This window comes from Yinghuangia soli (genome assembly GCF_021502675.1).
GTDB lineage: Bacteria > Actinomycetota > Actinomycetes > Streptomycetales > Streptomycetaceae > Yinghuangia > Yinghuangia soli.
The window spans coordinates 1-53,777 of sequence record NZ_JAKFHA010000003.1; the positions used below are offsets into that span (position 1 = coordinate 1).

The 53,777-nt window shown below is 71.1% G+C and carries 60 protein-coding genes and 2 pseudogenes (1 of these 62 running past the window's edge); 24 read left to right on the top strand and 38 right to left on the bottom strand.

The window, feature by feature from the left end:
* Positions 1–954: LLM class flavin-dependent oxidoreductase (locus LZ495_RS06880; RefSeq protein ID WP_235051097.1), on the top strand; the 954-nt coding region annotated here is incomplete at its 5' end.
* 64 nt (positions 955–1,018) lie between these two features.
* On the opposite strand, the gene LZ495_RS06885 is transcribed toward LZ495_RS06880, so the two are convergent.
* Together LZ495_RS06885 and LZ495_RS06890 are read right to left on the bottom strand one after the other, a co-directional pair.
* On the bottom strand, positions 1,019–2,209 hold the full coding sequence (locus LZ495_RS06885) for a cation diffusion facilitator family transporter (RefSeq protein WP_235051098.1): 1,191 nt from the start codon (positions 2,207–2,209) through the stop codon (positions 1,019–1,021).
* On the bottom strand, positions 2,206–2,646 hold the full coding sequence (locus tag LZ495_RS06890) for an ArsR/SmtB family transcription factor (protein ID WP_284701854.1): 441 nt from the start codon (positions 2,644–2,646) through the stop codon (positions 2,206–2,208). The genes LZ495_RS06885 and LZ495_RS06890 overlap by 4 nt, the downstream gene beginning before the upstream one ends.
* A 283-nt stretch (positions 2,647–2,929) precedes the next feature.
* Between LZ495_RS06890 and LZ495_RS06895 the strand changes: the two genes are divergently transcribed.
* Positions 2,930–3,505, top strand: a complete 576-nt coding sequence (locus LZ495_RS06895) for a hypothetical protein (RefSeq protein ID WP_235051099.1) — start codon at positions 2,930–2,932, stop codon at positions 3,503–3,505.
* Positions 3,506–3,538: 33 nt separating this feature from the next.
* On the opposite strand, the gene LZ495_RS06900 is transcribed toward LZ495_RS06895, so the two are convergent.
* On the bottom strand, positions 3,539–4,273 hold the full coding sequence (locus LZ495_RS06900; RefSeq protein ID WP_235051100.1) for an NAD(P)-dependent oxidoreductase: 735 nt from the start codon (positions 4,271–4,273) through the stop codon (positions 3,539–3,541).
* Between the two features lie 138 nt (positions 4,274–4,411).
* Between LZ495_RS06900 and LZ495_RS06905 the strand changes: the two genes are divergently transcribed.
* Positions 4,412–5,116 carry a TetR/AcrR family transcriptional regulator gene (locus LZ495_RS06905; protein ID WP_235051101.1) on the top strand — a complete coding sequence of 235 codons (705 nt, stop codon included), beginning with the start codon at positions 4,412–4,414 and terminating at the stop codon, positions 5,114–5,116.
* 27 nt (positions 5,117–5,143) lie between these two features.
* On the opposite strand, the gene LZ495_RS06910 is transcribed toward LZ495_RS06905, so the two are convergent.
* From LZ495_RS06910 to LZ495_RS06935, 6 genes are all read right to left on the bottom strand, one after another.
* Positions 5,144–5,887 carry a hypothetical protein gene (locus LZ495_RS06910; RefSeq protein WP_235051102.1) on the bottom strand — a complete coding sequence of 248 codons (744 nt, stop codon included), beginning with the start codon at positions 5,885–5,887 and terminating at the stop codon, positions 5,144–5,146.
* A gap of 94 nt (positions 5,888–5,981) precedes the next feature.
* Positions 5,982–6,776, bottom strand: coding sequence for an SDR family NAD(P)-dependent oxidoreductase (locus LZ495_RS06915; RefSeq protein ID WP_235051103.1), 795 nt, complete (start codon positions 6,774–6,776; stop codon positions 5,982–5,984).
* Between the two features lie 108 nt (positions 6,777–6,884).
* Positions 6,885–7,919 (bottom strand): phosphogluconate dehydrogenase (NAD(+)-dependent, decarboxylating), encoded by a 1,035-nt coding sequence (gnd, locus tag LZ495_RS06920; protein ID WP_372498536.1) that lies wholly within the window; start codon positions 7,917–7,919, stop codon positions 6,885–6,887.
* A complete protein-coding gene (locus LZ495_RS06925; protein WP_235051104.1) occupies positions 7,906–9,324 on the bottom strand; it encodes a glucose-6-phosphate dehydrogenase in 1,419 nt (472 codons plus the stop codon). Before LZ495_RS06925 ends, gnd begins: the two co-directional genes overlap by 14 nt.
* Positions 9,325–9,332: 8 nt before the next feature.
* A complete protein-coding gene (locus LZ495_RS06930) occupies positions 9,333–9,599 on the bottom strand; it encodes a hypothetical protein (protein ID WP_235051105.1) in 267 nt (88 codons plus the stop codon).
* Between the two features lie 395 nt (positions 9,600–9,994).
* Positions 9,995–10,564, bottom strand: a complete 570-nt coding sequence (locus tag LZ495_RS06935; protein ID WP_235051106.1) for a GNAT family N-acetyltransferase — start codon at positions 10,562–10,564, stop codon at positions 9,995–9,997.
* Positions 10,565–10,665: 101 nt separating this feature from the next.
* Here LZ495_RS06935 and LZ495_RS06940 point away from each other — a divergent pair, with 101 nt between their 5' ends.
* On the top strand, positions 10,666–11,358 hold the full coding sequence (locus tag LZ495_RS06940) for an SMI1/KNR4 family protein (protein WP_308267690.1): 693 nt from the start codon (positions 10,666–10,668) through the stop codon (positions 11,356–11,358).
* On the opposite strand, the gene LZ495_RS06945 is transcribed toward LZ495_RS06940, so the two are convergent.
* Both LZ495_RS06945 and LZ495_RS06950 read right to left on the bottom strand, forming a co-directional pair.
* Positions 11,342–12,334 carry an aminoglycoside phosphotransferase family protein gene (locus tag LZ495_RS06945; RefSeq protein ID WP_235051107.1) on the bottom strand — a complete coding sequence of 331 codons (993 nt, stop codon included), beginning with the start codon at positions 12,332–12,334 and terminating at the stop codon, positions 11,342–11,344. The genes LZ495_RS06940 and LZ495_RS06945 overlap by 17 nt on opposite strands.
* Positions 12,335–12,424: 90 nt before the next feature.
* Entirely contained in the window at positions 12,425–13,384 is a 960-nt protein-coding gene (locus tag LZ495_RS06950; RefSeq protein ID WP_235051108.1) for a methyltransferase domain-containing protein, read from the bottom strand.
* Positions 13,385–14,173: 789 nt separating this feature from the next.
* Between LZ495_RS06950 and LZ495_RS06955 the strand changes: the two genes are divergently transcribed.
* Positions 14,174–14,551: a hypothetical protein gene (locus LZ495_RS06955; protein WP_235051109.1), complete on the top strand. Its 378-nt coding sequence runs from the start codon at positions 14,174–14,176 to the stop codon at positions 14,549–14,551.
* A 301-nt stretch (positions 14,552–14,852) separates the two neighbouring features.
* Complete coding sequence (locus LZ495_RS06960; RefSeq protein ID WP_235051110.1) at positions 14,853–15,887, top strand: NAD(P)H-dependent flavin oxidoreductase; 1,035 nt, start codon at positions 14,853–14,855, stop codon at positions 15,885–15,887.
* A 24-nt stretch (positions 15,888–15,911) separates the two neighbouring features.
* Here the strand turns inward: LZ495_RS06960 and LZ495_RS06965 are convergent, their stop codons facing one another.
* The 5 genes from LZ495_RS06965 to LZ495_RS06985 form a co-directional block, all read right to left on the bottom strand.
* Complete coding sequence (locus LZ495_RS06965; RefSeq protein WP_235051111.1) at positions 15,912–16,289, bottom strand: hypothetical protein; 378 nt, start codon at positions 16,287–16,289, stop codon at positions 15,912–15,914.
* Between the two features lie 19 nt (positions 16,290–16,308).
* On the bottom strand, positions 16,309–16,998 hold the full coding sequence (locus LZ495_RS06970) for a 2-phosphosulfolactate phosphatase (protein WP_235051112.1): 690 nt from the start codon (positions 16,996–16,998) through the stop codon (positions 16,309–16,311).
* A gap of 188 nt (positions 16,999–17,186) precedes the next feature.
* Positions 17,187–17,411 carry a hypothetical protein gene (locus LZ495_RS06975; protein WP_235051113.1) on the bottom strand — a complete coding sequence of 75 codons (225 nt, stop codon included), beginning with the start codon at positions 17,409–17,411 and terminating at the stop codon, positions 17,187–17,189.
* An 87-nt stretch (positions 17,412–17,498) separates the two neighbouring features.
* Positions 17,499–17,960 (bottom strand): hypothetical protein, encoded by a 462-nt coding sequence (locus tag LZ495_RS06980; RefSeq protein WP_235051114.1) that lies wholly within the window; start codon positions 17,958–17,960, stop codon positions 17,499–17,501.
* Positions 17,961–17,967: 7 nt separating this feature from the next.
* Complete coding sequence (locus LZ495_RS06985) at positions 17,968–18,444, bottom strand: hypothetical protein (protein ID WP_235051115.1); 477 nt, start codon at positions 18,442–18,444, stop codon at positions 17,968–17,970.
* A gap of 272 nt (positions 18,445–18,716) precedes the next feature.
* Between LZ495_RS06985 and LZ495_RS06990 the strand changes: the two genes are divergently transcribed.
* A complete protein-coding gene (locus LZ495_RS06990) occupies positions 18,717–19,496 on the top strand; it encodes a hypothetical protein (RefSeq protein WP_235051116.1) in 780 nt (259 codons plus the stop codon).
* Between the two features lie 132 nt (positions 19,497–19,628).
* Here the strand turns inward: LZ495_RS06990 and LZ495_RS06995 are convergent, their stop codons facing one another.
* A complete protein-coding gene (locus LZ495_RS06995; RefSeq protein WP_235051117.1) occupies positions 19,629–21,785 on the bottom strand; it encodes an outer membrane protein assembly factor BamB family protein in 2,157 nt (718 codons plus the stop codon).
* A 447-nt stretch (positions 21,786–22,232) separates the two neighbouring features.
* Positions 22,233–22,919: a hypothetical protein gene (locus LZ495_RS07000; protein WP_235051118.1), complete on the bottom strand. Its 687-nt coding sequence runs from the start codon at positions 22,917–22,919 to the stop codon at positions 22,233–22,235.
* Positions 22,920–23,223: 304 nt separating this feature from the next.
* On the opposite strand from LZ495_RS07000, the gene LZ495_RS07005 reads away from it, so the two are divergent.
* Entirely contained in the window at positions 23,224–23,775 is a 552-nt protein-coding gene (locus LZ495_RS07005) for a GNAT family N-acetyltransferase (RefSeq protein ID WP_235051119.1), read from the top strand.
* Positions 23,776–23,841: 66 nt separating this feature from the next.
* On the opposite strand, the gene LZ495_RS07010 is transcribed toward LZ495_RS07005, so the two are convergent.
* Positions 23,842–24,729, bottom strand: a complete 888-nt coding sequence (locus LZ495_RS07010) for an HAD family hydrolase (protein ID WP_308267693.1) — start codon at positions 24,727–24,729, stop codon at positions 23,842–23,844.
* A 93-nt stretch (positions 24,730–24,822) separates the two neighbouring features.
* Between LZ495_RS07010 and LZ495_RS43845 the strand changes: the two genes are divergently transcribed.
* The gene (locus LZ495_RS43845) at positions 24,823–24,954 is read left to right on the top strand and encodes a hypothetical protein (protein WP_268822472.1); all 132 of its coding nucleotides are present in this window, start codon (positions 24,823–24,825) and stop codon (positions 24,952–24,954) included.
* Between the two features lie 21 nt (positions 24,955–24,975).
* On the opposite strand, the gene LZ495_RS07015 is transcribed toward LZ495_RS43845, so the two are convergent.
* Positions 24,976–25,494 (bottom strand): P-loop nucleotide/nucleoside kinase family protein, encoded by a 519-nt coding sequence (locus LZ495_RS07015; protein WP_235051121.1) that lies wholly within the window; start codon positions 25,492–25,494, stop codon positions 24,976–24,978.
* A gap of 443 nt (positions 25,495–25,937) precedes the next feature.
* Between LZ495_RS07015 and LZ495_RS07020 the strand changes: the two genes are divergently transcribed.
* A complete protein-coding gene (locus LZ495_RS07020; RefSeq protein WP_235051122.1) occupies positions 25,938–26,471 on the top strand; it encodes a hypothetical protein in 534 nt (177 codons plus the stop codon).
* Positions 26,472–26,512: 41 nt separating this feature from the next.
* Here the strand turns inward: LZ495_RS07020 and LZ495_RS07025 are convergent, their stop codons facing one another.
* Positions 26,513–27,055, bottom strand: coding sequence for a CGNR zinc finger domain-containing protein (locus tag LZ495_RS07025; RefSeq protein WP_235051123.1), 543 nt, complete (start codon positions 27,053–27,055; stop codon positions 26,513–26,515).
* 39 nt (positions 27,056–27,094) lie between these two features.
* Between LZ495_RS07025 and LZ495_RS07030 the strand changes: the two genes are divergently transcribed.
* Entirely contained in the window at positions 27,095–28,165 is a 1,071-nt protein-coding gene (locus LZ495_RS07030) for an EamA family transporter (protein ID WP_235051124.1), read from the top strand.
* Positions 28,166–28,224: 59 nt separating this feature from the next.
* On the opposite strand, the gene LZ495_RS07035 is transcribed toward LZ495_RS07030, so the two are convergent.
* Together LZ495_RS07035 and LZ495_RS07040 are read right to left on the bottom strand one after the other, a co-directional pair.
* On the bottom strand, positions 28,225–28,758 hold the full coding sequence (locus tag LZ495_RS07035; RefSeq protein WP_235051125.1) for a hypothetical protein: 534 nt from the start codon (positions 28,756–28,758) through the stop codon (positions 28,225–28,227).
* 312 nt (positions 28,759–29,070) lie between these two features.
* The gene (locus LZ495_RS07040) at positions 29,071–29,649 is read right to left on the bottom strand and encodes a GNAT family N-acetyltransferase (protein ID WP_308267696.1); all 579 of its coding nucleotides are present in this window, start codon (positions 29,647–29,649) and stop codon (positions 29,071–29,073) included.
* Positions 29,650–30,020: 371 nt separating this feature from the next.
* Between LZ495_RS07040 and LZ495_RS07045 the strand changes: the two are divergent.
* Positions 30,021–30,434: pseudogene (locus tag LZ495_RS07045) on the top strand (DUF4259 domain-containing protein); the annotation flags it as partial.
* A gap of 226 nt (positions 30,435–30,660) precedes the next feature.
* Here the strand turns inward: LZ495_RS07045 and LZ495_RS07050 are convergent.
* Positions 30,661–31,155 carry a peptidylprolyl isomerase gene (locus tag LZ495_RS07050; RefSeq protein ID WP_235051127.1) on the bottom strand — a complete coding sequence of 165 codons (495 nt, stop codon included), beginning with the start codon at positions 31,153–31,155 and terminating at the stop codon, positions 30,661–30,663.
* A 232-nt stretch (positions 31,156–31,387) separates the two neighbouring features.
* Here LZ495_RS07050 and LZ495_RS07055 point away from each other — a divergent pair, with 232 nt between their 5' ends.
* On the top strand, positions 31,388–32,605 hold the full coding sequence (locus LZ495_RS07055) for a hypothetical protein (RefSeq protein WP_235051128.1): 1,218 nt from the start codon (positions 31,388–31,390) through the stop codon (positions 32,603–32,605).
* 115 nt (positions 32,606–32,720) lie between these two features.
* Here the strand turns inward: LZ495_RS07055 and LZ495_RS07060 are convergent, their stop codons facing one another.
* From LZ495_RS07060 to LZ495_RS07080, 5 genes are all read right to left on the bottom strand, one after another.
* Positions 32,721–33,530, bottom strand: coding sequence for a methyltransferase domain-containing protein (locus tag LZ495_RS07060; RefSeq protein WP_235051129.1), 810 nt, complete (start codon positions 33,528–33,530; stop codon positions 32,721–32,723).
* Positions 33,530–33,922 carry an ArsR/SmtB family transcription factor gene (locus LZ495_RS07065; RefSeq protein WP_235051130.1) on the bottom strand — a complete coding sequence of 131 codons (393 nt, stop codon included), beginning with the start codon at positions 33,920–33,922 and terminating at the stop codon, positions 33,530–33,532. The genes LZ495_RS07060 and LZ495_RS07065 overlap by 1 nt, the downstream gene beginning before the upstream one ends.
* Positions 33,923–34,080: 158 nt before the next feature.
* A complete protein-coding gene (locus LZ495_RS07070) occupies positions 34,081–34,506 on the bottom strand; it encodes an arsenate reductase ArsC (protein WP_235051131.1) in 426 nt (141 codons plus the stop codon).
* 37 nt (positions 34,507–34,543) lie between these two features.
* Positions 34,544–35,353, bottom strand: a complete 810-nt coding sequence (locus tag LZ495_RS07075) for an aquaporin (RefSeq protein WP_372498537.1) — start codon at positions 35,351–35,353, stop codon at positions 34,544–34,546.
* On the bottom strand, positions 35,350–35,718 hold the full coding sequence (locus LZ495_RS07080) for an ArsR/SmtB family transcription factor (protein ID WP_235051133.1): 369 nt from the start codon (positions 35,716–35,718) through the stop codon (positions 35,350–35,352). The genes LZ495_RS07075 and LZ495_RS07080 overlap by 4 nt, the downstream gene beginning before the upstream one ends.
* A 110-nt stretch (positions 35,719–35,828) precedes the next feature.
* Here LZ495_RS07080 and LZ495_RS07085 point away from each other — a divergent pair, with 110 nt between their 5' ends.
* Together LZ495_RS07085 and LZ495_RS07090 are read left to right on the top strand one after the other, a co-directional pair.
* Positions 35,829–35,996, top strand: coding sequence for a hypothetical protein (locus LZ495_RS07085; RefSeq protein WP_235051134.1), 168 nt, complete (start codon positions 35,829–35,831; stop codon positions 35,994–35,996).
* A gap of 72 nt (positions 35,997–36,068) precedes the next feature.
* Positions 36,069–36,569, top strand: a complete 501-nt coding sequence (locus tag LZ495_RS07090; RefSeq protein WP_235051135.1) for an ArsI/CadI family heavy metal resistance metalloenzyme — start codon at positions 36,069–36,071, stop codon at positions 36,567–36,569.
* A 32-nt stretch (positions 36,570–36,601) separates the two neighbouring features.
* On the opposite strand, the gene LZ495_RS07095 is transcribed toward LZ495_RS07090, so the two are convergent.
* Positions 36,602–38,371 (bottom strand): PQQ-like beta-propeller repeat protein, encoded by a 1,770-nt coding sequence (locus LZ495_RS07095; RefSeq protein ID WP_235051136.1) that lies wholly within the window; start codon positions 38,369–38,371, stop codon positions 36,602–36,604.
* 210 nt (positions 38,372–38,581) lie between these two features.
* Complete coding sequence (locus LZ495_RS07100) at positions 38,582–39,565, bottom strand: STM4015 family protein (RefSeq protein WP_235051137.1); 984 nt, start codon at positions 39,563–39,565, stop codon at positions 38,582–38,584.
* A gap of 36 nt (positions 39,566–39,601) precedes the next feature.
* On the opposite strand from LZ495_RS07100, the gene LZ495_RS44710 reads away from it, so the two are divergent.
* Genes LZ495_RS44710 through LZ495_RS07115 form a run of 3 tightly spaced genes read left to right on the top strand, consistent with a single transcriptional unit; the run spans position 39,602 to position 41,104 of the window.
* On the top strand, positions 39,602–39,820 hold the full coding sequence (locus LZ495_RS44710; protein ID WP_308267698.1) for a DUF397 domain-containing protein: 219 nt from the start codon (positions 39,602–39,604) through the stop codon (positions 39,818–39,820).
* 44 nt (positions 39,821–39,864) lie between these two features.
* A complete protein-coding gene (locus LZ495_RS07110) occupies positions 39,865–40,335 on the top strand; it encodes a pyridoxamine 5'-phosphate oxidase family protein (RefSeq protein WP_235051140.1) in 471 nt (156 codons plus the stop codon).
* 4 nt (positions 40,336–40,339) lie between these two features.
* Entirely contained in the window at positions 40,340–41,104 is a 765-nt protein-coding gene (locus tag LZ495_RS07115; protein ID WP_235051141.1) for an enoyl-CoA hydratase-related protein, read from the top strand.
* Between the two features lie 6 nt (positions 41,105–41,110).
* Here the strand turns inward: LZ495_RS07115 and LZ495_RS07120 are convergent, their stop codons facing one another.
* Positions 41,111–41,575, bottom strand: a complete 465-nt coding sequence (locus LZ495_RS07120) for a hypothetical protein (RefSeq protein WP_235051142.1) — start codon at positions 41,573–41,575, stop codon at positions 41,111–41,113.
* A 147-nt stretch (positions 41,576–41,722) separates the two neighbouring features.
* Here LZ495_RS07120 and LZ495_RS07125 point away from each other — a divergent pair, with 147 nt between their 5' ends.
* Together LZ495_RS07125 and LZ495_RS07130 are read left to right on the top strand one after the other, a co-directional pair.
* Complete coding sequence (locus LZ495_RS07125) at positions 41,723–42,976, top strand: hypothetical protein (protein ID WP_235051143.1); 1,254 nt, start codon at positions 41,723–41,725, stop codon at positions 42,974–42,976.
* Between the two features lie 279 nt (positions 42,977–43,255).
* Entirely contained in the window at positions 43,256–43,438 is a 183-nt protein-coding gene (locus LZ495_RS07130; protein WP_235051144.1) for a hypothetical protein, read from the top strand.
* Positions 43,439–43,748: 310 nt separating this feature from the next.
* Here LZ495_RS07130 and LZ495_RS07135 read toward each other — a convergent pair whose 3' ends face one another.
* The gene (locus LZ495_RS07135) at positions 43,749–44,399 is read right to left on the bottom strand and encodes a CatB-related O-acetyltransferase (protein ID WP_235051145.1); all 651 of its coding nucleotides are present in this window, start codon (positions 44,397–44,399) and stop codon (positions 43,749–43,751) included.
* Positions 44,400–44,497: 98 nt separating this feature from the next.
* Here LZ495_RS07135 and LZ495_RS07140 point away from each other — a divergent pair, with 98 nt between their 5' ends.
* From LZ495_RS07140 to LZ495_RS44715, 3 genes are all read left to right on the top strand, one after another.
* Positions 44,498–45,187 (top strand): TetR/AcrR family transcriptional regulator, encoded by a 690-nt coding sequence (locus LZ495_RS07140; protein WP_235051146.1) that lies wholly within the window; start codon positions 44,498–44,500, stop codon positions 45,185–45,187.
* A gap of 224 nt (positions 45,188–45,411) precedes the next feature.
* On the top strand, positions 45,412–47,010 hold the full coding sequence (locus LZ495_RS07145; RefSeq protein ID WP_235051147.1) for a protein kinase domain-containing protein: 1,599 nt from the start codon (positions 45,412–45,414) through the stop codon (positions 47,008–47,010).
* 299 nt (positions 47,011–47,309) lie between these two features.
* Positions 47,310–48,536 carry a PASTA domain-containing protein gene (locus LZ495_RS44715; RefSeq protein WP_235051148.1) on the top strand — a complete coding sequence of 409 codons (1,227 nt, stop codon included), beginning with the start codon at positions 47,310–47,312 and terminating at the stop codon, positions 48,534–48,536.
* A gap of 506 nt (positions 48,537–49,042) precedes the next feature.
* On the opposite strand, the gene LZ495_RS07155 is transcribed toward LZ495_RS44715, so the two are convergent.
* Complete coding sequence (locus tag LZ495_RS07155; protein ID WP_235051149.1) at positions 49,043–49,945, bottom strand: alpha/beta fold hydrolase; 903 nt, start codon at positions 49,943–49,945, stop codon at positions 49,043–49,045.
* A gap of 96 nt (positions 49,946–50,041) precedes the next feature.
* Here LZ495_RS07155 and LZ495_RS07160 point away from each other — a divergent pair, with 96 nt between their 5' ends.
* Positions 50,042–50,593: a helix-turn-helix domain-containing protein gene (locus LZ495_RS07160; RefSeq protein WP_235051150.1), complete on the top strand. Its 552-nt coding sequence runs from the start codon at positions 50,042–50,044 to the stop codon at positions 50,591–50,593.
* Positions 50,594–50,608: 15 nt separating this feature from the next.
* On the opposite strand, the pseudogene LZ495_RS07165 reads toward LZ495_RS07160, so the two are convergent.
* The 4 genes and pseudogenes from LZ495_RS07165 to LZ495_RS07180 form a co-directional block, all read right to left on the bottom strand.
* Positions 50,609–50,728, bottom strand: a pseudogene (locus LZ495_RS07165) (IS5/IS1182 family transposase); the annotation flags it as partial.
* 108 nt (positions 50,729–50,836) lie between these two features.
* Positions 50,837–51,610, bottom strand: a complete 774-nt coding sequence (locus tag LZ495_RS07170; protein ID WP_235051151.1) for an SDR family oxidoreductase — start codon at positions 51,608–51,610, stop codon at positions 50,837–50,839.
* A gap of 184 nt (positions 51,611–51,794) precedes the next feature.
* On the bottom strand, positions 51,795–52,898 hold the full coding sequence (locus LZ495_RS07175; protein ID WP_235051152.1) for an STM4015 family protein: 1,104 nt from the start codon (positions 52,896–52,898) through the stop codon (positions 51,795–51,797).
* A 146-nt stretch (positions 52,899–53,044) separates the two neighbouring features.
* Positions 53,045–53,777, bottom strand: the 3' portion of a protein-coding gene (locus tag LZ495_RS07180; RefSeq protein ID WP_284701855.1) for an SGNH/GDSL hydrolase family protein. It continues 83 nt past the right edge of the window; only the last 733 of its 816 coding nucleotides appear in the window; the start codon falls outside the window, past its right edge — the gene reads right to left on this strand; the stop codon is at positions 53,045–53,047.

Consider the following 53,777-nt stretch of genomic DNA (forward strand, 5'->3'; position numbering starts at 1 on the left):
GTCCGCTTCGCGGAGCGCGCGGCGATGCTGGACCACATCACCGAGGGCCGCTTCGAGTGGGGCACCGGCCGCGGCGCGGGCAGCCACGAGGTCGCCTCGTTCAACATCATGGACACCAACTCGACCAAGGCCGAGTGGGATGAGGTCGCGCCCGAGATCGTGCGCATGTGGGAGCAGTACGACTACTCCTTCCACGGCGAGCACTTCACCGTGCCGACCCCGCACAACATCCTCCCGAAGCCGTACGGGCACTCGCACCCGCCGATCTGGATGGCGTGCGGCAACCCCGGCTCCTTCGCCAAGGCCGGCTCCCTCGGTATCGGCGCGATCGCGTTCAACTTCGAGCCGATCTACAACCTGAAGGGCCGCATCGACGCCTACAAGGAAGCCGCCGCCAACCCCACCGAGATCCTGGGCGACTACCAGAACAACAACGTCATGATGACCAACGGCGTCATCTGCCTCAGCGACCGCAAGCGCGCCCGCGAGATCGCGCTCAAGGGGCAGGCGGCGTACCTGGTCACGCTGGTGAACCTGTACCACGACACCATGCCGAAGTCGACGGACGGCATCACCTGGCCGACCCCGCCGATGGACCTGTCCTCGCTCGGCGGCGACGAGCTGCTCGACCAGCTCATCGCGGGCGGCTACCTGCTGTGCGGCACCCCGGAAGAGGTGTGCGAGCAGGTCGCCGCGTACCAGGAGGTCGGCTGCGACCAGCTGGTGTTCGGCATCAGCGCGAACCTGACGCATGACGAGTACCAGGAGCAGATCGAGCTGTTCGGCGAGCACGTGATCCCCGAGTTCGACAAGAACCCGGAGCACTCCACCGCCATCTACCGCCGCAACGCGGGCGGCCCGAAGTACCCGCCGTTCAACGGCCCGGTGAACCCGGACCTGGTGCACACCGTCCTCCCCGCCAACGCCATCATCGGCGTCGACGGCAAGAAGTGACGTCGCGCAGGGGGCGAGGCGCCATGCCTCGCCCCCTGCGGCGCGCAGTCGGGTCCGGGCCAGCCTATTCGGCCGGGGCCGCGGCCGCGGCCGCCTGGCCCGGGACCGGCATCGTGGTCCGGTCGGCGCGGTGCACGGCGCCGTGCGGGTCGGCGCAGTGGGACGGGTCGCCCGAGGCGGTCCCGTCCGGTCCCGGTCCCGCGGCGATCTCCCAGACTCCGGGCTGCGCGTGGTCGACCTGGAGGGTGGTGTGCTCGATCTGCCAGCGCTCGCGCAGGATGCGCTCCATCCGGTCGCGGACCGCGTGGCAGTCGTGGCCCGCGTCGACCAGGACGTGGGCGGACAGGGCCGGGAAGCCCGAGGTGATCGTCCAGATGTGCAGGTCGTGGACTTCGGAGACGCCGTCCTGCAGGGCGAGTTCGCCGCCGACGCGGTCCGGGTCGAGGCCTGCGGGTGCGGCCTCGAGGAGGATCCGCCAGGACTCGCGGACCAGCATGAGGCCGGCCTTGAGCATGAGGGCGGCGACGACGAGCGAGGCGATCGCGTCGGCGCGGGCGAATCCGGTGGTCAGCACGATCACGCCGGAGATCGTGGTGATGATGAAGGCCCACATGTCGTTGAGGATGTGCTGGTAGGCGCCCTCGACGTTGAGGCTGGACCGGTTGGCCCGGCTGATCAGCCAGGCCGCGGCGACGTTGACGGCGATGCCGGTGACCGCGGTGACGACCACGAGGCCGCCCTTGACGTCCGGCGGGTCGATGAGGCGGTGGATGGCCTCGTAGGTGAACCACACCACGAGCAGCAGGAACGTGATGCCGTTTATCTGCGCGGAGATGATCTCGGCGCGTTTGAGGCCGTACGTCCAGCGGCCGCGTGCGGGGCGGGCCGCGAGGCGCATGGCGACCAGGGCCAGCACGATCGAGACCGCGTCGGTGAGCATGTGCCCGGCGTCGGTGATGAGGGCCAGCGAGCGGGCCATGACGCCGATGACGACCTCGACGGCCATGTAGCCCGCGATGAGGACGAGTGCGGCGGTCAGGTAGCGCCGGTCGGCGTCCGCGGTGACTCCGTGCGAGTGCCCGGCATGTCCGCCGCCGTGACCGTGACCGTGACTGTGACTGTGACCGGGACTGTGGCTGTGACCGTGGCCGTGCTTGCGGTCGTCGTGGTCATGGTCGCCGTGGTCGTGTCCGTGGCCGTCCGCGGGCCCGTGCGGGGCTGCGGCGCCGGGCGGCGGGGTGGGCGCGGTCGTCATCGCGGGGTACCTCCGGGCGCCGCGGCGGTCGTGCTCGGTGCCGCGGGCAGGGTCGTGGGTTCCGGTTCGGCGTGTTCGAGGTGGGCGAGGGTGACGTCCAGGAGCAGGCGTACGTGGGCGTCCGCGAGGCGGTAGTAGGCCATCCGTCCCGAGCGCCGGGATATGACAACCCGGTGCGCGCGCAGCAGCCGCAACTGGTGCGAGACCGCGGATTCGCCCTGCCCGCAGGCCGCGGCGAGGTCGCACACGCACATCTCGCCCTCGAGCAGCGCGACGAGGAGCTTGAGGCGCCCGGGGTCGCCGAGCAGCGCGAAGACGGCGGCCGCGTCGGCGACGCGCCCTTCCTCCGGGAGAGCACCGCGCACCGCGGCCACCCGCTCGGCATCGACGATGCGGACGCCGCAGGAGCTGTCCGATTCGACGGGCACGGCGCTCATCGCACAGCCCCGTTCAAAAGCTCATCTGAACAGGTCTTCATACGACGGACCATACGGGCAGGGGGTATCCCCGCACAAGAGATCCCCCACATCCCACCCCGGCGCGTCGCCCACATCACCCCGCGGCGCGCACGGACCCGCAGTCCGCCGGGCGGCCGCCGCACCCGACGCCGGAACCGACACCGGAACCGACACCGAACCGCAGCACGCAACCACGCGCCCGGTGCGCACGTCCCCAAGACCGTCCTGTGATCGTCCTGCCCCGGAGCAGCCAGGAGGCCCGATGCGGTTCGCCGCTCCGCCCGCGTTCGAACTGCGCGATCAGTGGCACCTGCGGCACACGAAGATCGCGGCCGTGACGGCAATGTTCACTCTGTGCACCCTCGCGAGCTCCGTCCTCGGAACCTGGGGCGACACGGCCATGTTCGCCGCGGCAGCGGCAGCCTGCTGGGTGTGGCTGTGGTTCGAGCGGCCGCGGGCGACCGCCCTGCTCCTCGACGCCCGCGGCGTCACGCTCGCCCCGCACAGTGCAGCGCCTCGTACCGTGCCGTGGAGCGACGTCGAGGCGTTCGTCTGCATTCCCGACAGCGGCGGCATGCACCGGGTCGGGGTCGTCGCGTCGCAGCCGTGGCGGGAGGCGCACCCGCCGCCCGTCGTCCACCTGCCGGGCAGCTTCGGCGGGCGCTTCGTCGCACGCATCGACCGGCGCGCGGGCGGGCCGGTCGCCGGCACCTCGGCGCTCTGCTACGCCCGCCCGGGCCGCATCCGCGAACTAAGCGCCGCGGTCGCCGCCTTCGCACCCCGTCTCGGCTTCACGCACGCGGCGCACGGCTTCTGCCGGCCCCGGGCCACACGCTGACCGCCCCCGTCCCGTACGCGCGCCCGGCCTCGGTCAGGAGGCTGCGGCCAGGGCGCTCGGGGTCTTGCAGCCCACGATGGCCGGCGCCTCCTGGACGAGGAGGTCGTCGGTGAGCGCCTCGACCATGAACAACGCGTAGTCCACCCGCCGGGTCCGGTCGCTCGCCAGGATCGGGTCGCCGACGTGCCGGCTCCACACCGGCAGGCCCTGGCTCTCGCCCTCCTCAAGCGTGCTGCCGCGGACGACCGTCCAACGGGTGTCGCTGGCGAACACGCGGCGGCAGGCCTCGACCTGGTCGTCGATCTCGGCGGCGCGCACGAGCTTGGCGGCCCAGGTGACGACCTTCAGGGTGGTGGTGAACAGCCGCGAGTACTTGTCCTTGCCGTCGCGGGTGATGTGCCAGCCGCACGAGAAGATCAGGCGGGCTCCGGGCCTCGCGTGGTCGAGCACGGCCTGCGCGGTGCCGGACGAGTACTGCCGCACGCCCCACGGGACGAGCACGGTCAGCACGCCGTCGCAGCCGTCCACCGCGCGCCGGATGACCTCCGGGTCGTCGGTCTGCCCCGGGACGATCGTGATGCGGTCGGCCAGGGCGGCCAGTTTGGGGACGCTGCGCTCGCGGCACACGCCGACGACTTCGTAGCCGCGGTCGAGGGCGTGCCGGACCATGTACTGCCCGAGCTTGCCGGACGCCCCGACGATGCAGACTTTCCCGATGCGTTCCGTGCCTGCCGTGCCTGCCGTGCGTTCCGTAGGTTCCGTGCCCATGGCGCAACCCTTCGCCGCAATGCGTACCTTACGCTGTAAGGTACGTTAGCCTTATGCCGTAAGGCAATCAACCGGGGCGGCGCACCGCAGGGCCCGCGAGGCCCGCACGGCCCCGGTGCGCACGTGGAGGAGACGCGGATGGCCGAGGGCGGCAAAGGCCGGCGGAAGGCGGCGGCGGCACGCACCCCGCTCAGCCGCGAGCGCGTCATCCGGACCGCGATCGCGGTCGCGGACGAGAAGGGCTCCGCCGCACTGAGCATGCGCGCGATCGCCGAGCCGCTCGGCGTCGAGGCGATGTCGCTGTACCACCACGTGGGCGGCCGGGAGGAGATCCTCGACGGCATGGTCGACGCGGTGTTCGAGGAGATCGAACTGCCCCCGCAGGACACCGACTGGAAGACCGCGCTGCGCCGCCGCACGGAGTCGGCGCGGGCCGCACTGCGCCGCCACCCGTGGGCCATCGGGCTGATGGACTCGCGCAAGCGGCCCGGCCCCGCGACGCTGCGCCACCACGACGCGGTGCTGGGCACGTTGCGCGCGAGCGGGTTCTCCGTGCCGATGGCCGCGCACGCCTTCTCGCTGCTGGACAGCTACCTGTACGGCTTCGTGCTGCAGGAGCTCAGCCTGCCGTTCGACGGCTCGGCGGAGTTGGAGGAGGTCGCGGACGGCATCCTGCGCGAGATGCCCGCGGACGCGTACCCGCACCTCACCGAACTCGCGGTCGAGCACGCCCTCAAGCCGGGCTACGACTACGGCGACGAGTTCGCGTTCGGGCTCGCCCTCATCCTGGACGCGCTGCACCCGGACGAGCAGGTCACGCTGGACGAGACTGCCAGGGCCTGACTCCCCCGGTTCCGGTGCTGCGGCGCGTCAGGCGCCGGGCGGCGTACCGCCGTACGGAGGGTCCGCGGGCGGACTCCCGGGCGGCAGCTGGGTGAACGGCGGCGGCGCGGGCGGCATGCCCTGCTGCGGGACGCCGTACCCGGGCCCGCCGGACGACCACCCGGGCCCCGGCCCCGGGACCGGCCCCGGGCCGTAGGTCACCGAAGGCATCGGCTCCGGTGCCGGTGCCTGGAACAGGTTCCGCACGCCGCCCCCGGCCGCGACGAAGGCGCAGACGATCGCGACGAACCACCCGGCCAGCAGCCCGTACCCGGCGCCGGTGGTGAGCGCCTCCAAGGTCCCGGCCAGTGTGCGCTGTTCGCCGCGCGGGTCGACGCCCGCGGTGACCGCTCCGGCGCCGGAGAACATGTAGCTGGTGACGCTGCACAGCGCACCGCCGAGCATCATCGCGTACCAGCCGGAGATGAACGGGTTGAACCCGCCGCGCCGCGACGCCGAGGCGAGCACCAGCGCGACCGTCGCCAGCAGGACCAGGACCCCGGCCAGGTAGCCCGCTACGGCGGTGCCCTCCAGGTACGCGAACGTGCCGCTCTTGTCGACCACCCAGTGCGGGGTGTTGAGCCAGGACAGGATGTGCCACGAGGAATCCTCGTCCACGGCACTCTTCTTGAGCAGGTCCTCCCACAGCCACTGGTTGCCGAAGGCGGCAACGAGGAGGAATGCGGCGACCGATCCTGCCGCGACGACACGCCCTGAACTCCGCGCTTCCATCCCGCGGATGCTAGTGCCGCTCGCCCCTCCTCACGACACCGCCCCGGCACCGCCCCCGGACCGCCCCGCAGTGCCCCGGCACTCCTTCGCGGGCTCAGGGCACGATCGAGTCGACGTAGCCCCCGTCGACCCGCACCGCCGCCCCCGTGGTGGCCGACGCGTACGGCGAGCTCAGGTACACGGCCATGTGCGCGATCTCCTCCGGCTCGATGAGCCGCTGCAGCAGCGACTGCGGCCGGTGGACGCGCATGAACTCGCGCTGCGCCTGGTCCCACGGCAGTTCAGGGTCCACGAGTTCGCGGACGAAGTCCTCGACGCCGGGGGTGTGCGTGGGCCCGGCGATGACCGCGTTGACCGTCACCCCCGTTCCGGCGGCGGTCTTCGCGAAGCCGCGCGACACCGCGAGCAGCGCCGTCTTGGACATGCCGTAGTGGATCATCTCGGCCGGGATGGCGATCGCCGAGTCGCTGGCGATGAATTGCACCCGGCCCCAGCCGCGCCCGGTCATCCCGGGCAGGTACGCGCGCGTGAGCCGCACCGCGGCGAGCACGTTGACCTCGAAGTACTCGCGCCACTCCGCGTCGGTGATCTCCATCGGCGGCCGCGCGCCGAAGATGCCGAGGCTGTTGACGAGGATGTCGACGTCCGGGAGTTCGCGGACCAGCGCGGCGGCGCCGTCCTCCGAGGCGACGTCCGCGGGCGCGGCGACCAGCGACGCGTCCGGCACCTGGGCGCAGATGTGCGCGAGCGCCGCGGCCACGCTGTCGCCGGTGCGGCCGTTGACCGCGACACGCGCCCCCGCGCGGGCGAGCCCGGTCGCGATGGCCAGTCCGATGCCGCGGCTGCAGCCGGTCACCAGCGCCGTCTTGCCGCTCAGGTCCACGTCCACGGGCGTCTCGCTCCCCAGCGCGCGCGGCGCGCGTCGATTCAGGTCGGTTCGGGTCGGTGCAGGTCCGTACGCAGTCCGTACGGGTCAGCCGGTACGGGTCGGCACGGGTCAGTGGGGCTTCTCGTCGTGGCCGCCGAACTCCTTGCGCATGGCGGACAGCGCCTTGTTGGCGTACTCGTCGAGGTTGCGCGAGGAGAAGCGCGCGTACAGCGCTGCGGTGAGCACCGGGGCGGGCACGCCCTCGTCGATGGCCGCGATCGACGTCCAGCGGCCTTCGCCGGAGTCGGAGACGCGGCCCGCGAACTGCTCCAGGCCGGGCGATTCGGCGAGCGCGGCGGCGGTGAGGTCGAGCAGCCAGGAGCCGATGACGCTGCCGCGGCGCCAGACTTCGGCGACCGCGGCGGTGTCGATGTCGTACTGGTAGTACTCGGGGTGGTCCATCGGGGCCGTCTCGGCGTCGGCCTCGGCGACGTGCTTCCCGGCGTCCGCGTTGTGCAGGATGTTGAGGCCCTCGGCGAGCGACGCCATCATGCCGTACTCGATGCCGTTGTGGACCATCTTGACGAAGTGCCCGGCGCCGTTGGGGCCGCAGTGCAGGTAGCCCTGCTCGGCCGCGGTCGGCGCGCCGCTGCGCCCCGGGGTGCGGGGCACGTCGCCGATGCCGGGGGCGATGGTCGCGAAGATCGGCCCGAGCCGGTCGACGACCTCGGTATCGCCCCCGATCATGAGGCAGTAGCCGCGCTCCAGGCCCCACACGCCGCCGCTGGTGCCGCAGTCGACCAGGTGCACACCCCGCTCGGCGAGCGCCGCGGCGCGGGTGATGTCGTCACGGTAGTACGAGTTGCCGCCGTCGATGACCGCGTCGCCGGACTCCAGTTCGGCGCCCAGCGCCTCGATGGTCTTGCCGGTGATGTCGCCGGCCGGGACCATCACCCAGGCCGCCCGCGGCGGGGTGAGCTTGGCGGCCAGGTCGGCGAGCGAACTCGCACCGACCGCCCCCTCCTTCTCCAACGCCGTCACCGCTGCCGGATCGACGTCGTAGACCACGCACGTGTGGCCGTCCCGCATGAGGCGGCGGGCGATGTTGGCGCCCATCCGGCCGAGCCCGACCACGCCGAGCTGCATCGGGTCACTTGTCGGCATGGTCGGTGCTCCTTGCGGATGAGTCGGTGAGCGCGGGTAGCCAGGGCGGCTGCCAGTCGGTGAGGCTGCCGGCCCCGGTCGGGCCCCAGGAGCCCGGCTTGTACGGCAGCGGCGCGGGCGGGCGCTCCACCAGCGGCTGGATCACCCGCCAGGTCTCCTCCACCACGTCCTGGCGGGTGAACAGCGAGCGGTCGCCGGTCAGGGCGTCGTGCAGGAGCCGCTCGTACGGCGTCGGCGGACGGCCGAGCTCGGTGGTGAAGCACAGGTCCAGGTGGACGTCCCGGGACGTGTTCCCGGTCGCGTCCTTCGACCGCATGCGCAGGCGCAGCCCCGGGTCGGGGTCGATGCGCAGCACGAGGACGTTCGGAGACGGGTGCTCCGGTTCGTCGAGGAACGCCAGCCGCGGCGGGCTCTTGAAGACCACCCGGACCTCGGTGTCCCGGGTGGCCAGGGCCTTGCCCGCGCGGACGTAGAACGGGACGCCGCTCCACCGCCAGTTGTCGACTTTCAGGCACAGCTCGACGTAGGTCTCGGTGGTCGAACCGGCCCGGACGCCGGGCACGTCGAGGTAGCCCTCGTACTGCCCGCGGATGCAGCGGTCCGGGTCGACGGCCGGCATCGACTTGAAGACGTCGGCGCGCCGGTCCCACAGCGCGTCCGCGCCGGGCGCCGCCGGCGCCTCCATGGCGACCAGGGCCAGCACCTGCATGAGGTGGTTCTGGACGACGTCGCGCAGCGCCCCGACGGGATCGTAGAACCCGCCGCGGTCCTCGACGCCGAAGTCCTCGGCCATGGTGATCTGCACGGCCTCGACGTGGTCGCGGTTCCAGACCGGTTCCAGCAGCGCGTTGGCGAACCGCAGGAACTGCAGGTCCAGCACCGGCTGCTTGCCGAGGAAGTGGTCGATGCGCAGGATCTGGTCCTCGCGGACGACCTTGTGCAGCCGCGCGTTGAGGTCCCGGGCGGACGCCAAGTCGTGGCCGAAGGGCTTCTCCAGCATCACGGTGGCGTTCTCGGTGAGCCCGGCCGCGGCGAGCTGCTCCACGACCGGGGCGAACAGCGAGGGCGGGATCTCCAGGTAGAACAGCGGGTGCCCGGCGCTTTTCAGGCGTCCGGCCAGCGCGCGGTACGTCGCCGGGTCCGTGAAGTCGCCCTGCTGGTACGACAGACGCCGGGCCAGCCGCTCCAGCGGCCCGGGTTCGGTCGGCTCGGCAGCGGCCGCCAGCGCGGCCCGCATCGCGGCGGCCAGCTGCTCGTCCGACCAGTCGTCCAATGCCACCCCGATGACGGGGCAGTCCAGTTGCCCGGCGGCTTCCAGCCGGTACAGCGACCGGAAGGTCATCTTGCGGGCCAGGTCTCCGGAGATCCCGAAGACCACCAGGGCGTCGGCGGTCGCCGCTCCCATGCGGGGTTTCAGCGGTTCGCGGGCGCGGTGAGGCCGGGTTCGCCGCCGGAGAAGCTGGCACCGGCCCAGATGGCCAGGCCGGCCACCACGACAAGGAGCAGGACGGCGGCCAGCGCCAGCACCACGCCGCGGGTGGACACGCCGCTCTCCTTGCCGTGTGCAGCGCGCGAGCGTTCCGACGCCCGGTCGACCGCCGGGTCCACTTCGCGCCGGGTCGATTCCCAGCCGTGTACGAGGTCCATGCCGCTCTGCATGCCGGCAGTCGCGTGCGCCATGATCGCGTCCTCTCGCCTGCGGCTCGACCGCCGCATCGGGATTTCCGCCGCACCCGGGGGCGCAGCGGCGTCCCTCCCAGCTGACCCCGTCCCCGGCACGGCCGCAACCGGTGGACGCGGCCGGGGTGCGGCCGGGGTGCGGCCGGGGGTGCGGCGGTCGGGCGGTTCGGCGTGCACAGCGGGACGGGGGGGGGGCCCCCCGGCCGCGGCCGGGGGGGGGGGGGGGGCGCGGGGGGGCGGGTTCGGCGGCCACCGGGGGCGGGGCGCCCCCCCACGGGCGACGGGGCGGTTGGGGGGACGCCCGTCAGATGCCGGCCGAGCCGTGCGCTGCGGTGCCCGTTAGATGCCCATGCCGTAGTACTGCCCCAGACAGGTGACGCTGTCGGCTGCGTTGCTCAGTCTCGTCCGGCCCCGGCCCCGGTCTTCGCGGCGGGGGCGGACCACACGCCGAACCACTGCTCGGCGCCCCACTCCTCGTACCGCCGCACCTCGGCGAATCCGAGCTTCGCCGCGAGCCGCATCGAACGCTCATTCGCCGTCTGCGTGGTCAGCACCACCGGCGCGCCGGGCAGCGCCTGCGCACACCAGTCGAGGACCGCCGCGCACGCCTCCGCCGTGTACCCGTGCCCCCACGCCTGCGGCAACAGCATGTAGCCGAGCTCGACCTCCGGGCCTTCGTGCCGCGCGCGAACCGGACGCCCGGGACCGCGCTCGTCGACCGTCACCATCCCGATCATCGCCCCGCCCAGATCCACCACGAACAGCCCAGGCCGCCCGACCGGCACCGCCGGCACCGACCGCTCGAACTCCTCCCGCTCCCGCGGCCCCCCGATGTACGTCCCCACCTCGGCCGAGGTGAACAACTCCACCACCGCCGCCCGATCCCCAGCCGCCGGCTCCCGCAGCACAAGCCGCCCGGTCCGCATCACCCCAGGCGGCCAATCGACAGACCCCAAAGCCCTCATCCACCCACCCAAGCAGCCGCCCTAGTGGCGATCAAACAGCTGCCCGCCGACCTGCCGCCCGGTCCCGCCGGTAGGCTGCCCGGGACGAAAGAAGAAGTGCCGTGGACGCCCGCATACCCCGGATCCGCCGCAAACTGGCCGCCATCCCCTTTCAGCCGCACCGCAGCCGTTCCTTCGGAGAAGAACGGCACCGGTTCCGTCTGAGCGCCCCGTCGAGCGCTGCACGGCTGAGCGCCTTCGAAGCCGAATACGACCTGCTTCTGCCGGACGCCTACCGGCAGTTCCTGCTGCACCTCGGAAGTGCGGGTGCAGGGTCGTTCTACGGCCTCGTCGACCCCATTGCTCGTACTTCCGCCCCGATCTACACCATGGATCCCCCCGGCAAGGAACGGGGTTTCGGCCTCGTCCCCGCAGCAGGCACCGATCGCGACAGGTTCCTGCACATCGCCGAGATGGGCTGCACTGATTTGGCCCTCATCGCACTTGAAGGGCCCATCGCCGGCCGCGTAGTGATCGGCAACGCCTCCGGCTGGTGGGGACCCAACGTCTCGTCGGCCGCCGACTTCCTGGCCTGGTACGAACGCTGGCTCGACCACATGGCCGCCGGTAAGGACGACAGAGGCCTGGAGCTCACCTCGCCTGCTCTCAGGGCGCACCCGGGCCGGACCGTATGGGCCCCCTCCTGTGAAACAGGAACGGATCGCCTTGGCCCGTCAGGGGCGCGGGGTTCGCGTCGGCGCATCCTGACGGCGAAGGTGCGCCTAGAAGTGCCACACCTCAGCGGTGTTCGATGAGCACCTCGGCGATGGCGACCTGGGCCGGTTCCAGGGCGTGGCGGCCGTCCTCGATGTCCCACAGGGCGTTCTGGAGCACGCGGCCGAGGGTCCAGCCGGTGGCGCGGCGGCGGTCCAGGGTCAGGGCCTCGGTCAGGGTGTCGAAGCGGCGCAGGACCACACCAGGCACGTCGCCGCCCGCGGTGACCTCGTCCCAGCGGTTGTCCATCGCGGGCAGGAGTTCGAACCCCGGGTCGCCCGCGAGGGGTTCCGGGTCGATCGCGAGCCACGGCTCGCGGTCGCCCGCGAGGACGTTGTCGTAGTGCAGGTCCCAGTGGAGCAGGCGGTCGTCGGCTGCGTCGAGGTCGGGGATCAGTTCGCGTACGGCCGCTGCGCAGATGTGCACGAGGCGGCGTTCGTCCGGGTCCTTCAGTTGGTCGACCGCGTCCGGGACGGCGTCCACCATCGCGGCTGCGATGTCGGCCAGCCGCCGCAGGCCGGCCGGGGCGGGGACGGCGACCAGGCGTGCCATCACGTCGGCGAGGGCGCGCATCGCCGCGTCGTCGTCCGCGACGGACGACAGCGGGCGGGCGGCGTCCAGGCGTTCGAGCAGCATGCAGCCGCTGTCCGGGTCGTGGTCCAGGAGGCGCACCGCGCCGTGCCCGCCCCAGGTCCGCAGCCCGAGGGCCGCACCCGCGTTGTCCTCGGTGACCTGGCGCAGCTGCAGGACCGCAGGGGTCCCGTCGGCGCGGGTGACCGGGACGACGAGCGAGGCCATGCCGTAGGCCGGTTCGCCGCCGTCCGGGCGCAACTCCCAGCGCCCGATGAGGTCGTCGGCCAGCCGGGGCAGTTCGTCGAGCCAGGCCTGCCGGGCAGGATCACCGGTGCCGTAGGCGGCCACGAAGCCGGGCGGGACGCGGACATCGCCGCGTCCGGGGGCACCTTCTGCCGCCGGAGCACCCGTACTCGTACGAAGGTTGGCGTTGCTGCTGCTCATCGGGAGGCGGCTCCTTGCAGGGGGTTCGCTGCCACCCTACGTCGGCCACGGCTCCGCCTCGCCGATCATTTTCCGGCGCGGCATCGCCGCTCAGTCCGGCTCGTCCAGCCAGAACCGGCGCCCGCCGCGGTCGACGGTCAGCCCGAACCGGGTGACTTCGGGGCGCCCGTACGCGGTCCACCACCGGTACGCGGACTCCACTTCGTCCCACAGCCGGCGCGGCCCCGCTTGGGTGATCGGGTAGCGGTCGCGCCCGGGCAGCGAATCGGCACTGGCCCACGAAGTCCCGTCGGACAGCCACAGCGTGCACTCGTCCGCCTCGTCGCCGCTCCCCCACCCGACCGCGAACCGGCAACCGGGCACCCGCAGTCCGACCGCGAACAGCTCGTGCACGTCGGCGAACACCAGCCGCGGGTCGAGCGCGGTCGTCGCGTCGTCCCCATGCTCTCCGGTGGCCCACGCGCGCGGGCGCTGCGCCTCCAGCCACATGAACGCCGCGGTGTCCACCACCCGCCCGACCGCCCGCCGCCCGTCGGATTCCAGCCGCAGCAGGGTGCCCGGCGTCATGCCGTTGCCCCACGGCGTGACGATGACACCGCGGGTCTGGGCCACCCAGGCGTACGGCAGGTGCTCGACGGTGCAGGTGGCCAGGAGCGCGGTGTAGGGCGCGGCGTCGGGGTGCCCGTCAGCGCCGTCGCCGACCAGCAGCGTCGGAGTGAACCCGGCCTTGCCCAAAGCGTGTTCGGCATCCGCAGCAGTGGACGGGTCGACCTCGATGCTGGTGACCCGGTCGGCCCCGAGGCGGTACGCCAGCAGCGCGGCGGTCCACCCGGTGCCGGTCCCGACCTCCAGTACGCGCCCGCCGGCGTCCAGGTCGAGGTGCCGCAGCATCGTCGCGACCATGTACGGCATAGAGGACGACGAAACGGGCAGCCCGTCCGACCCCCAGCGCGTCACCAACGGGATGTCGCGGGCAACAGCCGCTTCCCAGGCGTCCGGGTCGGCATCGCGGTCGAGCAGCACCCCGCCCGCCCACACGCGCGCAGGCACGAACGCCCGCCGCGGCACAGCCCGGAAGGCCGCTTCCCAACCGTCCCCGATCACCCCGCGGTCGACAAGCCCGTCGACCAGCGCGTCCGCGCGCCCCTCGGCATCGGCGCCCGCGCCTGGGCTGCCAGGAGCATCGCCCGGCCGCGCACTCGGCGCCCTTTCAGCCCGTACGCTGCCCCGCACATCCCCCGTCCGGCCCACGGCGTCCCCCACAACCCCGCCGCCCGGCGCACCGGACTCACCGGCCGACCAGACGTTTGACCGCCTCTCCGTGCGCACGACACCACGTAGGCCCCCCGAAGCGCACTTCTCCCCATACGACTTACCCGACGTCGCGCCGGACGTCCCACCCGACGCCGAGACCGGCGCCCCGCGGACCGCCCGGCGCTCGGTCGCCCCTGTCGCGTCCTCGTCGTTCACTGCTGCGGCGGATTCTGCGGCGGTCGGGGGTTCTGCGGCGGCTGCTCGCGGTGCCCGTCGTGCGGCGCGGTGTCCGGCCTACCCGAGTGCTTGCCCATCCCGCTCACTCCTCCCGTGTGCGGCAAGTCCGTTGACGGACCGTACTCTTCACGATACCGGGAGTACCCACCCCAACCAACGACTTGCCGCGATCCGCCACCCCTGCCGCGCCTTATCGACCAGGGGCAGGCACCCCTCCCGGACGAACTCCGCCCTGCTGGAACACTCTTCCCTCAGCGCCGACACCGGTCCTGGCGGCGACAACCCGGTTGCACCGGCCCGCGGCCCACACGATCCTGGGCGCCCTTGACGACCGCGAGGGAGTTCAGCATGGGCCTCATCTTGTTTCCGGGCGACGACGACCTCAGCAGCCCTGACGTGGAGTGGTCGTACAGCGGCTTCGCGGCCTTCCGGAGGCAACTGGCGGCGGCGGAGGGGTTCGAGCTCGCCGAGATGTGGGGCTTCGGCGGCGACCGCCCGTGGAGCGAGGTCACCACGCCGCTCGCCGTGTTCCTTGATCGCCCCGACGACCACGGCGGCGAAATGACACCCGTCGAATGCGCCGCGCTGCTGCCGCGTCTGGAGGCGATCTCCGGGCAGTGGCAGCACGACCCCGAGGTCCCACGGGAACACGTCCGCGGCATCCGGCAGCTGGCCGTCGTCATGCACCTCTGCGTGGCCAAGGACGTCGAACTGCTCTTCCTCTGATGCCCGGGAGGCCAGGATCCGTGCGTTGCGCCGTTTCGTCACGGCGTGCGGCGACACCACGCCCGCTGCCAAGGACGCCCTCGCCGCCCGCATCCGATCCGCGCCCCGACTCGCCGGTATCGATCATCGGGTCGGGTATGACCGAGGTTGTTCCCCGCGCCCTGTGCGCACCGCTGCACTGCCCGGCAGCCGCACCACGGCACACGCACGGCGTACGCACCGCACACGCACGGCGTACCGAGAACAGGCGTACCGAGACCCCGGCACCTACCGGCTACCGCACGCACCAGGGGGCACGCACATGTCCGTCCTGTCCACGCGTCTGACCGAACGCTACGACTGCCGCTACCCGTTCGCCTGCGCCGGGATGGCGTTCGCGGGCGAGGATCCGCGGCTGGCCATCGCCGTCACCAACGCCGGCGGCATCGGTGCGCTGGGGGTCGGCGTCCTGCCGGCCGACACCCTGCGCGCGTCGATCCGGGCCATCCGGGAGCAGGTGGGCGACCGTCCGTTCAACGTCAACCTCATCACCTTCTTCGGCAACGACGACCAGGTCGCGGTGTGCGCCGAGGAGCGGGTGCCGATCACGTCGTTCCATTGGGGCCATCCGCCCGCGCATCAGCTGAAGGCCCTCGCCGACGCGGGGGTCTCGGTGTGGGAGCAGGTGGGCTCGGCGGCCGCCGCCGAGGCCGCGGCCGCCGACGGCGTGGACGTCGTCATCGCGCAGGGCCAGGAGGCCGGCGGGCACAACTACGGCGAACTGCCCACGCTGGTCAACGTACCGACCATCGTCGACGCGGTCGGCGACCGGGCGATCGTCCTGGCCGCGGGCGGCATCACCGACGGACGCCAGGCCGCGGCCGCACTGTGCCTGGGGGCGGACGGTGTGTGGGTCGGCACCCGGATGGTGGCGTCCGCCGAGGCCAACGTGCACCCCGAGCACCACCGCCGCCTGGTCGAGGCCACCGGCACCGAGACCGTCCTCTCGTCGATCTACAACCCGGAGTGGCCCGAGTTCAACCCGATGCGCCTGCACCGGACCCGGCTCGTCGACGAGTGGAACGACCGCCTCCCCGAGGTCGTCGCGCAGCGCGACAGTGCGGAGGAGATCGGCAGTACGCCGTTCCTGGGCTTCGACACCCCGCTGCGCCGCTTCGACGTCATGCTCCCGGTCCCAGGCACGGTCGCCGACGCCGAGCAACTGCCGTGGCTGATGGGCCAAGGCGTCGGCCTGATCCGCGACATCAAGCCCGCCGCCGAGATCGTGGACGGCATGATGCGGCAGGCCGAGGAGGTCCTCACCCGCTTCACCCGCTCCACCCGCTTCCCCAGCTGAGGACGCAGGGCAGCACGGCCGCCCTCACCAGATGCGTACGCCGCCGCCCAGTTCCTGCGCGCGGACCGCGGCGTCCTCGATGTTCTTCAGCCGGTACGCGATGCCTTCCGTGTGCGCCGCATGGCTGTGCAGCGGGTCGTCGCCGGCCGCGATCAGCTCGATGTTGTCCCGGATCAGCGCGCATTCGGCGCGGAAGTCGGCCACCTGGTCCGGGGCGACGTCCAGGTCGCTGTCCGCCAGGACCGGAAAGTACGTGGCCCCCAGCGCGCGCACCGCCTCCGAACCCCAGACGGTCGTACGCCACCGCTCGAAGCCGGCCAGGTCCGAACATCCGTCCGGTACGGGCAGCACGTCGATCCGCCCGTCCTCGCCGATCATGAAGACGTCCACTGACAGCGTCATACGCCACCCCCGAATCGGTTCAGGCCAGTTCCGGCACCACCTGCGGACGCAGGACCATGAGCGTCCCCTCCATCTTCGCAACCATCGCGAAAGCGAACCGGTCGAGCTCAAGACACAACGCGACGTCGTCCGGATGCGCGCCTTCCCGTACCCCGTTCGCGAGTTCGCCCGCAGCATCGGAATCGGCGGCGCGACGCAGGAACTCCGCGGCGTCTGCGTCCGGTTCCGCCACCCGCCGGGCGATGTACTGGGCGCAGGACAGGTCTTCCTCGGCTTTCCCGTCTTCGCCGGTGACCACGAAGGTCACGCTGCCACCCGCCGCGCGCTCCCGCAGCAGCCGCGTCGTCGCCTCCGCGACCACGAAGCTTGCGCACAGCACGAGTTCTGCGTCCTTGACCGCGAGTGCACCGACCGTACCGGCGGTGGTCTTCTGCACGACGGTCCGCCCGGCGAGGTCGACAGTCTGCAGCAGGGCCGGGGAGTTGACGGCGTCGAACCCGGGCGCGGGCGGCCCGTCCTTGAGCGCCACCCAGCCGGGATTGGCGGCCTTGAGAGCCAGGCACTCGTCGAGCGACGCCGCGAGCACGACCTTCTCCGCGCCTCGCGCAAAGGCCCAGGCGGCAACGGTGTACGCGCGCATCACGTCGATCACCACCGCCACGGGCGGAGTGTCGACCACATCGTCGATGGCGAGGAAACGGGTATCCATGCCGCCCATGTTCACCCACACCACCCGCCGCTCCCCACAGCTTTTCGCGGCCGCAGGCGCCCTTGGCGGCCTGAGCTTGTTCTTTGCCCCAGGTCCCGATCATCGCTTCGGCCGACGCGGGCATCACCCGCAAGCCTGCGCGCAGGCCCACAGACCGCCTCCCGACAAGCCGTGCCGGGACGAGACAATCAGTCTTCGGGGTACGTGCGCGTGCCGTCCGCGTACTGCAGGTAGACGCGGCCGTGTTCGTCGATGCCGGCGGTCGGGAGCCCAGCAGCCTCGGCACGCGCCGCAGCCTCGCGAACTGCCGCTTCCATCAGTGCGTGGGCGCGCTCCCGCCCGATCCTGTCAATGAGCGACATCCCAGGCGGGTGTTCGTCCGCACTGCCTGTGCCGCTCGGCTCGGTCACCATGCAACGCACGATAGACCGCACGAGCCCTGAGGCCACCTGGCAAGCTGACCGCTCGTCCCCGACGTCCGCCCCTGCTCGCCCGACGTCTCAGAGGGCAATGGGACGGTACGCCAAAGCCGCGTCGAGGAGCTCTTCCGGGCCAGCGTCCCGCAGTTCCTCCGGCAGCCGCCCGAACACCAGGTCGAGCACGCGCGGGTTCGGCACGTTGGTCTGCAGGATCAGCGCGTAGTAGTCCGATTCCGGATCGCCGTCCATGATGCGCCGGAGGATCTCGACGAGCTCGTCTCGCGTGATGTCGGGGACCCGGGGCCGCGCCGGACGAGCCGCGCACAATGCGAGTTCCTCCACGCTGCACGCGCCCCAGTATTCGTGCAGGTCCAGCTCGGTGAACGCATGACCGGTCTCCGCGTTGAACGCGGCGAGCGCTGCCTCCACCTCCTCGTCCGTCCCCTCTCGGATCACGGCCTCGATGCGCTCGATTTCGGCGCATAGCCACGCCAGGCGCTCGGCGGGCACGGCCGGGGGACGGAGTTCCGCACGGAGTTCCATGCCCCGGCTACCCCTGTCCCGCATTTTCGGAGCCCGTCGCTGCACGCGTCCCCGGCTCGGCCCCGGGGCCCGGCCCCGCACCCGTCACCGCGACCAACTGGATCGGCAGTTCCTTGTCGTACTGCCCCACCCCGACGCCGAGCCACCGGTCGCCAATCGTCCAGACATGCAACCGCACCACGAAGTTGCTCAGGTCGTCAAAAGGCTCGGGGACGTCCTCCCCCTCCATGCCGCGTTCGAAGTACGGCGCCAACGCGACGACGCGGTGCGCCCCGTGGCGCCCGTCCAGTACGCCGGCCAGGCGCCGCGCCTTGTCCTCGTACTGGTCCCAGACAACCTCGATCTGGTCGCGCTCGGAGTCCTCCCAGAAGTCGCGGCTGACCTCCAGGTCGACCATGTGCCAGCCCGGACCGCCGCTCGCTTCCCCCGCCCGGTACGGACGCTCCGCGAACGGCCGAAGGAGCAGGGTTTCGACCACACCCACGTGCCGACTATCCATACGCCGCACGCTAACGCCCCCGGACGACACCACCGAGGGACGTCCGCCAAGACACAGGGGCACCGGGACACGGGGAGACCGGGACGCCGGGACACCACGACCGCTCCCGAGCCACACGAGGGGATTCCCCGTCGACGCCGCCCGCGCCCGGGGAGCAGCCTGGCCGCACGCCATCGCAGGCGCGCCGACACCGGCACCGGCGAAACAGCCGGCGTCATGCGTCGCTCCATGTCCCCTCACGAAAGGGCCCTTCCTTCATGCGTTTCCGCGCCCGCTTCGCTACCGCTGCCGTCATACCCGCCCTCCTCGCAGCCACGGCCGCGTGCGGCGGATCGGAAGACGGACAGGACGGGAAGGACCGCGGCGCGCAGGCGCCAGGCTCCATCAGCACCGCCGGCGCCCCTTCCGGCACCGGCCCCGGCAACGGCTCCCCCGCAGGCGGCAACAGCGGGATCGCCGACAGCACCAGGAACCACAAGATCGTCGTCCCCGACGCGATCGAGCCGTACACCAAGTCGAGCACCGGCAGTACGCCCGGCCAGAAGGAAGCCGAAGGCCTCGGCGTCGCCAACGCCCAGACCGTGTCCGGTGTGTACAACGCCCCTGGCACCGACCCCGCCAAGGTGGGCGGCACGCGGCTGACCTTCGACGGCTTCTACGGCGAGATCGCCGACCCGGCCAAAGCGCTCGACGGCTACCTGGCCGGCATAGCCAACAAGGGCCTCAAGGGCGACGCCAAGACCCCAGGGGTCGAGGTCCAGCCCGTCGGCACGGCCAAGACCGTCAAGCCCGCCGGGTTCGACGGCGCGCTGATGAAGTGCCAGGACATGAAGGTCGTCCGTACACCCGGCGCCGAGATGCCGAAGGATGTCGCCGAGTTCCAGTTCCCGGTCTGCGCGTGGGCCGACTATTCGACCCTCGGCGGCGCGCGTGTCGTCGGCCTGGCCCAGATGAGGACCGGCGGCGACGGCGTTTCGCAGGATGAGGTCGCCGCCCTGACCGCCAAGCTCTACAAGGCGGCCCGCCAGAAGGCCTGACGCCTCTCCGCTGCGCATCCCCGCTGTTACGCGTCGCCTATTCGGCGTTCCCTATTCCGCGTCTCCCTGTTACGCGTTCCCCAAGGCGCCACGCCCGGCGCCCCCGGAACGCGTCGCCACCGGCGCCGGCCCCTACGCCGGCCCCGCGCCGGTGGCGGCATCCAGCGCGTAGATCTTCCTGTCGCGGCTGCCCACGTACACCATGCCGTCCGCCACCGCCGGTGACGAGCCGACCAGGTGGCCGGTGGTGTACGCCCACTTCTTGGCACCGGTCGCCGCATCAAGCGCGTACACGTTCATGTCCCGGCTGCCGATGTACACCACGCCGCCCGCAACTTCCGGCGACGAGTAGGCCCCCGCGGCCGGGAAGCGGCTTTCCGCGGTCCTGAACGTCCACTTCTTGACGCCGGTCGCCGCGTCGACCGCGTACACGGTGTCGTCGCGGCTGCCGAAGTACACCAGCCCGCCCGCGACCGCAGGCGACGAGTTGACCTTGTCGCCCGTCGCGAAGGCCCACTTCTTGGCGCCCGTCGCGGCGTCGAGCGCGTACACGTTGCTGTCGTCGGAGCCGACGTACACGACGCCGTCGGCCACCACCGGCGACGAGGAGACCTCGGCCCCGGTACGGAAGGTCCACTTCGTCGCACCGGTCGCGGCGTTCAACGCGTAGACGTTCTTGTCCCAGCTGCCGATGTAGACGACTCCCCCGGCCACGGCCGGCGCCGAGCCGAGGTTGTTCCCGATCGGCTGGACCCACTTCTTGGTGCCGGTGGCGGCGTCAAGAGCGTGCAGGCCGTTGTCCCAGCCGGCGACGTACACGACGCGGTCCGCAACCGCGGGCGAGGAGCCGACCTCGGCGCCGACGGCGTAGGCCCACCGCCGGGCGCCTGTCGCGGCGTCCAGCGCATAGACGTTCCCGTCGCCGCTGCCGACGTACACGATGCCGTCGGCGGCCACGGGCGCGGTCGTGACCTTGCCACTTGTAGGGAAGGTCCACCTCGCCAGACCAGTGGCGACGTCGATCGCGTATACGTACTTGTCGTCGCTGCCGATGTACACCACGCGGTTCACGACCACCGGCGACGACGACACCTCGTCCGAGGTCGAAAATGCCCAAGGCTTCTTCACGGTGGCGCGGCCGACACCCGACTGGGACGGCAGGGTCTGGCTGCCGTCGCCTGACTGCCCCTTCCGCTCGTCGGGCGAGTCGACCAGCTCCAGGACCGCGCTGATGCCTCCGGCCGCGACGGCAGCGGCCGCAAGCCACAACGCGCGGCGTCGGACCGCGGACTTGCTGCCCGGATCGCGCGGCGACCGCGGTGCGGCAGGCCGCCCGGCCCCGGCATCCGGTCCGGCAACCCGATCGGCATTCCGCTCGGCGTCCGGCCCGGCATCCCGTCCCGCGGCTCGGGACCGAGCCGACGCGGCCGGCACTGTCTGCGACACCGAAACCGGCGGAAGCGCCGAGGCCGCCGAACCTTCCAAAGGCAGCCCGACAGCCGCACGCAAACGCCGGCATACCTCGTCCGCAGACGCCGGCCGATCCCGCGGCTCCTTCTCCAGCAGCGCAAGGACAAGCTCGTCGAGCTCCGCCGGAACTCCGCCGCGGAGTTCACCAGGCCGCTTGGGCGTCGCCCGCAGATGCGCGTTGATCATCGCAACCGGACCGGAGGCCTGGAACGGCACCTGCCCGGTGAGGAGTTCGTGGACGACGCAGCCCAGCGAGTAGAGGTCGGAGCGCGCGTCCCCGGGCTGCTCGTCGAGCCTCTCGGGCGGCATGTAGGCCAGCGTTCCCATCACGTTGCTCGATGGGGCGCTCGCCGCGACGAACCGGGCGATCCCGAAGTCCAGGATCTTGATCCGGCCCTCGTCGGTGAGCATCAGGTTGGCCGGCTTGAGGTCCCGGTGGACGATCCCGGCACCGTGCGCCCGCGCCAGCGCCTCGGCGGCCTGCGCCGCCCATTCACCAGCCGTCCGGACCGGCGGGGGGCCGGTAGCCGCCAGGACCGCGGCCAGGTCGCGGCCCTCGAGGTACTCCATGACGAGGAAGAGTGTGCCGTCCGCTTCGTCCTCGCCCAGGTCATGGACCGTGACGACGCCCGGGTGGTGCAGCGCCCCGGCCGTACGCGCCTCGCGGAAGAACAGGGCGGCTCCGGAGGCATCGCTTCGGGCGTGCGGGAGCAGCTTGACCGCGACCCGCCGCTCGATCAGCCGGTCGCGCGCCTCCCAGACCTCGCCCATCCCGCCACGCCCGACGAACCGCACCAGCTCGTACCGCCCGGCCAACACCCGCACACGCAACCCCCGTTCGACGGACTGCCCGCTTCTCGTGCGCCGAGAGCCGCTGCCACGGCACTTCCGGTCCGTGGTCACCTCGGCATCGCCGCGCCCGGACGATTCCGCTCGGCATGCTACGACGCCGCCTATCGGGGTGCGGCACTCCGTCAGCTGTTCCCAAGCTGCGACGACCGGAGGACCACACGAGCACAAGGATCCGGTCCTCCGGACGAGGAGCCCGTAAGCCGCTACGCGCGTGTGCCGATGCCGCGCACTCTTGCCGGGTATGCAAAGGACAGTCGCGCCCGTACTGCCGCCACGGCAGCTTCACGCCCCAAGCGACACGACGTGCTCGTCCTCCAGTGCCCGGAGAGCGAGGCGTTGCGGCCGCACCTCGACGACGAGCCCCTGGTGCGGCAGCACGAGGCGTGAGGGCGATTCCACAGCCGACCGGGGACTCTATGTACTGCCGACCGCCCGTATGCGGGCTATCTGAGCGTTCACCAGGTCGTCCGCGGGCATCGGCCGGGTCTGGCCCAGGGGGTCGAAGTGCAGGAACGCCAGGAGGAAGTCGCCGACACGCACAAGCATGTGCCCGAGCGCGGATCGAGACTCGGGCCTGCCGGGAATGCCGAGGCGGATACCGGCGCTGAAGTCCCCGGCTGAAGGGACCTCGACCCGCTCCGGCTCGTACCACGAGGGAACGCCCACGACGTCATCGTCATCGGATCCCGCAGGTGCGAGCATGTGGAGCGGCCCTGCGGCGGCGAACGGACTCAAGGCCATCGTCACCCTCGCATACGCGCGGCAGTGCTCCAGGACCCGCAGGCCTTCGTCGATCACCTTCTGGGCTTCGCCATCGGGAAAGCTGCCGATGACCACGGTCGTATAGGCGATGTCGCCGCCCCCTGACCAGGCAGCCGCGACGTAACCCAGGCATCGGGGGTGGCCCGCGCCACCGGACAGCAACTGCCCAAGCGGCCGGCAGTGTTGCTCGTACGCCTGGGAGAGCGCCACGGGTGGCGCGTCCGTCGGGCCCTTGAGGCGGGCCGGAAGGTCGCCGCCTTCCAGAACGAGTGCCCGTAGTTGCTCGACGGTCCATGCAGGGCGCGGGGGAGGCGAAGTCATGTCGCTGTCGGTCTCCAAGGACACGATGAGTGTGGCGGGCCACGGTACCCACCATGGGTGACAGTGCCGGTCGCCGGAGACCTGCGCTCAGCGCTCGATCCGATCGCCCTCCGGCTTCTGTGCCTGGCGCAACGACGCCACCGACGCCACCGACGCCAGGACGGCCGCACGACCCAAGCGCCCGCCCCGTCCGGTCCCCGCCCGACGCCGCCACCGCCCGTGCCAGTACGTGCGCACTCACCAACCCCTGCGCACCGCCAGCGCCCGACAACCATCCGTCCCAGCGGCGCCCGACCGCACACCCATCCGCTAGGTTGGCGCCATGCCCGACCTGCGCACCGAACGCCTCCTCCTCCGTTCCTGGCGCGAGGCCGACCGTGCGCCCTGGGCGGCGATGAATGCCGACCCCGAGGTCCGCGAGCACCTCGGCGAACCGCTGACCACCGCGCAGAGCGACGCGTCGATCGACCGCTTCCAGGAAGCGCTCGACTCCCGCGGCTGGGGCTGGTGGGCCGTCGAGGTGGCCGCCACCGGCGAGTTCGCGGGCTTCGCCGGGCTGGATCCGGTCGAGGACGGCCTGCCCTTCACCGGCATCGAGGCCGGCTGGCGGCTGGCCCGCGGCGCATGGGGCCACGGCTACGCCACCGAGGCCGCCCACGCGGTCCTCGCGTACGGGTTCGACACCCTCGGCCTCCCCGAGATCCTCGCCCTCACCACCGCCATGAACACGCGCTCCCAGGCGGTCATGCGACGCCTTGGCATGACGTACGACCCGGCCGACGACTTCGACGACCCGTCCGTCCCGCCGGGCCCGCTCCGCGCAAGCGTCGTCTACCGACTGCCGCGCGCTGCGTACCGCCTCGACACCCGCTGACCACCGCCCTGCCCCGCGCCCTCGCGTCGCTCCACTCCGCCCCGCCCCGCCCCGCCCCGCGAAGCATCAGCCGTGCGCGCACGTCAGCACAACGTCGCCGGCACTCGCCCGATGCGCCACCACCCCAGGCCGCCCCTCCGGTTCCAGAAGCGTCCCCTCCCACGCCGCCCGAGCCATCCCCCGCAGCCCGCCGCCGCCCGCACATACCTCTCCGTCACCGCACACATGTACCGCAGGCCACCCCCGGACGATCGCCGGCCGGATGTCGGCCCGCAAGCTGTCGCCGACCAGCATGCAGACCGACCGCTCGTCCCCAAGAGCTTCGACGAGTGGCGCGAAGAACCCGTCCCCCGGCTTGGCCACGCCCACCTCGCCGGATACGAACACCCGGGCGAAGCAGTCCTCCAGGCCGCTCAGCCGCAGCTTGAGCCGCTGCAAGCGCGATGCGCCGTTCGTGGCGACACAAAGCTCGTGCCCGTACGCCAACCGCTCCAAGGCGGCCCCTACGCCAGGGAACGGCCGTACGAGTTCCCGGCGATGCCGTACGAACAAGCGAGCCGCGTCCTCACCATCCGCCGACCCTGCCGTCGCCTCCGCCCACACCGACGCACGAAACCCCATCCCCCAGGCGATCGCCCCCTCAGGAACCGCACTCCCTCCAAGTCCGCCCACAGGCCCTCCCATGAACTGACCCCCAACTCCCGCAGCAGCTCGTCGTACGGCCTGGCCCGCCACCGCACCCGCGCAACGTCGAACACCCGCTGCACGGCCGCTGGAGTCGCCTGCACCCACCGCCGCCAACGTTCGCCCCACGGCCACCCGCGCCGCCGCCCGTTCCGGCACCAGGGTGTCGTCCAAATCCAGCACCACCACGAACCGACCACTCATCAAGCCCCCTCGCCGGCGACCCGCGCCATCATCCCGCCGGGAACCTGCCGACAGTCCGCACCTCATGCCTCCCGGACCGAACGCAAGTCCGCATCGCCCAGATGGAATCGGGTGCAGATCCTCTGCAGGGACGGGTTGAGCTGGGAAATCACTGGCCGGGTGGCTGTCCTCCGCCTCCGCGCCAGCACCGCCACCCGAGACCTCGACCCGTACTGGCGCCGGCACACCCGGCGCGAACACGAACGCGTCCACCCTGTTCCGGACCGGCAGGACTACACACTCACCGCGTGATCCGGAGAAGCAGGCGCCGCGTCAGCACCCCGTCCGCAGGAACCGAAGGGCGGCTGCCACGTTCGACGACAGGTCGATCGCCGAGTCCAGCACCAGCCGGGCATCGGAATCAGACCATGCAGCGAACACTTCCCGGCGCTCTTCGACGTCTTCCCAGGTCGGCTCGCAGAAGCCCTCGATCCCTCTGGACCGCGACTCCAGTCGCTGCCGATGCACCGCCGGGTCCGAGCACTCCACCTCGATGAACACCAGCGGCACCCCATAGCGGTCAGCCAGGGACCGCCAATGCTCCCGCGCCTCTTCCACGGCGTTGACGGCATCGACAACGACCGTTTGCCCCAGACCGAGAGCTTCGGCTGCCACCGCCTCGGCCACGAAATAAGCAGCGAGACCGGTTGGCTGGCCACGATCCACACCCGCACGCCACATCGCCGCCTCGATCGGGTCCACGGACACGACCGGCACCATCAACTCCCGCCCCAGCGCCTTGGCAACCGTGCTCTTACCTGCCCCGGGGAGCCCCGCCATCGCGATCAACATCACGACACCCTTGCACCCACCCGGCAACCAGCGCCAACACCAGTACCCCCGAAGGGGCGGGAACACCACCCCATCACGCCGCACCCACCAAACCGGTCGCGCAAGCCAGTGATCAGCACCGTCACTTCAACGGGCTACACCCGATGGAATTCGTCCTGCACCCCACGTCCCAGGGCTGGAGCAGATCGCTCACAACCCCACGCCGTCATGGATGGTCCCCCCTTTGTGCTGTTGTCGGCCCGGCGCGGTCGGTGGGCGACAGGCCGGATCGCGCCGGGTGTTCGGTGGTATTCGCGCCCCCGGGTGCGCGCCTGGCGGGCACCGTGCTCGAATGAGCGTACGGAGCACTCCTCGTGCCGGATGTCCACGCACGGCACGGGCGACGGACATGGCAGGCCTCGCACGTCCCGCCTCAGCCCGCGCACGGTTCCGAGGGAGATCGCGTGTCCGAGGGAGACCGCGTGCACGACCCCATCGACCCGGCTTTCCCCTACGGGGGCATGTTCCTGCTGCTGGAGCCGTTCATGCGCACGAGCGCTACGCGGATCCCTCCAGCCATGGGCCCCAGCGCCTGGGAACTTGCGCAACGGTTCGCCGGCCTGCATCAGACGATGACGATCTATTTCGGACAAGACGGCATCGCCTACGACCACCCGCTGGCAGCCCACCCGGATGCCGAGGACGCCGACCTGGTCGCTGCGATGGTCGCGGACCACCACCGGCAGCTGATGTGCTCATGGCGATTCCCGCAGTTGGTCGCCCAATGCGCCGAAGCCCTCGCCGTGTTCACCGACGACGACTCCCTGGCACGGTTCTTCGCCGGCGAACTGCACACGGCCTACTGCGCGTCGTGGACCGAATGGATCACCTTGCTCCGCGACAGCCTGACCGACCACCTGCGCCACGAACACGGCCCGGTGGGCTGGACCGGCGGCCGCGCGCAACGACAGGCCACTCGGACGAACCACGGAACCTGAGTCAGAGCCCCGCACGACGATGCGGATTCCCGCACTGGCCTTCAGGTACGCGGTTCCGCCTGGCGGGCTCGGTAGGCGGCGACCGCGTTGCGGTTGGCGCATGTGGTGCTGCAGTAGCGGCGCGAGCGGTTGCGGGTGAGGTCGAGTACGACGCCCTCGCAGGTGGCGTCGGTGCAGACCGTCAAGCGCGACATCTCGTCGGCGCGTACGAGGTCGATGACCGCCATCGCGGTCTCGACGGCGACGCGGACGGCGAGCGGGGCCTCCGACGGGACGGCGTGCAGGTGCCAGTCCAGGTCGTCGTGCCGGACGAGCTGGGGCAGGGCGCGGGCGTCGAGGAGCATCTCGTTGACGAGCGCCGCCGCGGTGTCGCGGTCCGCGGTCAGGAGTTCGCGCAACGCGGGCCGGAGCGCACGCAGTTCGTCGAGTTCAGCCACGTCCCCGTCGCGGCGGCCGGTGTAGCCGTGTTCGACGTACCAGGCGTCGACGTCCTGGACGGTGGTGAACGTGTCAGGCGCCTCGGCGCTGTTGGCGAGGGCCACGGCGGCACGCAGCGAAATCTCGACGTCATGTGCAAAAAGCATTTTGACATATTACACCGGGCCTCAGTAGCGTCATGTTCTATGACGCATCTTGCCGATGACATAGCGCGGACTCCCGTCGCATCAGGCGCTTCGCTGCCCCCGAACGCACCTGCGGCACCCGCGACGACGCCGACCGCGTCCGGAGCACCCGGTGCACTGGATGCACCCGGCGCGCCCGCTGCGCCCGGCACCGTCGGCGCCGCCAAGACCCGCGGAGGCCAGCAGTGGGGCCTGGTCCTCGCCGTCGTCGCCGCGACGGCGTTCGGGATGTCGGGGTCGCTGGCCCGCGGTCTGCTGGACAACGGCTGGAGCCCGGGGGCGATCGTCCTCGCCCGCACTGGCGTCGGTGCACTCGCGATGGCACCGTTCGCGATCGCCGCGCTCCGCGGCCGGTGGCGGCAACTACGCACCCAGGCCCGCACCGTGCTGGTGTACGGCCTACTGGGCGTCGCCGGTGCGCAGTTCTGCTACTTCTCCGCGGTCGCGCACATGGACGTCGCCCCAGCTCTGCTCATCGAGTACACCGCTCCCGCAGCAGTCATCGTCTGGCTCTGGGTACGCCACGGCCGCACGCCCAGCCCGCTCACCCTCGCCGGCGCCGGACTCGCCGCACTCGGCCTCGTGTTCGCCCTCGATCTGCTGTCCGGCGCCGACCTGGCCTGGGCCGGCGTGGCCTGGGCGTTCGCGGCGATGATCGGTGCCACCGCGTACTTCCTCGTCGCCGCCGACACCGGCAACGGCCTGCCGCCGATCGCCCTCGCCGGCTCCGGCCTCGCGGTCGGCACGATTGCGCTGGGCACTCTCGCCGCCGTCGGCCTGCTCCCGATGCACACCTCCACCCAGCAGGCGGAGTACGCGATCGGGACGGTGCCGTGGTGGGTGCCGATCCTCGTCCTCGGCCTGGTGACCGCCGCCCTCGCCTACGCGGCAGGCACAGTGGCGAGCCGCATGCTCGGCTCCCGGGTCGCGTCGTTCGCCGGCCTGTTGGAGGTCGTCGCCAGCGTGGGCTTCGCCTGGCTGCTGATCGACCAGGTCCCGAACGCGTTCCAGACGATCGGCGGCCTGCTGATCATCGGCGGGATCGTCCTGGCCAAACTCGACGAGCGCTAGACGACGCCTCGCCTCCGGGCGCGCATGGCCCCGCACCGCGCGCGTCCCCAAGCCGGTCGTCAGGCGTCCGCGATACGAATGGGCTGCCTGGCACACTCCAAAGGCTGCAGCATGCCCCGGGGTTCGAGCTCGCTGACTATCACGTACACGGTGCCGGGCCGGCGGTCTGCGGTCTTGACGCTCAACCGGACATCGCGGAACGTCCCGTCCGCCCCCACCGAGACGTCCTTCAGGCCTCCCGACTCGGCGAGCGGGCACAGTGCCCGGTCGAACAGGCTGATGCGGACGCGGATACCCGGGGTGAACCCTGCGCCGGAGATGGTCAGCACGGCCGCGTTCGGCGGGACCAGTTCATCCGGGTGACGACGATGCTCCGCGGGAGAGCCGAGGGTCGCGCGGAGGGCGTGGACCGGGACTTGGTCGTAGGCGGGCCGGACGCCGAGGCGGTCGTCGGCACCGGAGCCTGCGTACGGGTCGGCGCCGGTGCCGGCTGCTCGGTGGGTCCGGGGGCCGACGAACTGGTAGTCGCTATTGTCGGCACCGACGAGCCTGCCTCGGCACCCCGCACCACGCCGCTGTCGCCCGACGAGCATGCACGCGCAAAAGTGAGCACGGCGACCAATGCGGCGACGATTCCGGCGACCGCAGAGACGACGGCCAGTCTTTGATGCACAGCAGGCTCCCGCTCCGGAGGCGCAGATGGCACATCCGGAGATGATTGTCCAACTCCCTTTTCTTGATCGGTAGTTGCCGAACCATGACGGCCGGGGACACCGGTCGCTGAGGGATCGCGGTCCGCCCTCTCGCCCTCGTAGGACGCGACTTGTTGGGCACGCCGACTCTTAAGACGTTCTCGCGGGCCGCGCCGGCGTCCTGCCCGGCCGCCGGCCCCGAATCCAGGGCGGTCACTCGGTCGGACGCAGTCGGAAACTCAACTGGCCACCCAGCTCGCGGAAACCGAGCGCGGCCGCCACTCTCCTGGACGACTCGGGTCGAGCCCGCCATTGGGGCAGCAGGTCGGCATCCAGCGCGTGGGCCACCGCCGCGGAGGCCACCTGCCTCGCCAGACCACGCCCGCGGCACCGCGCAGCGGTCAGCACGCACATGTGCGCGGTGTCCGCCGACCAGGTCTGGTACCCGGCCGCAGCCACGACCTCCGGACCGTCGCACACCGCGAACACGGGCGAGTCGATCTCGTCGATGCCGCTCTCGTCCGCGTCTGCCCGTCCCACCGAATCCGCCAGCGCGCGAAGATCCTCGTGGGCCGGCGAGAGCAGAGTCACCGCCGCGCTCCCCGGCATCGGGCGAAAGTCCTGCCTCGACACGTATCCCAAGACAGCCGGGCCAAGCACCTCGGCCACCGGCAGGATCGCCTGGAGCGCGTCCACCCTGACCACCGATTCCACTGGAACCGAAGCCAGCGCCCGGCGCAAGAAGCGCGCATGGTCCGCGTCCGGAACCGTGACGATCGCGGCGTCACCCAACCGGACGACCCCGGACACAGCTGCGAATCGCTCGAAACCACGATCATGACACCGCCACCGACCGGAAACGCGACCGGCGCAGCCGCCATCCGCTCCCACAGACCGCGGGCACGGGAACAGGCCGACAACATGTCACCGGTCACGCCCTGATCCTGCCACTCAAGGATCAGGGGACGTAAGGAACTTCAGCCTCCTCACCACTCTCAGCCACCAAGCCCCCGGTACGCCCGTCCCCTCGAAAGCGCCGCAGCGTGCCAAGCGCAAGCGTCTCCTCCTGGCACAGGGGCCGACATGTCCGCCGGTCCTGCCATGATCACCGCCCAAGGCCAACCGATGCAGGAGAAGACATGGGCACTTGAGGCACCGGCCCATTCGACAACGACACGGCCGCGGACTTTTCCCTCTTGCTCGACGAAAGCCGCTCAGAGGAGCGCGAGGCCATCGTCCGGGGCGTCCTCACCCGCGTCATCAGGGCCCATGACTACCTCATCGAGGCAGAACAGGCCGTCGCCGCTGCCGCGCTCATCGCCGCACAATGCCCAGGCGGACAGCCCGTCGACCCGATCTGCGGCCCCGACGAACCGATGCCCGCATTCGCTGTCGAGCTTCGAGAGCTCGCCGCCGAAGCCCTCGAAGGCATCGCCGACGACGAAACCGGCCCTGCCTCGAACTGGGTCACCGAAGCCGACGCACGAACATGGCTCCGAGGACTCCGGAACCTCGGCAACGTGCTGGTCCCACCGCCGCCATCGATGGACGTCCCGCTCTTCGACCTACCGACCTGACGCCCGGCGAGGCACCACAGAGCCGGGTCGGAGCCGATGCTCACGGGCAACGTCACCCACGGCACGGGTGGACACAGTCGAAAGCCCCCGACCCGCCCGCTGGGCAGCCGCGCTCCGACACGAAAAACGCCGCGGCGGGCAGGCCGGAGCGCCCGGTGCAGGCAGTTGCCCGCACCCGCTCCGACCCGCCCGCCGCGGGATCACAATGCGGGATTCAGGGTGCGGGTCAGGCGACGACGCCGGAGCCGGCGACGACGATCTTGCCCTTGGTGGCGCCGGACTGCGAGCCGAGGCCCTCGATCTGGGTGACCAGTTCCTGGCCCTGGACGACCTCGCCGAAGACGACGTGCTTTCCGTCGAGCCACGGGGTGACGACCGTGGTGATGAAGAACTGCGAGCCGTTGGTGTTGCGGCCGGCGTTCGCCATCGACAGCAGGAACGGGCGGTCGTGCTTCAGCTCGAAGTTCTCGTCCGCGAACTTCTCGCCGTAGATGCTCTTGCCGCCGGTGCCGTTGCCGCGGGTGAAGTCGCCGCCCTGGAGCATGAACGCCGGGATGACGCGGTGGAAGGGCGAGCCCTCGTACCCGAAGCCGTGCTGGCCGGTGGCCAGCTCGCGGAAGTTCTGCGCCGTCTTGGGGACGACGTCGTCGTACAGCTTGAAGACGATCCGGCCCGCCGGGGCGTCGTCGATGGTGATGTCGAAATAAACGTTGCTGGACATGAGGAGAATCCTGTCACGCCCGGCGACCGAACCGGGCGAGGACCCTCCATCGAGCCGTTTCCGAGCCGACGAGCGCCGCGAGCCAACGGGACCTGGGGCCCCTCGGGGACGCCGGGCCGATCAGGAGCACCAGGCCGAACGAGGCACCGTACCGGCCAACGCACCAGGCCGGCCGAGGGACCGGCCCGGCAGGCTCCAGCCCCTGTCAGCGCAGCTCGCTAGCGTCCCCGGCATGTCACCAGCCCGACCGTCCCGCCCGATCGCCGCCGGCGACGTCGTCGCGGTCTACTCCGAAGCCCTCGGCGAGTGGACCGCCGCGCAGATCACCGGCGTCGACGCCACCGAGAAGCGCGCGGCCGTGGTCGAGCTGGACTGGTCGGGTCCCCGGCCTTCCACCGCGGCCGATCTAGGCGACGTGCAGCCGCTCCGGCTCACTCACCACAGCTGGAACGGCAACCTCTCGTACAGCAACCTCAGCTGGGACCTGCCACGGAGCTACACCGTCATCGGTTCACTGCCCGTGCTCGTGCCCGAGCCCTCGCCGGCCTACTCCTCCTGGCGGTGCGGCGATCAGCTCGCGATGCAGCGGTACTGGGACGCGGGCAACCGCGAGTCCTGGACCGCCCCGTACGCGCTGACCTGTTCGGCCGACGAACTGGCCGCACGGGTGCCGGATCCCGGCATCCGGCACCTCGACGTCCACGGCGTCACCGAGCTCGACTGCGCACGCCTGGTGGCCGACTACCCGGACCTGACACGCCTGGAGCTGTCCGGCACCTTCGGGACCCTCACCTCGGCCGCGGCGCTGAACGAGCTGCCGAAACTGCAGCGGCTGTGGATCCGGGAGCTGTTCGGCATGGCGGCGTCCGACTGCGCCCTGCCGCGGAACCTGCCCGAGCTGGAGGACCTGTTCCTCTACAACATCCCGGCCGAGTACGCCGTCGCGATGCGCAAGGCGTGGCGCCCGGAGATCCCGCACGGGGTATGCGTCGACGTTCGCGGCTCCCGAAAGCCCGAATGGGTAGCGGAGAACGCAGGCAATCCGCTGCGCCACTGGGACGGCTCCGAGCACATCCCGCGCACGGCGTACCGCAAGGCCGTCGCGCAGTACAAGGCCACCCGCAAGGCCTTCCTCGCCGAGGTCACCGGGGGCGCCGGGGCCGGCGAGGTCGCCGGAGTCACCGCCGTCAGCAACCCCGCCGAGGTCACCAAGGCCGTCGAAGTCGCCACCGGCGAGGACTTCAGCGCCATCACGCAGATCGGACGCGACTACGCCGCCGCCTTCAACGCGATGACCCGCCGCACGTCCTTCATCGAGACCGTCGAACGCGACGAACTCTTCGACGCCCTCGACACCCTCGTGAACGAAGCGCAGACCCTCACCGGCAAGGACCTGGCGGCAGCCCGCGCAGCGCTCATCGACGGCGCGGACGAGGTCCGCGACTGGTGACCTTCCGGCTGCCCCCGCAAGTCGGCGTGGTGCAGCAGATCCGTCCGACGCCGACGAGACGGTCCGGCAAGCGCATCAGGGCCGCATCCGCGACGTGGCGACGTCATGGCAAGGCTCACACCTCCGGACGCCGAGCCCGCACGATCGCCGCGCTCAGTCCCGGCCCGGCCTCGTGCGTCGGCGTGACGCTGATCCCGTCCAGCCCGGCTTCCGCCAGCATCACCCGGTACTCGTCGGCGGTCACGGCAGTGACCCCGCAGCCGGTGGGGTCCACGTCCTGGGTGCGCGTCGCCACGGCGTCCGCCACGAGGTCGCTCACTCCGAGGCGTCCGCCGGGGCGCAGGACGCGGGCGATCTCGCGGAACACGGCCGGCTTGTCGGTCGACAGCGTGATCACGCAGTTCGAGATCACGACATCGACGGACGCATCGGGCAGCGGGATGTCCTCGATGCGGCCCTTGAGGAAGGCGGCATTGGCCACCCCGGCCTCAGCCGCATGACGACGAGCCAAGTCCAGCATCTCGTCGGTCATATCCAGACCGATCGCGCGCCCCGCGGGACCCACTCGACGCGCCGAGAGCAGCACGTCGATACCACCGCCGGAGCCCAGATCGAGGACCGTCTCTCCCTCGCGCAGGTCCACCACCGCGAGCGGGTTCCCGCAGCCCAGACTGGCTTCCGCGACACCAGCCGGGAGTACTGCGAGCGACGCTGCGGCGTCGGTCCCGTCGTAGAGCCCGGCCCCGAACACCGTTGTCTCGCACGGGTCCACGAGCGTCTGCCCGGCAGCGGCACGGGTCGCGGCTGCGGCGTAGCGGTCCCGTACGCGAACCACAGCGTCAGCCGCAGCGCTGGTGGCGGCGGGGCCCGTCGCGGTGGGACTCGTTGCAGCGGGACTCGTTGCGGCAATGCTCTCGTCGGTCATCACGACTCCTCGCAGGGGACGGCCGCCGGGTCGGGAGCCGGATGGCCCATGACCGCGTCGGCGGCGCTCGGGAAGCAGGACAGGCAGTTCTCGTTCACGCGGTAGTACGTCGACGTGCCGCGCTTCTCGGCCAGCACGAACCGCACTTCGGCGAGCAGCTTGAGGTGGTGCGACACCGTCGACTGGCCGACCTCGGAGCGTTCGACGATCTCGCCGACGCTCATGGGGCGGCGTTCGACCGCGAGCAGGTTCACGAGCCGGACGCGCGTCGGGTCGGCCAGGGCCTTGAACCACGAGGCGTACGTCGCGGCCGTGTCCGCGTCGAGCGTCTTCGCCGGCCCGTTCGGCCCGACTTCCGGTTGCGACTGCGCGCGGGCAGCGTCAGCATTCATCGTCAATCGACGATAGTCGATGAATATGTCGGACGGAAGGCCTTCGCCCCGCTCTCGGTCTTCAGCCCCCGACTTCAGCCCTCGCCCCTCAGCCCTCGGACTTCACCCTTCGGGTTTCACCCCTCGGACGTCAGCCCTCGGACGTCAGCCCTCGAACCTCAGTTCTCCGCCCCGCCGCCCAGCAGTTCCCCCAGCAGCACCCGGACCCGCCGCTCGATCTCGTCCCGGATCGGCCGTACCGCCTCGATCCCCTGCCCGGCCGGGTCGTCGAGGGCCCAGTCGAGGTACCGCTTCCCGGGGAAGATCGGACACGCGTCCCCGCAGCCCATCGTGATGACCACGTCCGACGCCTGGACCGCATCGGCCGTCAGCACCTTCGGCGCCTGGCCGGCGATGTCGATGCCGGCCTCCTCCATCGCCTGGACGGCTACCGGGTTGACCCGGTCCCCGGGGACCGAGCCCGCTGACCGTACGTCCACGCGTCCTGCGCCGAGATGCCGCAGGAACCCGGCGGCCATCTGGGAGCGGCCCGCGTTGTGGACGCAGACGAACAGCACGGACGGCTTGGCAGTCGCGTCGTTCATGAAGTCAGGGATTCCTTCCGCAAAAGACTCAGTGGGTTCAGGACGGCGAGCTGTCGCCGCGAGGCCCGAACACGAGGGCGACCACAACCAGACCGACGACCCCGCCGATCAGCTGCATCGCCACAAACCCGGGCACGGACGCCGGTTCGATGCCCGCGAAGGTGTCGCTGAACGCCCGTCCGACCGTGACCGCCGGGTTGGCGAACGAGGTCGACGACGTGAACCAGTACGCGGCCCCGATGTACGACGCCACCGCGACAGGCGCGTACGCCAGCCGTCCCGCACGCGCGAGTCCAAAGATCACCAGCACCAGCCCGGCCGTGGCGACGACCTCGCCGACCAGCAGATGCCCAGCCGAACGGTCGTGCGTCGACCACGTGACCAGTGCCCGCCCGAACATCGCGTCCGCCAGCACCGCGCCGCCGATCGCGCCCGCGACCTGGGCCGGGACGTACGCAGCGACCTCACGCGCCGTCACCCCGGGCCCTCCGCGCCGGGCAGTCCACCACTCTGCGAGCGTGACCACCGGGTTGAAGTGCGCGCCGGAGACCGGACCGAGCACCAGGATCAGCACGCCGAGGCCGAAGACCGTGGCCAGCGAGTTCGCGAGCAGTTGCACACCGACGTCGTCCGAGAGCTCGGTCGCCTGGATTCCAGAACCGACGACCACCGCGACGAGGACTCCCGTCCCGAGGAACTCCGCCGCAGCCCGCCGCGCGAGGGGCACTCGCGGCGGCGTGGCCCCGGGTGCCGGCTGCACGTCGACTGCACCGACCGGACCGGACGGACCGACCGGACCGGCGGGACCCGACGAGCCAACCGCACCCGCCGCAGGCCTTCCCGTCACGAGGACAGATCCAGCACACCCGCGAGCGCAGCGACCACCGGCGGAGCGACCTTGTAGTACACCCAAGTGCCACGGCGCTCGGACGTCACCAGCCCCGCGTCCCGCAGCTTCTTCAGGTGGTGGGACACGGTCGGCTGCGAGACGCCGACGTCCTGGATGTCGCACACGCACGCCTCGCCGCCCTCGTGCGAGGCGATCAGCGAGAACAGCCGCAGGCGCACCGGGTCGCCGAGCGCCTTGAACATCACCGCGATCCGCTCGGAGTCCTCGACCCCCAGGGGCTCGCGCGACAGCGGCGCGCAGCACGGGACCGCCCCATCCCCGGCGTCCGCCTCCAGGATCGGAAGCACCTTCAAATTCGACATGCATCAATATTGACAGCCGTCTATGTCGGTGGCAAGGTCTTCCATATCGACAGACGTCAATACAGCGGCGTCGCGATCACCGAACGCACAAGAACTCAGGGGTGGACACCATGAACAGCGCCGTCAGCCGCATCCGCGAGACCCTCGCCGCCCGCCGCGCCGCCCGCCTGGGAGCGGTCACCTTCGACGAGGCCGCCGGCCAGGTCTGCGACAACCGCTGCCGGGCGACCGCCCAGCGCGACCGCAACCAGACCGCTGGCATCTACGGCGCGTTCTAGTCCGCCCCGCGCACCGACCGTACGACCGACCCGACCTGACCCGACCCACACCGACCACCGGAGGTACTCGCCATGTCCCGCGTCCAACTCGCCCTGCGCGTCGCCGACCTCGACGCCTCGATCGCGTTCTACAGCAAGCTGTTCGGCACCGAGCCGGCCAAGCTCCGCGACGGGTACGCGAACTTCGCCATCGCCGAGCCCCCGCTCAAGCTCGTCCTCATCCAGGGCAAGGACGGCGAGCCGACGGTCATGGACCACCTCGGCGTCGAGGTCGAGTCGACCGACCAGGTCACCGCCGCGACCACCCGCCTCGCCGAGGCCGGCCTGGCCACCCTGGAGGAGAACGACACGTCGTGTTGCTACGCCGTCCAGGACAAGGTCTGGGTGCACGGCCCCGGCCAGGAGCCCTGGGAGGTCTACGTCGTCAAGGCCGACGCCGACAACCTGGCCAAGGACGAAGGCTCGGCCTGCTGCCTGCCCGCCACCGACAGCGGCGTCCCGGTCCCTGCGACGGCCGGCAAGCTGATCGGCCTCGACCTCGCGCCCGCAAAGTCGGGCGGCTGCTGCGGCTGACGCACACCCTCGGCCGCATGGCGATCAGAAGATCAGAAGCTGCACTCCGCGATGCGGCCGTCGACCATCCCGACGGCGATACGGCCAGGCCCGACGACGGCCAGGGAGAGCGGATCGGCGAGGTACCCGTCGATCCGCAGGCCGCCGCGGGCGCGTACGCTGCCGTCCCGCGCGTCGAGGGCCACGATCTCCCCCGAGTCGAACGCGACGTAGACCGTGCCGCCCTCGGCATCGATATCCATCGCCGCCGGCGCAGCGTCCGCACAGAACACCCACGCGGGTTCACCGTCCGGCAGCGCACGCCGTACGACGAACGCACTGTCCACCGACCGCCCCTGCGCCTCGAACACGGTCCCCGCGTGGACGAGCCCGCCGCCGCGCTCGTCCTCGACGTACACGGCCGGTCCGCCCGACAGAGACCCGTCCCGAGCGTCGTCCCACTCCAGCGCAAAGAGGCGTCGTACGGTCGCCGCTGCCCCTTCGACCGCCGGCGGGTCGACCGCGACGACCCGCTTGCGGAGCGTCCCCTGCTCGCCTTCGCCCTGCAGGAACAGCAGTTCGGGCGCCCGGCGCACCGGGAAGTGGTGCGCGAAGAGGCTGTACTCGCCCACCTGCACACGAGCTGCCACCCGGGACGCCGCGCCGCTCCGACCTTCCCGGTCCGGCGCGACCAGCACCGTCTCCGTCGGTTCGTCGACCCACACCCGGCAGTCCCGCAGCGCCAGCCAGCCGTCGGTCCGCATGGTCGCGACGTACGGGAAGCCAGGGTCGAGCGTCTCCAGCACCGCACCGTCGCGTACCGCGATCCGGTCGGCCGGGTACGGGAGGTCCTCCCAGCCGCTGAATCCCCAGACCTTGCGGGTCGTGAGGTTGACCCAGACCGACTCCCCGTCCGGCGCGAGCAGCAGTTCGCGGCCGCCGTCACCGCCGGGCACCGTCCACCGAAGCGTGCCGTCCGGGTCCCAGCACTCCACATTGGTGCCATGGCGCGTGGCCAGCAGCGCACCGTCGGGCAGCGCCTCGACCGCCCACACCGCGCCGCGCACCGGCCCCGCCGCGTCGATCTCGGCGCGCAGACGAGTCAGTTCGCCTGCGCTTGAGGCGGGCGGATCAAGCGGCACGAATTCCGGTGGGCCGTACGGAAGGTCCGCCACAGGCACCTCGCCGTCGCCGACCTGCGTCCAGTCGTCGCGTTCCAGCACCTCGCGCAGGTCGGTGAAGTCGGGGTCGGCGGCGGATTCCTCGTCGTCCGTCGCCAGGCGCACCTCGAGGGAGCGGGCGTCGAGCCAGCGCAGCCCGGGGACGCTGCGCGCACCGTCGAACATCGCGGCCACCGCGCCGGATTCGAGGTCCAGGATCAGCAGCTCACCCTCGTGGTACCAGCCGCCCGTGCCGATAGCGAGCAGCGGCAGGACGGGGTGGACGGCCATCGCCTGGACCGCCCAGCGCGTACGCACCCGGTGATGGCAGCGGCCGTCCGGCCCGTACACGCCGATCCGGTACCCGCTCCGGTTGCCCGGCGCGTCCCGCCCCGGCCACTGCAGGCCCGAACCCCCTCCGGCGACCGCGACCAGCCCGGAGCGGTCGTCGCGCACCGCGAGAGAGGGCCCTCCGATCTCCACGTACGGCCGGCTGGCCAGCACCCGGCGTACGGTGAGCGATGCGGTCCCGTCGGACGCAGCCGAGGACGTCGGCGCCCCCGAGGAATCGAAGGACGTGGGGGCTGCCGAGGAATCGGACGGCTTCGGCATGGACAGCGGCTCCTGGAGCAGGCGGACGTACGCCTCAACCCTGCCAGACACCCATCCGCGGGCCGCGGGACGGTCCTGGGCACCCGCTGGCCCGCTTGCATCTCCCCTGCGCACGGGCCGGGCCGTCGACGCCGGCGGCCCGATACCCGACCCTCGACACCTGACACCCGACGCCGCGCACGACTCGCCGCAAGGCTCAGTACCTGCGTCCGAGGTACATGCGTCCGAGCCCGACCCGGGCGCGGGTAATGGGTACCCCGGTCACTCGGACACCTCGACGTATCGCCACACCTCGTCTTCGTCCCCTTCGTCCTCCTCCTCGACGTCCTCCAGGCCGAGGACGATGCCGGGCAGTGCTTCCGCCAGCCGGTCGCACATCCGCTCGGTCATGTAGTGGTGGCTCACGACGAGCTGTTCGAGGTGGGTGAGCGGCTGCCCGGCGAGCAGGGCCTCGGCGCCCTCGTCGCCGAGTGTGCCCATGGACAGGTCGAGCGTCCGCAGGCGGGAGACGATCGGGGCCGCGGCGACGGCGGCGGCTATCTCGTCCTGGATCTCGCTGTTCATCAGGCCGAGCGTGGTGAGCGCCGGCAGGCCGCGCCCGTCGAGGATGCCCCCCAGGTCGTCGATGGTGGCGTCGCCGCCGTACTCCTCGACGCCGAGCCACATTTCGAGCGATTCCAGAGCCGGGAACACCGACGCACCGACAGCGCGCACGACGTCGTCCGGGAGCCCTCCGCTCTGGAACTCCAACCTCCGCAGCGCCGCGTGCTCGACGGGCTCGAGGACGAGCATCGAGCCGCCCTTGATGATCAGGGTCTCCAGTCGGGGGAATACCCGCAGCAGCGGCGTGACGTTGCTCTGCTGGATCCAGGAGATCTCGTTCTCCTCGCTCCAGATGTCGCCGAAGAACAGGTGACGCAGCGCGGGCAACCGCTCGGCGTGGGCGACCAGTTCGTCCACGACGACCTTCGAACTCTCGCTGCTCTCCCCCCAGCAGCCGATGATCAGTGCGCTCACCTGCGTCGTGTCGACCGTCGCGACGAAGCGGGCGAAGTGCTCAGGGAAGGTCTCGGCTGCCCGGTACGGCGGGATCCGCAGCGACCACGCGGCCTTGTCCGCGGCCGGCAGCGGCTGCGGACCGGGGGCGCGAGCATTGTCGAGCCAGGTGGCGTTCGGGTTCGCGATGTCGTTCAGGCGAGCGACAGGCAGGCCGCCGAATGTGTTCGCGTTCCCGTTCGTTGCCATGGCGGAGCGGCTCCTTCGAGGGTGTGTGGCCCGGGGGTGTGGGGACTTGCCTACCAGAGCGGTGCGACGCCCGATCGCGGAGGCGCCCGAGAGCGCCCCGATCCTTCCGCGCCTGGCGACTCCGGTGGCGGCAATTGCCTCGAAGTCGCGGTTGCTCCCCGAAGCGTGCGAGTCCGCGATTCCAAACTCGCGGCGAGCCCGGAACTCTGCATACCGGCCGCAGCCTGGTCGGCGCTCGTCGCCCGCACCGCGTAACATCCGCTCCTGACGGGGCGTCAGTTCGCGGAAGGGCGGTTCACGTGGGCGTTCAGCTGTCCGAGGACGAGGCGTGGGACGTCCTCGCCTCCTCCCACACCGGCATCCTCACCTCCCTCCGCAGCGACGGCTTCCCCGTAGCCCTCCCCGTCTGGTTCGTCGTCGAAGACCGGGCAGTGTACGTCTCCGGCTCAGCGTCCACCCATAAGTTCACCCGGGTACGCCGCGACGACCGCGTCTCGTTCCTCGTCGAGTCCGGGCTGAAGTGGGCCGAGCTCCAAGCCGTCCACTTCACCGCGCACGCCGAACACGTCACCGAACCCGACTGGGCCCGCATCGACGCCCTGTTCGAGGCCAAGTACGCCGGCTTCCGCACACCCCGCGCCGAGATGCCCGAAGCGACGCAGCGCGCGTACAACGCAGCCCGCGCGCTCCTTCGCCTCCGCCCCGACGGCGGCTTCCTCTCTTGGGACAACAGCCGCCTCGGTACCGCCACCACGCCCCGGACGCGGTGACCGCATGTCCCTCGCGCCCGCCCCCACCCCCGACGACCACGTCCGCGAACACCTCCGCACCGACATCCGCGACGGCGTCCTCACTCTCACCATCAACCGTCCCGACGCCAAGAACGCCCTGACGCTCGCCATGCGGCAGCACCTCGAGGCCCTCTGCGCAGGCATCGACGCAGACGACACCGTCTCCGCCGTCGTCCTCCGCGCGACCGGCAGCGTCTTCTGCGCGGGTGCCGACATCAAGGAGATCGCCGCGTACGGCCCTGGCCTGCCCGCCACCAATCCGGGCGCTGCCCTGCGGTCCGTCCGGAAGCCGGTCATCTGCGCGGTCGGCGGGGCCTGCGTCACCGGCGGGCTCGAACTCGCCCTGAGCTGCGACTGGATCGTCGCGTCCGAACAGGCGTTCTTCGCCGACACACATGCCCGCCTCGGCGTATTGCCGCGATGGGGTCTGTCCGCGCTGCTGCCGCGCACGGTCGGCGTGCGGTTCGCGAAGGAGATGTCCGCGACCGGACGACGCGTCAACGCCGACGAGGCCCTACGGGTCGGCCTGGTCAACGCGGTCGTCCCGCACAGCGACCTCGACGCCTACGTCCTCGCCCAGGCCACCGCCGCGGCGGCCGTCCCGTGCGCCGCGCTCGCCGCGACCTTCGCCCTGTACGACGAAGGCGACGGTGACACGCTCACTGAAGCCCTCGCCCGCGAACACACCCGCGCCGCGGCCTGGTCGCCGTCCGGCGGCCCCTTCTCCCCCGGGCGCACAGCGGGATAGCCACCACTACTTCCTCCGCCACCAACGCCGGCGATTCGCGCCGGTCATCAACGCCTGGACTTCATCCGAGCGTTGCTGGAGGTCCGCGGGCCACTCCTCCATCGCGATCGAGGCGAGCACGCCTTCCAGCAGGACGCTGTAGTGCTGCGCGGCGTACCGGCTGATCACGGGCGCGTACCGCCGCCAGTGGGTCTCCACCACAGCCTCGGCAATCCGGAATCCGCCCTCGAACGGCTCGAACGTGGCCTCGTAGATGCCGTATCCAGTCCACGTGCGATGCAAGAAGACCCGGTCACCCTCGGCAAAGGCGCACCAATGCCCCTCCATCGACTCGGCCATATGCCCCCGCTGGATGCGGTGCCATTGCTCGGCAGTCCAGACCCGCGTCGGCAGCAGCCGCAAACGGCGAGGCCGGCGAATCGGCGAGAGCCCGAAGAACGCATCACGGGAAGCCACTTCGTCGGACGACATGCCGAGAGGGTACGCGTCCGCAAGACCGTCGAAACCTGAACCCGCGGCACCCGCAGGGCACCCCACCGCCCGTACGCACAACCCGCGTCGTGTCATCGCGATGCGTGGGGAGGCCGAGCGCCGACGCGGCTCTGGTTGGCTGGGGTGGTGAATCCGCTCGCGTTGCTACTGGACCAGGCTCCCGCGTCGATCACCGACGCCGTCCTGCGTCGCATCGACCCGCGGCTGCGCGCAGAGATATTCGCGCCGCCGTCGTTCGCGGAGCCGTCGCGGGTGGGCCGCGCAGCGGGTGCGTACCTCGTGGCGCACGGCTCGGTACGAGAGCGCGCGAAGCTGGCGGCCAATCGCGGTGCGCCGCCGGAAACACTCATGGACTTGGCATCCGATCCGGAACCGGACGTCGCCGCAGGGATATTCGGGAATGCGTCCTCGCCGCGCGAGGCGCGCTTGCGGGTCATGCCCCAGGTGGTCGCTGCAACGCCGCTGCGGGACCTGCTGTACAGCGAGCCCGACCACCGGCAGATCCCTCGCCGGGACGCACTGCTCGAACGCATCTGCGTCCTGGTCGAATCCGACGACCCACGCGTGGTGACAAGAGCGTTCGAACGCCTGGCCGAGCACGGCGCGATCCGGCCGTGGCTGTCCGGGGTGGCGCTGCGGGGGTGCCTGAGCTTCCTGCGTACGGCGGGCCCGGCAGCCGTGACCGCCGCGCTGCCGCAAGTCCTGCCGCACGTAACGGAACAACCCTCACCAGCGGTGGCCGAAGCCCTGGCCCGACCGACCGATCCCGAACTCTTGGCCAGCGCCCTGGCCGAGTTCTCCGGTATGCCCGCGCTGCTGACGCGCCTGCGCGACGCGCGGAACCTCCCCGACGCCGCAGCGATGCTGCTCGCACCGCGCGCTCCGCTGGACTGGGACCTGATCGACCGCGAGCACCGGAAGCAGCCCTTCCCCGACCCCGTACGCATGGCGTTGACCAGGCAATTGGGCTGCCCGGCGAACCTGCGGACGTACTACCCGGTGCCGGTCCCGCAAGACGTCCGGATCACCCACTGGGTCGATGCACCGCCGGAAACCGAGACCGCGGCGGTGCTGCTCTCCACACCGTTCAACGCCCACGGAGCGAACAAGCACATCCGCCGCGCACACACCAACGGCTGGATCTCCGCGGCCGCCATCCTCACCCACGGCGCCCCCGCACGGAACGCCATGCGAATCCTGAACCACCACGACGCGGCCCGTCACGCCGACGCCTGCACGGCACTTCGCGCACTCACCGCCCCCACCCTCGGCCGCAACACCGAAGCCTGGGCCGTCGCCCTGGCCCTCCTACCGGACTTCACCGGCCCGCTGCCCCACCTGCTTAAGGCCGCACAGGCCATCACCATGCCACGCACGTGAGCAGTGGACCGCTGTCAGGAATCCCAAGGTTGACGGCGTAGATGGTGCGAACCGGCCCGACTCTTCCGACCGGTGCCGGCACCGGTCGGGCGGCGTGCGCAAGCGTTCGCGGGTGATCCGGCGTGGGATGAGCTCTACCGTTCCGGTGAGGCGCCGCCTCGCTGCGCCATCACCGGGGGACCTGGTGTCGGCGGCGTACGCGGATACGTTCCACTCGTACGCGGACGGCAGGACTCCTTTGCGGCCGTGTCCTGCGGTGCCCGGCATCGTTGCCCGGGCATGACGAACACCTTCCGGGCCACTGTCGGCCTCGCCTTGGCCGCCGCTGCGCTGCTCGCCGCACCTGTCGCCGCGCACGCCGAGGTGACCACCGACCGCACGGCCTCGACCGCAACCAAGGGGCAGTACTTCCCGGAGGTATGGCTGTTCGAGCTCGACGCGGTCGACGTCCCCGCGAAGTAGCCCGGCGCGGCCCTCACCCCTCGCCGAGTTCTCAGGTCAGCCGCCTCGGGCGGTCGGCGTTCGTCGAGCTCATGTGCATGATCAGATAAGAGTTCGCGTACAGCGTGGGTGGTTCACCAGGAATGACCGGACGTCGGGCACCCCTATTGCCACACGGCGTCAAGGGCGTTCACGAAAACGCGGAACACCGATAGCGTCGCCGACTTTGACGCGCATCCGGCCGATGGCCATGGACCAGTCGATACCCCAGACAGAGCAAACCCCAGCCAGCGAGACCTCCGGCGATCACGGACGGTACAACCGGGCTCGATCAGCCGTCGAGCTCCGCGGCGGCTTGCTCCAGGTCGGCGATCGTCCCCGCCATGATGGTCCGTACGTGCCGGGTGATGTGCTCCACCGGCCAGTCCCACCACGCCGCGGCCAGCAGGCGGGCGACGTCTGCGGCGTCGTAGCGGGTACGAATGAGCCGGGCCGGGTTGCCGCCGACGATGCCGTAGTCGGGGACATCCGCAGTCACCACGGCGCCGGCGGCGACGATCGCGCCGTGGCCGATGCGTACGCCGGGCACGACGGTGGCGCCGTGACCGAACCACACGTCGTTGCCGACGACGGTGTCACCGCGCCCGGGCAGGCCGGTGATCAGGTCGAAGTGGTCCGCCCAGGAGCCGCCCATCGTCGGGAACGGGAAGGTGGACGGGCCGTCCATGCGGTGGTTGGCGCCGTTCATGATGAAGCGGGTGCCCGTCGCGAGGGCGCAGTACTTGCCGATGACCAGTCGCTCGGGGCCGTAGTGGTACAGGACGTTGCGCGTCTCGAACGCGGTCGGGTCGTCCGGGTCGTCGTAGTACGAGAAGTCGCCCACGTCGATCAGCGGGGAGGTGACCAGCGGCTTGAGCAGTACCACGCGGGGGTGCTCGGGCATCGGGTGGAGGACGGTGGGATCGGCGGGCGTCAGGGGCATCCGGGCGGCCATTCCTCTCGAGCGAACTATTACGACAGTTGTCGCGTTAAGATGCTGGCATGAACCCGTCCCCTTGATCAACTGGATACGGACTGCCGATGGCCCCACCTGAGGACGAGACGAGCACGACCGACACCCCGGTCACACCGGACGCGTCGGACACGCCAAACCCGCACGGCACCAAGCCGGACCGCCGCCCCGGCGGCCGCACCGCGCGCACCCGGGCCCAAGTGCTCGACGCGGTACGTGCGGAACTCGCCGAGAACGGCCACGCCGGGCTCACCATGGAGGCCGTCGCGACCCGGTCCGGCGTACACCGCGCCACGGTCTATCGGCGCTGGCGCGACGTCGGCGGCCTGCTCGCCGATCTCATCGCCGCCGCGGGCGAGATCGACTGGCAGCCGCCGGACACGGGCTCCCTGCGCGGGGACCTGACGGCTCTCAACCAGGAGATCCAGGACTCCCTGGTCGTGCAGCCGTCGTTCGCCGTCGCCCTGATGGCCGCGTCGTTCCACTCCGAACAAGCCGCGCAAGCCCAGACGCAACTGTGGGCGGACCGGTACGCCCAATGCGTGATCCTCGTCGAACGCGCAACCGAGCGAGGCGAACTCCCGGCTCGGCATACCGACGCACACAGCCTCTTGATCGCCGCCACGGCACCGATCTACCACCAGCTGGTGCTTCTTCGCGCCGCGCCCGATCCACAACTCCCGCAGCGCGCCGCGGAGGCCGCCGTGCTGGCCGCCGAAGCAGGCGCCTTCTCCGCCGACACTGGCGAGGGGCGGTGATGCGCGAAAGGCACCGGCCGCCGACCGATCCCCGTACGAACTGCCCCTGCGCCGAGCGTCCTTCAGAGCGCCCCCTGGCAGACGTCATCTCCTGGCTCCCCGCGATGGACCCCGATGTCGCGCTCGGCCCGTCCCCGGCCTGAACCGCGGCCTGTACGGTGTGCTCGCATGCCGAGATCGCGTCGGCTGCGGTCGGTGGTCGGAACAGCTGGGGGCACTGGAAGATGCGTGTTCTGGCAGGGCGGTACGAGCTCCAGGAGGTCGTCGGCCGCGGCGGCATGGGCGAAGTCTGGAAGGGCGTCGACCGCGAGTTGGGCCGTACCGTGGCGGTGAAGGTGCTGCCCGTCGAGCTCACCCGGCAGGACGAGTTCCGGCAGCGCTTCCGCCGCGAGGCCCGCACGACCGCGGCCCTGTCCCATCACGGCGTGGCCACGCTGCACGACGTGGGCGAGGACGTCGACGGCGCCGACACCGTCCCATTCCTCGTGATGGAGTACATCGACGGCCGGACGCTCGCCGAGACCCTGCACGCCGGCCCGCTGCCCGTCGCCCGCGCGGTCTCCATCGCGCGCGACGTCGCCGACACGTTGGTGCACAGCCACGGGCTGGGACTTATCCACCGCGACATCAAGCCGTCCAACATCATGGTCACCACTGCCGGTACGGTGAAAGTCCTCGACTTCGGCATCGCCAAGGCCCTCGCCGCGACCACGACCCGGCTGACCGCGACCGGCCTGATGGTCGGCACCCCGGCGTACCTGTCACCGGAGCAGATCGACGGGGACGACGTCGACGCGCGCACCGACATCTACTCGCTCGGCTGTCTGCTGTACGAACTGCTCACCGGCCGACCGCCCTTCACCGGCGACTCGCCGTTCGCGGTGATGAACCAGCACCTCACCAAGACCCCTCCCCCGCCGTCGGCACGGCGAGCGGACGTCCCCGACCAAGTCGATGCCCTGACGCTCTTCGCGCTCGCCAAGTCACCCGATCAGCGGTACCCCGACGCCGCGGCCTTCCGCTCCGCGCTCGAATCGGCGCAGCAGGCACTGACCACCCGGATCCCGGCCCCGCCGGACGTCCACGCCCAGCCCACAGCGGTCACGGGACGCCCGCCACGTGAGCAGCTGGGTGCCGCAGCAGCGCCACCGCCGCTGCCCTCCCCTTCCGTCTCCCCCAACCCCGGCCCTGGCCCTAGCTCTGGCTCTGGCTCTGGCCTCGTAGCTCCCCCGACCCCCGATCCGTACGCCGAGGCTACGCCCCTCCCCGGTCCTCGACGGGGCGCAGTCGGTACCGAACCAGCCGGCGCCCCGCCACCCGGCTCCCGCTGGGCAGTTCGTTTCCGCGCCACGGAAGCCGGTGCCGTCGCTGTCGTCGGCTGGGTCACGTTGGTGATCTCCACGGTCTGCGTCGCGTTGCTGCAGCGCCCCTTCCCGGCGTTCGTGGTCCTCGCCGGGCTGGCCACATTGCTCCTGTCCCTGATCGCCTTGTTCTGGTCGGCCCGGTTGAGTGCGTCGATGAGTTGGGCGCTGGTGGTGGCGCTCAACTACGCCGCCACAGGCGCTCCGACCTGGGTACACGCACTGCCGTTCGTCTGCCTTCTCCCCTTCGCCGTCTCAGGATTCGTCCGACGGCGCTGGGAGCCCGCGCTCACCCCGGCGCTGCTGTGGCTCGCGTACGGCGCAGCCTGGTGGGCCCAGACGGACGTCGACCAGTTCACCCGCGAGGTCGTGTTCACCTGCTCGGTTCCTGTGGTCGTCGTCATCGCCGCACTCCGCGGCCTCGCCGACCGAATCACCGGTAAGCACCCGGCATCGGACTGAATGCCCGTACCGACGAAGACCGCGTCCCGCAACGTCATCTCCCATCATCGACCCGTCCACGCATCCGACATCCGACTGATTGACGCGCGTTGACTCGTCGTTGAGTTCGTCTTCCTACGCTGGCCATCCCGGCTGCCGCTGCGGCGCCTGGGGCCACACAGGGGAATCGCGGGGGCGACGTCATGGCACAGGTCTGCCGGTTGTGCGGAACACCCGAAAGCGTCGGCAGCGTCTACTGCGCGGGAGCGCGCTGTGGTGCGGATCTGCGGGGGCTTGCGGTTGCGGGGTACGCGGGCGCCGTGCAGGCCTGGTGCGATCCGGTACGCGTCCAGGTGTCGCCGGGCGAGCAGGTCCGCTTTCGGGTGATGCTGCGGAACGCCGGGCCGCGTCCGAGCCTCTTCACTATCGAGGCCTTGGACGACCCCGACCGGCGCCTCGCGCTCGAAACCGTGCCCGGTGTGCTGGCCCCGAACCAGTCCGCGGCGGTCCAGGTCCGCTACACGGTGCCAGGTGGGGACTCGCTCACGGACGCCCTGTTCCAGGCAGGCGGCCGGGCCGGCATTCCGGGCGCGGACCAAGCCGGGGACATCGCCGGAGCCCTGCCGTCCGCGCCGCTCCTGGTGCCGATCCGGGTGGTCTCGTCCGCCGACCGGCGGATCGCGGCGGGGACGACCTTTGCCGTCGACGTACGCGGCGGGCACGAACGTCCGGAGCTGCGCGACCGCAACGCGGCCCATCACCAAGGCGGCTACTCCGGTGGCGGTACGAGCTCAGGCGCAAGCGCAGGCGCGGCCGGGAAAATCGCCGCCGTAATGCTGCTCGTGGTCGGCATCGTGGCGGCCGCGTGGTTCGGGGTGGCGAGTGCAGGCAGCGGCGGCGGAGGTGCAGGCGGCGGTGATCAGGGCCTGGCCGGTACGCCCGGCGCCTCCGACTCGGCAAGCCCCGGCGCAGGCACGTCGCCCGGCACCGCGTCCCCCCTCCGGACCGGCCCTTCCGGCGCGAGCCAACTCCCAGGCGGCAACGTCACGAAGCCGGGCTCGCCCACCATCTCGGGCGGCGGGACGACCACCCGGCCCGGCGGACCGGCGACCTCCCCCGCCGCCGGGGTGACCACCACCGCGGCGCCGGTGGCCAAGGTGGCGGTCCCCGCCCTGGACCGCAAGACCCTCACCGACGGGCAATCCGCCCTCACCACCGCGCAGTTGAAGGCCACGATCGTGACGGTCACCAACGTCGGCGCGGCAAAGGACGTCATCGTCGGCAGCTCGCCGGGAGCAGGTACGCAGGTCGACCGCGGCTCGGCGGTCGTCATCCGGGTCTCCGACGGCCGGATCAAGGTGCCCGACGTGGTCGGCATGCAGTCCGGCCCGGCACTCACCGAACTGACCAACGCGGGCTTCACCTTGGTCCGCAAGTGCAACATGGTCGGGACGACCGGCGAGGTCATGTCCACCGGCTACCCCGCAGGCACCGACCTCGCGTACGGCACGACCATGGCCGTCACGTACGACGGTCCGTGCACGTAGGCGACGGCCCCTCTGCCCCCGCGTTCGTCAGGCGGAACGTCCGCCGACCACTTCGCCGCAAAGAGTTCCTTCGAGGAACCCTTCGTGCAATGGTCTGCCTGGCCAGGCGAGCCAAGAGTCCGTCCGTCCACCGCGGGTGGTCAATGGCGAGTGCAGGCAGAACCTCCGCAGTCGTGCATGCGGCGATCACGCGGGGTGTTTCAGCGTGTTCCAGAAGGGGCGGACACCAAGTGGGGCAGGACGTGCGGATGAACCTCAGCTCCGGATCTCCGGCTGCACTGCCGGCGGCACCCATCCAGTGGTGCCGAATCTTCAGTAGCTCCGCGATCCACTCACGCCGTCCGCGAAGAAGCACTGATCCGTCTTGAGGAGTTCGTCCAAGAGGTCTCAGGACATGGTGGGCTCGGATCCCAGTGCGCGCGCCAGGTCTTCTCTCCCCGATCCGGCTGTCAGCGGCGTGCGTAGTTGGACGCAGGGTGTGAGGCGGGCAGCAGAGGGTTCTGTCATCAACGCGTCCTTGTGATCAGATCGTTGACGGCCTGGATCACGGCGTCCGCCCGCTCCTCGTGCAGCCACCCGTGCCCGGCGTCGTCGAGGACCCGCTGCTCGCCGCGCGGGGACTCGGCGGCTACCTCGGCGTGCAGGGCGCGCTTGCCCTCGTTGATCTCGCGGAGCAGGTCGGCGGGCCACAGGTGGGCCTGGGTGACGTCGTGTCCCATTGCTGTGAGCACGATCAGCGGTACGTCGGGGGTTGCCGGGGCGTGCCGGAATTCGGCAGCGACCTTGTCGTAGAGGTTCTGGTTCTCGCGCAAGCCGGCCCGCCAAGTGGCGAGGTGGCGCTCGGCCAACGGCGCGCGTACCGGCTCCGGCCAGGCGGCGAAGTGCTGGAGCATCTGGGTGCGGGACTGTTCGAGCTGTTCCGGCGTGGGCTCGGTGGCCTCCTGGCTCTGCATCTGGTCCAGCATCTCGTCGAGCTTGTCCCGTACCTGCCGGCGAGCGCGGGTCGCCATGTCCTCGTGGAACGGGTCGAGGAGGAGCAGGCCGGCTACCTCGTCGGGGAATCGCCGGGCGTAGTGGCGCGCGTAGGCCCCGCCCAGGGAGTGGCCGATCAACAGGTAGGGGCCTGGAATGCCGGCCGTGCGGAGCAGCTCGCGCAGTTCGTCGGTGACTTCGGCTGCAGTGCGGGGTAGCTCGGTGGGGTGGCTCCAGCCATTGCCCCCGCGGTCGTAGAGGACGCTCGCGGTCAGCGCGGCGACGCGGTTGTGGGTGTTCAGGTAGTCCAAGCTCATCATCCCCGCCCCCGCCAGGAATACCGCGGTCGGCCCGCCGCTGCCGGAGCGGTGCATCATCAGGCGGCGACCGCCGGCGATGTCGTGCAGACGTCCCAGGGGAGGTGGCGTGCGCGTCATGGGCAACAACTCCTATGCGATGCCGGTGCGATGGGTCTGCACCCTCGCATTTATTCTCAACTTTGAGAACGATATCACTCGTGAGATCGTAGGTGCATGGACACGGTTGACCTGCTCCTGCACCCCGTACGACTGCGCATCGTGCACACCATGTCCGGCGGCCGGACGCTGACCACCTCGCAGTTGTGCGCGCTGCTTCCTGACATCTCGAAGGCCACCCTCTACCGCCATGTGAGCCTGCTGGCCGACGGCGGCTTGCTCGAGGTCGCGGGCGAGCAGCGGGTGCGCGGCGCCGTCGAGCGCCGCTACCGGCTGCGGCGTGAGCGGGCGGTGATCGACGCCGAGACCGCTGCTTCGCTTCCACCCGAGGGCCACCGACGGGTGTTCGCCGTGGCGATGGCGACCCTGCTGGCCGAGTTCAACGCCTACCTCGACCGGCCCGGTGCTGCCCCCGCCGCCGACCTGGTGGGCTACCGCCAGCACGCGATGTGGGTCAGCCGGGACGAACTGGCCGCAATGATCGACGAGATGCGCGACGTGTTGATGCGTCGGATCGCCAACGAGCCCTCGGCCGAGCGCACCCGCTATCTGATCAGCCCGATTCTGTTCCCCGCCGAGGAATCATCCGCAGCCGGCGGCGAGAATTAGGGCCTGCTTCTTCGGTCACGAGCGGAGCCAGATGAGGAGTGCGGCTGCGGTGACGGTGCCGAGGAAGGCGTATCCGCGCTTGTCACACCGGGTAGCGACGGCTCGGAACTGCTTGAGCTTGTTGATCGCCCGCTCACACCGTTGCTGTACGCCTTGTCAGCACCGACCTGTCCGGCAGCCGCCTCGTCCTGCCCGCGCCGATCCGGGGCACGCGCCCAGTACGCACAGAACACGGACCCCGCTCTAGGAGAACGCCTGCTTCGTCGGCAGGACGACGATCGTCTGCAGGTTGACCTGCGGCGGCAGCGTCGCCGCGAAAGCTATGGTCTCGGCGACGTCCTCGGGCTGCAGTGCCAGCTCGCCGTTGGCGTCGATCCAGCCGCGGATGCCCTCATGCGTGACGTGCGTCTTCAGTTCCGTGTCGACCAGGCCCGGTTCGATCACGGCGACGCGTACGCCGTGCTGGCCGAGTTCGTCGCGCAAGGTGGCGGACATCTTGCTGACGAACGCCTTGGAGCCGTCGTACACGGCGCTGAGCGTGAGGTTGATGTCGGCGCCGACCGAGGAGATGTTGACCAGGTCGGCGCTGCGGCCCGCCTCGGCCGCGGCGATGAGCTGCGGGGTGAAGGCGCCGATGACGTTCATCTGGCCGGTCACGTTGACCGCGATCTCCTGGGCCCAGGCATCGGCGGCCCCGTCGGCGATCGGGCCGGGGAGGTACGTGCCGGCCGCGTTGACGACCAAGTCGGCGCTGCCGAGTTCGGTGGCCACGCGGTCGGCCGCCGCCTGGACGGACGCGCGGTCGGCAATGTCCGCGGTGACGGCGACGGCCTCGCCGCCCGCCTTGCGGATCTCGGCGACGAGGTCGTCGAGCCGGTCCGCGCGGCGGGCGAGCAGGGCGACGCGGGCGCCGAGTTCGGCCAGCCGGCGGGCGGTCGCCGCGCCGATGCCGGCCGAGGCTCCGGTGACGACGGCGACGCGGTCGGCGAGCGGGGCGCCTTGGAGGACTGAAGACATGGTGGAAGCCCATTCGTTCGTGGAACTGCTGGTGGTTCTGGACGAGGCCGGCCGACCTGTCCTGATCGAACTGGGCGTTCCCCGGTTTCATTCCGCCCGGGCGATGCGGATTCGACGGCTCTCGGCGGACGCGCTGACCTGGCAATACGCCTGCAACATCGCCGACATGACGCGCCGCGCAGGCCTACTCCGAGACCTCGACGTACCGCCCGTCGCCCGCACCGTCGGCGATCAGCCACTCGTACAGGTCCATCGCGTCGGACAGGTCGATGTCGACGCCTGCCGAGGCGATTTGCGCGTCGAGGCGGGTGCGCATCGCGTCGCTGATGAAGTGGTGGCGCAGCGAAAGCTTGCGCAGGTGGGTGAGCGGCTGTCCGGCCAGAAGGGCCTCCGCGCCCGCGTCGCCCAGGCTGCCCATCGACAAGTCGAGGGATTCGAGCTGGGCGACGACGGGGGCACCCGCGACAGCTGCGGCGACCTCGTCCTGCATCTCGCTGTTCATCAGCCCGAGGTGGCGCAGCCGCGGCAGGTTGCGGGCGGCGAGCAGGTCGGTCAGGTCGTCCACGGTCGTCTCTCCGCCGTAGAACGAGACGCCCAGCCACAGGTCGAGATGTTCCAGCGCCGGGAAGTCGCAAGCGGCGACGACTGCGGGTACGTGCGCGGGCAGGCCTCCGGTCTCCAGCGTCAGGCGGCGCAGCCGCGCATGCCGCACGGGCCGCAGTACGCCGGTACCGTCGCCGCCGACCTGCGCCCCGCCCCGCGGCCGCACCGGCTGCCCGAACCGGTACGTCAGTTCCTCAAGCTGCGGAAACGCCTCCAGTACCGGAGTGACGTCGCCGCGCGGGATCCACGAGATCTCGTGTTCCTCACTGGCGATCGCGCCCACGAACAGGCTGCGCAGCGCCGGGAACCGGTCGGCGTGCGCGCACAGCACGCGGATGGCGTGGTCGGGCGGTTCCTCGCTCAGCAGTCCGGTCGCCCAGTAGCCGAGCAGGAGAACACGTACGCGGGTGGTGTCGACCGCTTCCACGAACCCGGCGAACAGATCGGCGAATGGCAGGTCGCGGGCGTACGTGACAGACAGGGCCCACGCGACCTCGGCAGCGTCCGGAGCCGCGGCGCCGACTTCCGCCCACGTGCTTTGCTGCCCGCCGCCGAGTTCCCAGATGTTGCGTTCCTGCGGCGTCATGCGCGCCGGGTCGTGCGGGCGGGCCAGCCAATGGACAGGGAGTCCGGCCCACGTGTCGCCGTACTGCCAGATAGCCATCGCCGCCCCCGCATCGCTCATCTCGCGTCGCCGAACCGTAAGGGCACCGTAGCGGCGCGGGCCGACACGACACGTGACAGCAGTGCGCCCCGGGGGGCCTGTCCCGGGGCGCACTGCTGTCTGACGCGCTGGACGAAATGACCTACTTCGACCGCTCGTTCAGCGGATCACGCGAGGCCGTTGAACACCGGCAGGTAGCCCTTCGACTGGCCGCTGGCGTTCGGGTGGTACGACTCTTCGATGGGCCAGGTGGTGCTGTGCAGCCACGCCGAGCCGGAGCAGATCTCGTGGCCGGTGAAGATCGGGCGGACGTCGCCGAAGGTGAAGCCGGCGTCGGCGGCGCGCTTGGCGATCACGGTGTCGAGGGTGTCGGCGGCACCGTTGAGGGCCTTGCGCTTGGTGTCGCCGATGCCGAACAGGCAGCCGCCGCCGATCTTGTAGAGCCGCGAGTAGCCCAGCACGACCACGTGGGCGGACGGGGCGCGGGCGCGGATGGCGGCGTACACCTGGTCGAGCAGCCCGGGCAGCTGGTTCTCGGCGAAGGTGCGGGCCTGGGCGACGGCGTTGAGGCAGGTGCTCTCGGACTGCAGGACGCAGGTGGTCATGATGCCCGCGAAGCCCGCGTCGTTGCCGCCGATCGTGATAGACACGAGCTCGGTGCTCGAATTGACCGCGCTGATCTGGTTGTTGAGCACATCACCGGTCTTGGCGCCGGAGCAGGCCACGAACGCGAACGAGGACGGGGCGTTCGCCGCGGCCCACAGGGCCGGGTACGACTTGCTGCTGCGCTTGCAGTTTCCGCTGGCGCTGTCGTAGCTGCCGGCTCCCAGCCCGGCGGAGTAGGAGTCGCCGAGGGCCACGTACCGGCCGGTGGCGGCGTGTGCGCTCGGGGCGACGAAC

What these genes read in the sequence shown, in the direction of transcription:
- LZ495_RS06905 (WP_235051101.1), top strand. Translation starts at nt 4,412, where the DNA reads ATGGCCGAGGGCGGCAAAGGCCGGCGGAAGGCGGCGGCGGCACGCACC.
- LZ495_RS07155 (WP_235051149.1), bottom strand. Translation starts at nt 49,945, where the DNA reads ATGACGCGCACGCCACCTCCCCTGGGACGTCTGCACGACATCGCCGGC.
- LZ495_RS07160 (WP_235051150.1), top strand. Translation starts at nt 50,042, where the DNA reads ATGGACACGGTTGACCTGCTCCTGCACCCCGTACGACTGCGCATCGTG.
- LZ495_RS07115 (WP_235051141.1), top strand. Translation starts at nt 40,340, where the DNA reads ATGTCCCTCGCGCCCGCCCCCACCCCCGACGACCACGTCCGCGAACAC.
- LZ495_RS06910 (WP_235051102.1), bottom strand. Translation starts at nt 5,887, where the DNA reads ATGGAAGCGCGGAGTTCAGGGCGTGTCGTCGCGGCAGGATCGGTCGCC.
- LZ495_RS07120 (WP_235051142.1), bottom strand. Translation starts at nt 41,575, where the DNA reads ATGTCGTCCGACGAAGTGGCTTCCCGTGATGCGTTCTTCGGGCTCTCG.
- LZ495_RS07085 (WP_235051134.1), top strand. Translation starts at nt 35,829, where the DNA reads ATGAACAGCGCCGTCAGCCGCATCCGCGAGACCCTCGCCGCCCGCCGC.
- LZ495_RS07145 (WP_235051147.1), top strand. Translation starts at nt 45,412, where the DNA reads ATGCGTGTTCTGGCAGGGCGGTACGAGCTCCAGGAGGTCGTCGGCCGC.
- LZ495_RS06930 (WP_235051105.1), bottom strand. Translation starts at nt 9,599, where the DNA reads ATGGCGCACGCGACTGCCGGCATGCAGAGCGGCATGGACCTCGTACAC.
- LZ495_RS07005 (WP_235051119.1), top strand. Translation starts at nt 23,224, where the DNA reads ATGCCCGACCTGCGCACCGAACGCCTCCTCCTCCGTTCCTGGCGCGAG.
- LZ495_RS06885 (WP_235051098.1), bottom strand. Translation starts at nt 2,209, where the DNA reads ATGACGACCGCGCCCACCCCGCCGCCCGGCGCCGCAGCCCCGCACGGG.
- LZ495_RS06945 (WP_235051107.1), bottom strand. Translation starts at nt 12,334, where the DNA reads ATGAGCAGCAGCAACGCCAACCTTCGTACGAGTACGGGTGCTCCGGCG.
- LZ495_RS07080 (WP_235051133.1), bottom strand. Translation starts at nt 35,718, where the DNA reads ATGTCGAATTTGAAGGTGCTTCCGATCCTGGAGGCGGACGCCGGGGAT.
- LZ495_RS07090 (WP_235051135.1), top strand. Translation starts at nt 36,069, where the DNA reads ATGTCCCGCGTCCAACTCGCCCTGCGCGTCGCCGACCTCGACGCCTCG.
- LZ495_RS07140 (WP_235051146.1), top strand. Translation starts at nt 44,498, where the DNA reads ATGGCCCCACCTGAGGACGAGACGAGCACGACCGACACCCCGGTCACA.
- LZ495_RS07015 (WP_235051121.1), bottom strand. Translation starts at nt 25,494, where the DNA reads ATGTTGATCGCGATGGCGGGGCTCCCCGGGGCAGGTAAGAGCACGGTT.
- LZ495_RS07100 (WP_235051137.1), bottom strand. Translation starts at nt 39,565, where the DNA reads ATGGCAACGAACGGGAACGCGAACACATTCGGCGGCCTGCCTGTCGCT.
- LZ495_RS07065 (WP_235051130.1), bottom strand. Translation starts at nt 33,922, where the DNA reads ATGAATGCTGACGCTGCCCGCGCGCAGTCGCAACCGGAAGTCGGGCCG.
- LZ495_RS06975 (WP_235051113.1), bottom strand. Translation starts at nt 17,411, where the DNA reads ATGGTGACCGAGCCGAGCGGCACAGGCAGTGCGGACGAACACCCGCCT.
- LZ495_RS06925 (WP_235051104.1), bottom strand. Translation starts at nt 9,324, where the DNA reads ATGGGAGCGGCGACCGCCGACGCCCTGGTGGTCTTCGGGATCTCCGGA.
- LZ495_RS07130 (WP_235051144.1), top strand. Translation starts at nt 43,256, where the DNA reads ATGACGAACACCTTCCGGGCCACTGTCGGCCTCGCCTTGGCCGCCGCT.
- LZ495_RS07035 (WP_235051125.1), bottom strand. Translation starts at nt 28,758, where the DNA reads ATGCTCGTCGGGCGACAGCGGCGTGGTGCGGGGTGCCGAGGCAGGCTC.
- LZ495_RS06965 (WP_235051111.1), bottom strand. Translation starts at nt 16,289, where the DNA reads ATGACGCTGTCAGTGGACGTCTTCATGATCGGCGAGGACGGGCGGATC.
- LZ495_RS07030 (WP_235051124.1), top strand. Translation starts at nt 27,095, where the DNA reads ATGACGCATCTTGCCGATGACATAGCGCGGACTCCCGTCGCATCAGGC.
- LZ495_RS06955 (WP_235051109.1), top strand. Translation starts at nt 14,174, where the DNA reads ATGGGCCTCATCTTGTTTCCGGGCGACGACGACCTCAGCAGCCCTGAC.
- LZ495_RS06935 (WP_235051106.1), bottom strand. Translation starts at nt 10,564, where the DNA reads ATGAGGGCTTTGGGGTCTGTCGATTGGCCGCCTGGGGTGATGCGGACC.
- LZ495_RS06900 (WP_235051100.1), bottom strand. Translation starts at nt 4,273, where the DNA reads ATGGGCACGGAACCTACGGAACGCACGGCAGGCACGGCAGGCACGGAA.
- LZ495_RS06990 (WP_235051116.1), top strand. Translation starts at nt 18,717, where the DNA reads ATGCGTTTCCGCGCCCGCTTCGCTACCGCTGCCGTCATACCCGCCCTC.
- LZ495_RS06960 (WP_235051110.1), top strand. Translation starts at nt 14,853, where the DNA reads ATGTCCGTCCTGTCCACGCGTCTGACCGAACGCTACGACTGCCGCTAC.
- LZ495_RS07010 (WP_308267693.1), bottom strand. Translation starts at nt 24,729, where the DNA reads ATGAGGTGCGGACTGTCGGCAGGTTCCCGGCGGGATGATGGCGCGGGT.
- LZ495_RS07025 (WP_235051123.1), bottom strand. Translation starts at nt 27,055, where the DNA reads ATGCTTTTTGCACATGACGTCGAGATTTCGCTGCGTGCCGCCGTGGCC.
- LZ495_RS07135 (WP_235051145.1), bottom strand. Translation starts at nt 44,399, where the DNA reads ATGCCCCTGACGCCCGCCGATCCCACCGTCCTCCACCCGATGCCCGAG.
- LZ495_RS07070 (WP_235051131.1), bottom strand. Translation starts at nt 34,506, where the DNA reads ATGAACGACGCGACTGCCAAGCCGTCCGTGCTGTTCGTCTGCGTCCAC.
- LZ495_RS07050 (WP_235051127.1), bottom strand. Translation starts at nt 31,155, where the DNA reads ATGTCCAGCAACGTTTATTTCGACATCACCATCGACGACGCCCCGGCG.
- LZ495_RS06890 (WP_284701854.1), bottom strand. Translation starts at nt 2,646, where the DNA reads ATGAGCGCCGTGCCCGTCGAATCGGACAGCTCCTGCGGCGTCCGCATC.
- LZ495_RS07175 (WP_235051152.1), bottom strand. Translation starts at nt 52,898, where the DNA reads ATGAGCGATGCGGGGGCGGCGATGGCTATCTGGCAGTACGGCGACACG.
- LZ495_RS07170 (WP_235051151.1), bottom strand. Translation starts at nt 51,610, where the DNA reads ATGTCTTCAGTCCTCCAAGGCGCCCCGCTCGCCGACCGCGTCGCCGTC.
- LZ495_RS07060 (WP_235051129.1), bottom strand. Translation starts at nt 33,530, where the DNA reads ATGACCGACGAGAGCATTGCCGCAACGAGTCCCGCTGCAACGAGTCCC.
- LZ495_RS06970 (WP_235051112.1), bottom strand. Translation starts at nt 16,998, where the DNA reads ATGGATACCCGTTTCCTCGCCATCGACGATGTGGTCGACACTCCGCCC.
- LZ495_RS06895 (WP_235051099.1), top strand. Translation starts at nt 2,930, where the DNA reads ATGCGGTTCGCCGCTCCGCCCGCGTTCGAACTGCGCGATCAGTGGCAC.
- LZ495_RS06980 (WP_235051114.1), bottom strand. Translation starts at nt 17,960, where the DNA reads ATGGAACTCCGTGCGGAACTCCGTCCCCCGGCCGTGCCCGCCGAGCGC.
- LZ495_RS07055 (WP_235051128.1), top strand. Translation starts at nt 31,388, where the DNA reads ATGTCACCAGCCCGACCGTCCCGCCCGATCGCCGCCGGCGACGTCGTC.
- gnd (WP_372498536.1), bottom strand. Translation starts at nt 7,919, where the DNA reads ATGCCGACAAGTGACCCGATGCAGCTCGGCGTGGTCGGGCTCGGCCGG.